This window comes from Pseudomonas sp. GW704-F2, from assembly GCF_059423025.1.
Genome location: NZ_JBWKXO010000024.1, coordinates 53,770 through 98,828 on the forward strand (window position 1 = coordinate 53,770; position 45,059 = coordinate 98,828).

General features: G+C 64.0%; 33 protein-coding genes (1 of these 33 running past the window's edge). 20 read left to right on the top strand and 13 right to left on the bottom strand.

Annotation, left to right across the window (positions count from 1 at the left end):
* Both AC07W0_RS20125 and uraH read right to left on the bottom strand, forming a co-directional pair.
* Positions 1-1,040, bottom strand: partial view of a dermonecrotic toxin domain-containing protein gene (locus AC07W0_RS20125; RefSeq protein ID WP_102618020.1) — the beginning only. It extends 4,225 nt beyond the left edge of the window; 1,040 of the gene's 5,265 nt are visible here — the first part of the coding sequence; the start codon lies at positions 1,038-1,040; the stop codon falls past the left edge of the window.
* Between the two features lie 147 nt (positions 1,041-1,187).
* A complete protein-coding gene (gene uraH / locus AC07W0_RS20130) occupies positions 1,188-1,541 on the bottom strand; it encodes a hydroxyisourate hydrolase (RefSeq protein WP_017845823.1) in 354 nt (117 codons plus the stop codon).
* A 389-nt stretch (positions 1,542-1,930) separates the two neighbouring features.
* On the opposite strand from uraH, the gene puuE reads away from it, so the two are divergent.
* The 7 genes from puuE (at position 1,931) to AC07W0_RS20165 (ending at position 7,678) form a co-directional block, all read left to right on the top strand.
* The gene (gene puuE, locus AC07W0_RS20135; protein ID WP_102618021.1) at positions 1,931-2,857 is read left to right on the top strand and encodes an allantoinase PuuE; all 927 of its coding nucleotides are present in this window, start codon (positions 1,931-1,933) and stop codon (positions 2,855-2,857) included.
* Positions 2,854-3,369 carry a 2-oxo-4-hydroxy-4-carboxy-5-ureidoimidazoline decarboxylase gene (uraD, locus tag AC07W0_RS20140; RefSeq protein ID WP_017845821.1) on the top strand — a complete coding sequence of 172 codons (516 nt, stop codon included), beginning with the start codon at positions 2,854-2,856 and terminating at the stop codon, positions 3,367-3,369. Before puuE ends, uraD begins: the two co-directional genes overlap by 4 nt.
* 41 nt (positions 3,370-3,410) lie before the next feature.
* The gene (alc, locus tag AC07W0_RS20145) at positions 3,411-4,412 is read left to right on the top strand and encodes an allantoicase (protein WP_017845820.1); all 1,002 of its coding nucleotides are present in this window, start codon (positions 3,411-3,413) and stop codon (positions 4,410-4,412) included.
* Between the two features lie 141 nt (positions 4,413-4,553).
* On the top strand, positions 4,554-5,057 hold the full coding sequence (locus tag AC07W0_RS20150) for an ureidoglycolate lyase (RefSeq protein ID WP_017845819.1): 504 nt from the start codon (positions 4,554-4,556) through the stop codon (positions 5,055-5,057).
* 51 nt (positions 5,058-5,108) lie between these two features.
* Complete coding sequence (locus tag AC07W0_RS20155) at positions 5,109-6,392, top strand: urate hydroxylase PuuD (protein ID WP_017845818.1); 1,284 nt, start codon at positions 5,109-5,111, stop codon at positions 6,390-6,392.
* 107 nt (positions 6,393-6,499) lie between these two features.
* Positions 6,500-6,877, top strand: coding sequence for a hypothetical protein (locus AC07W0_RS20160; protein ID WP_126589161.1), 378 nt, complete (start codon positions 6,500-6,502; stop codon positions 6,875-6,877).
* Between the two features lie 15 nt (positions 6,878-6,892).
* Positions 6,893-7,678 (top strand): outer membrane protein OmpK, encoded by a 786-nt coding sequence (locus AC07W0_RS20165; RefSeq protein WP_026139882.1) that lies wholly within the window; start codon positions 6,893-6,895, stop codon positions 7,676-7,678.
* A 46-nt stretch (positions 7,679-7,724) separates the two neighbouring features.
* Here the strand turns inward: AC07W0_RS20165 and AC07W0_RS20170 are convergent, their stop codons facing one another.
* Together AC07W0_RS20170 and AC07W0_RS20175 are read right to left on the bottom strand one after the other, a co-directional pair.
* Positions 7,725-8,879, bottom strand: coding sequence for a patatin-like phospholipase family protein (locus AC07W0_RS20170; protein WP_017845816.1), 1,155 nt, complete (start codon positions 8,877-8,879; stop codon positions 7,725-7,727).
* Between the two features lie 30 nt (positions 8,880-8,909).
* The gene (locus tag AC07W0_RS20175; protein ID WP_102618022.1) at positions 8,910-9,845 is read right to left on the bottom strand and encodes a lipid A biosynthesis lauroyl acyltransferase; all 936 of its coding nucleotides are present in this window, start codon (positions 9,843-9,845) and stop codon (positions 8,910-8,912) included.
* Between the two features lie 119 nt (positions 9,846-9,964).
* Here AC07W0_RS20175 and minC point away from each other — a divergent pair, with 119 nt between their 5' ends.
* The 7 genes from minC (at position 9,965) to AC07W0_RS20210 (ending at position 16,716) form a co-directional block, all read left to right on the top strand.
* Complete coding sequence (gene minC, locus AC07W0_RS20180; protein WP_017845814.1) at positions 9,965-10,702, top strand: septum site-determining protein MinC; 738 nt, start codon at positions 9,965-9,967, stop codon at positions 10,700-10,702.
* Positions 10,703-10,902: 200 nt separating this feature from the next.
* Positions 10,903-11,715: a septum site-determining protein MinD gene (gene minD, locus AC07W0_RS20185; protein ID WP_003209098.1), complete on the top strand. Its 813-nt coding sequence runs from the start codon at positions 10,903-10,905 to the stop codon at positions 11,713-11,715.
* A gap of 3 nt (positions 11,716-11,718) precedes the next feature.
* Positions 11,719-11,973 carry a cell division topological specificity factor MinE gene (gene minE / locus AC07W0_RS20190; RefSeq protein ID WP_003175252.1) on the top strand — a complete coding sequence of 85 codons (255 nt, stop codon included), beginning with the start codon at positions 11,719-11,721 and terminating at the stop codon, positions 11,971-11,973.
* A 96-nt stretch (positions 11,974-12,069) separates the two neighbouring features.
* Complete coding sequence (locus tag AC07W0_RS20195; protein ID WP_015885133.1) at positions 12,070-12,705, top strand: RluA family pseudouridine synthase; 636 nt, start codon at positions 12,070-12,072, stop codon at positions 12,703-12,705.
* 160 nt (positions 12,706-12,865) lie between these two features.
* Positions 12,866-14,155 carry a M18 family aminopeptidase gene (locus AC07W0_RS20200; protein ID WP_017845813.1) on the top strand — a complete coding sequence of 430 codons (1,290 nt, stop codon included), beginning with the start codon at positions 12,866-12,868 and terminating at the stop codon, positions 14,153-14,155.
* Between the two features lie 143 nt (positions 14,156-14,298).
* On the top strand, positions 14,299-14,475 hold the full coding sequence (locus AC07W0_RS20205) for a hypothetical protein (protein ID WP_017845812.1): 177 nt from the start codon (positions 14,299-14,301) through the stop codon (positions 14,473-14,475).
* Between the two features lie 72 nt (positions 14,476-14,547).
* On the top strand, positions 14,548-16,716 hold the full coding sequence (locus AC07W0_RS20210; protein WP_102618023.1) for a mechanosensitive ion channel family protein: 2,169 nt from the start codon (positions 14,548-14,550) through the stop codon (positions 16,714-16,716).
* 72 nt (positions 16,717-16,788) lie between these two features.
* Here the strand turns inward: AC07W0_RS20210 and AC07W0_RS20215 are convergent, their stop codons facing one another.
* The 5 genes from AC07W0_RS20215 to AC07W0_RS20235 form a co-directional block, all read right to left on the bottom strand.
* On the bottom strand, positions 16,789-17,010 hold the full coding sequence (locus AC07W0_RS20215; RefSeq protein WP_017845810.1) for an MbtH family protein: 222 nt from the start codon (positions 17,008-17,010) through the stop codon (positions 16,789-16,791).
* Positions 17,011-17,092: 82 nt separating this feature from the next.
* The gene (locus AC07W0_RS20220) at positions 17,093-18,505 is read right to left on the bottom strand and encodes an aspartate aminotransferase family protein (protein ID WP_046382551.1); all 1,413 of its coding nucleotides are present in this window, start codon (positions 18,503-18,505) and stop codon (positions 17,093-17,095) included.
* A 173-nt stretch (positions 18,506-18,678) separates the two neighbouring features.
* Positions 18,679-19,446, bottom strand: a complete 768-nt coding sequence (locus tag AC07W0_RS20225) for an N-acetylmuramoyl-L-alanine amidase (RefSeq protein WP_102618024.1) — start codon at positions 19,444-19,446, stop codon at positions 18,679-18,681.
* A gap of 124 nt (positions 19,447-19,570) precedes the next feature.
* Positions 19,571-20,890, bottom strand: coding sequence for an ATP-binding protein (locus tag AC07W0_RS20230; RefSeq protein ID WP_046382549.1), 1,320 nt, complete (start codon positions 20,888-20,890; stop codon positions 19,571-19,573).
* On the bottom strand, positions 20,890-21,570 hold the full coding sequence (locus AC07W0_RS20235) for a response regulator (protein WP_046382548.1): 681 nt from the start codon (positions 21,568-21,570) through the stop codon (positions 20,890-20,892). The genes AC07W0_RS20230 and AC07W0_RS20235 overlap by 1 nt, the downstream gene beginning before the upstream one ends.
* 176 nt (positions 21,571-21,746) lie before the next feature.
* On the opposite strand from AC07W0_RS20235, the gene dsbD reads away from it, so the two are divergent.
* Genes dsbD through dsbG form a run of 3 tightly spaced genes read left to right on the top strand, consistent with a single transcriptional unit; the run spans position 21,747 to position 25,071 of the window.
* On the top strand, positions 21,747-23,474 hold the full coding sequence (dsbD, locus tag AC07W0_RS20240; protein WP_057003883.1) for a protein-disulfide reductase DsbD: 1,728 nt from the start codon (positions 21,747-21,749) through the stop codon (positions 23,472-23,474).
* Positions 23,474-24,334, top strand: coding sequence for a TlpA disulfide reductase family protein (locus AC07W0_RS20245; protein ID WP_046382546.1), 861 nt, complete (start codon positions 23,474-23,476; stop codon positions 24,332-24,334). Before dsbD ends, AC07W0_RS20245 begins: the two co-directional genes overlap by 1 nt.
* Positions 24,310-25,071 (top strand): thiol:disulfide interchange protein DsbG, encoded by a 762-nt coding sequence (gene dsbG / locus AC07W0_RS20250; protein ID WP_017845803.1) that lies wholly within the window; start codon positions 24,310-24,312, stop codon positions 25,069-25,071. The genes AC07W0_RS20245 and dsbG overlap by 25 nt, the downstream gene beginning before the upstream one ends.
* Positions 25,072-25,185: 114 nt before the next feature.
* Here dsbG and AC07W0_RS20255 read toward each other — a convergent pair whose 3' ends face one another.
* Both AC07W0_RS20255 and AC07W0_RS20260 read right to left on the bottom strand, forming a co-directional pair.
* Positions 25,186-38,082, bottom strand: coding sequence for a non-ribosomal peptide synthetase (locus AC07W0_RS20255; protein WP_102618025.1), 12,897 nt, complete (start codon positions 38,080-38,082; stop codon positions 25,186-25,188).
* Positions 38,083-38,127: 45 nt separating this feature from the next.
* Positions 38,128-38,880, bottom strand: a complete 753-nt coding sequence (locus AC07W0_RS20260; RefSeq protein ID WP_017845801.1) for a thioesterase II family protein — start codon at positions 38,878-38,880, stop codon at positions 38,128-38,130.
* A gap of 303 nt (positions 38,881-39,183) precedes the next feature.
* Between AC07W0_RS20260 and AC07W0_RS20265 the strand changes: the two genes are divergently transcribed.
* Positions 39,184-39,735, top strand: a complete 552-nt coding sequence (locus AC07W0_RS20265; RefSeq protein WP_017845800.1) for an RNA polymerase factor sigma-70 — start codon at positions 39,184-39,186, stop codon at positions 39,733-39,735.
* A gap of 36 nt (positions 39,736-39,771) precedes the next feature.
* On the opposite strand, the gene AC07W0_RS20270 is transcribed toward AC07W0_RS20265, so the two are convergent.
* Positions 39,772-40,560, bottom strand: a complete 789-nt coding sequence (locus AC07W0_RS20270; protein WP_102618026.1) for a substrate-binding periplasmic protein — start codon at positions 40,558-40,560, stop codon at positions 39,772-39,774.
* A 92-nt stretch (positions 40,561-40,652) separates the two neighbouring features.
* The gene (locus tag AC07W0_RS20275; RefSeq protein ID WP_046484016.1) at positions 40,653-41,276 is read right to left on the bottom strand and encodes a TetR/AcrR family transcriptional regulator; all 624 of its coding nucleotides are present in this window, start codon (positions 41,274-41,276) and stop codon (positions 40,653-40,655) included.
* 154 nt (positions 41,277-41,430) lie between these two features.
* On the opposite strand from AC07W0_RS20275, the gene AC07W0_RS20280 reads away from it, so the two are divergent.
* Complete coding sequence (locus AC07W0_RS20280; RefSeq protein ID WP_102618027.1) at positions 41,431-43,209, top strand: acyclic terpene utilization AtuA family protein; 1,779 nt, start codon at positions 41,431-41,433, stop codon at positions 43,207-43,209.
* A 75-nt stretch (positions 43,210-43,284) separates the two neighbouring features.
* Positions 43,285-44,901 (top strand): geranyl-CoA carboxylase subunit beta, encoded by a 1,617-nt coding sequence (gene atuC / locus AC07W0_RS20285; protein WP_102618028.1) that lies wholly within the window; start codon positions 43,285-43,287, stop codon positions 44,899-44,901.
* Positions 44,902-45,059: the final 158 nt, after the last annotated feature.

Consider the following 45,059-nt stretch of genomic DNA (forward strand, 5'->3'; position numbering starts at 1 on the left):
GCCTCGGCACCCAGCGCCAGCGCATCGGCCATCAGCGGCAGGCCGCGCATAAAGGCGCTCGTCGCAGACAAGGCAGCGGGGCGGTACACGTTATCGCGCCGACTTAACGGCAGGCACTGCCAGAGTGCGTGGAACCGCGACCGGTCCAGCGCCAGCAGGCCGTCCTGCAGGGCGGCGAAGGACGGGTACTCGTAGAAGTTGCGGCCCCCACCCGGCAGGTAAACCACATGCGGCGCATCGCTGGGGTCGCCCTCGCGATACAGATGCAGTGCCCCTGGGATCGCGACCGCCGATACCCCCGGCCACAGCAACTGGCCGACGCGCAGCGTAGCCCAAGCCCCGCCCGCACGTCGGCGCGCCTCGGCGCTGGGCGCATCGATCAGGGCCTGAACCATGGCGAATCCCGCACGCGATAGCTCGTCCAGTTGCCACGCCAAAAAGGCCCGGTCCGCAAACAGCTCCGTGTGCAACTCGACCCAGCGTTCCCGGCGTGTGAGCCAGGTGCCCTGCGCCAGGCAGTCCCAGTAGGCGCTCACCGCATGGGCGAGCCGCTCGAACAGCTGCAGCGCGACGACGCGGCGCAGGGCTTCCAGCGGCGTATACGGCAAGTGCCGTTCCGGCGCGTCTTTGACACTCAGGGCGGTGAATTGATTGACGTTGATCACCACCGTCGGCAGAACCAGCAACGCCAACGCCCGCTCGGTCAGGCTCTCGACTTTGCGCGGCGCGGCGGGCGGCTTGGGCTCGCTGAACAATAGGTGGTCCGGGTCCATTTCGAACGCTTTGCGCAGCTCGGCGCGGATGACCGTCAAGACTTTCGGCGAACGGCCTATCAGCCGCGCCAGTGCGCGTGTCGCGGCGACGCAACGCGCGTCGGCAAGCGCAATTCGATTGATCAGGCGACTGGGGTGCGTGTAGGCGTTGATCCGCCGTATCAGTTGCTCGCGAATCGCCTGCGTTTGTACTTGGGCGGCAAGGTCCGGGTCGTCGGCATTAACGGTGTCGGGTGAAGCACTCGCGTGGTCGGGGGACGAGGTCATGGGGTTTTCTTCTGCATGAGGAAAACACCCAGCCTAGGCAGCGCCGCAGGGCAAAAGGCGCTAGATAGTTGCATGCGCAAGCGACATAAAAAAGCCCGCAGTGTGGGCGGGCAAAAAAACCAACGAAGAGCGTCGAGGGGGTAAGGCTCAGCTACCGCGATAGGTGGAATAGCTGTAGGGCGAAATCAACAGCGGCACATGGTAGTGCTCCTGTTCGGCGCTGATGCCGAAGCGCAGCACCACCACGTCGAGGAACGCCGGCTCCGGCAATTGCACGCCGCGCGCCCGGTAATAGTCGCCGGCGCTGAATTGCAGTTGGTACACACCGCTGCGGTAGGCGTCGCCTTGCAGCAACGGTGCGTCGCAGCGGCCGTCGCTGTTGGTGACGGCAGTGGCGACCAGTTCCAGTTGCGCGCCGTCGACGCGGTACAGCTCAACCGTGATGCTGCTGCCGGGACAGCCGTGAGCGGCGTCCAAAACGTGTGTGGTCAAACGTCCCATGGCGTGTACGCGCCTCCCGAGGTCAATAGAAATGAGTGCCGCACTTTTTCAGGGCAGCGAAAAAGCTGGTGTGGGCCGATTAAGACACTTTTCAAAAAAATTGTACACAATAAAAATCACAAACCTTGCGATCCTTCCACTGGCCTGGCGCGACCGGCCGATTCATGAGTCATCCTTGCTTTTAAACGACCTTTTGTCCATTAGCTGACCAGTCAGGCAAGTTTCTTGCTACACCCTTGAAGGTGAGCGTTGCGGAAAAAATGCAGAAATCCGGGCTTACAAAGTGGCGAATAAGTTGTATACAATCACTCATCGCTGTGACGCCACTCAGTCTTTTCACTGCCCGGCCGCCACACCCACCGCTACCACGCACAAGAAGGAAGACTGCAGTGAGCGCTGACTACCCACGCGACCTGATCGGTTACGGCAGTAACCCTCCTCACCCCCACTGGCCGGGCAAGGCACGCATTGCGTTGTCTTTTGTACTCAACTACGAAGAAGGCGGCGAGCGCAATATCTTGCACGGTGACAAAGAGTCCGAAGCCTTCCTTTCGGAAATGGTCTCGGCCCAGCCGCTGCAAGGCGAGCGCAACATGAGCATGGAGTCGCTGTACGAATACGGCAGCCGTGCCGGCGTGTGGCGCATCCTCAAATTGTTTAAAGCATTCGATATCCCGCTGACCGTCTTCGCCGTGGCCATGGCCGCCCAGCGCCACCCGGACGTGATCCGCGCGATGGTCGCCGCCGGCCATGAAATCTGCAGCCACGGCTACCGCTGGATCGACTACCAGTACATGGACGAGGCCCAGGAGCGCGAGCATATGCTCGAAGCCATCCGCATCCTCACCGAACTGACCGGCGAACGCCCGCTGGGCTGGTACACCGGCCGCACCGGTCCGAATACGCGGCGCCTGGTGATGGAGGAAGGCGGCTTCCTCTACGACTGCGACACCTACGACGACGACCTGCCCTACTGGGAACCCAACAACCCCACCGGCAAGCAGCACCTGGTGATCCCTTACACCCTGGACACCAACGACATGCGCTTCACCCAGGTGCAAGGCTTCAACAAGGGCGATGACTTTTTCGAGTACCTCAAAGACGCTTTCGACGTGCTCTACGCCGAAGGCGCCGACGCGCCGAAGATGCTTTCCATTGGCCTGCACTGCCGCCTGATCGGCCGCCCGGCGCGCCTCGCGGCGTTGAAGCGCTTTATCGAATACGCCAAGGGCCATGAACAGGTGTGGTTCACCCGCCGGGTCGACATCGCCCGCCACTGGCACGCCACTCACCCTTATAAGGGTGCGGCGCAATGACCAGGTTCCAGACCGTCAAACCGTCGACCTTGAGCCGTGATGCATTCATCAGCGCCTTTGCCGACATCTACGAACATTCGCCATGGGTGGCCGAAAAAGCCTTCGACCTGGGGCAGGACGCTTCGCTCGACGAGATCGAAACCCTGCACCAGCGCATGCGCGATATCCTGCTCAGCGCCGATCACGCCACGCAACTGGCGCTGATCAACGCTCACCCGGACCTGGCAGGCCGTGCAGCCGTCCAGGGCCAACTGACCGAAGCCAGCACTCATGAACAAGCCGGCGCCGGTATTCACCAATGCACGGCCGAAGAGTTCTCACGCTTCACCGAGCTGAATGAGGCCTACAAGGCCAAGTTCAAGTTTCCCTTCATCATGGCGGTAAAAGGCAGCAACCGGCATCAGATCATCAAAGCGTTCGAAACGCGCATCCACCACCCGGTCGACACCGAGTTCAAGTGCGCGCTGGACGAGATCAACAAGATCGCGTTGTTCCGCTTACTGACCCTCTAAACGACCATCCCCAGCCACTCTATCCAAGGCAGACAAGAAGAATGAAAGCGCAACCCGTACCTTTCGAGAAGTTCGTCAACCTGGCCGACGCCCGCCTCGGCACCAAAATCATCTCGGTGACCGATGACTGGTTCGCCGACGCCAACCGCCTGTTCCAGCCAACCCCGGCTGTGTGGAAGGAGGGCGTTTTCGATGACAACGGCAAGTGGATGGACGGCTGGGAGTCGCGCCGCAAGCGCTTCGAAGGCTACGACAGCGCGGTGATCCGCCTGGGCGCACCCGGCTCGATCAAAGGCGTGGACATCGACACTTCATTCTTCACCGGCAACTTCCCGCCGTCGGCCTCCCTGGAAGCCTGCTTCCTCGCCTCGGGCGAGCCGGATGACAGCACCCAGTGGGTGGAAGTGCTGTCGGCCGTCGAGCTGCAAGGCAACAGCCACCACTACCACGCAATCAACCATGACCAGGCGTTCAGCCACCTGCGCTTCAACATCTACCCGGATGGCGGCGTGGCCCGTCTGCGCGTGTACGGCGTACCGTTCCGCGACTGGTCCGCGGTGGGCGACAACGAACAGGTCGACCTGGCGGCAGCGCTGAACGGCGGTCGCGCCCTGGCCTGTTCCGACGAACACTTCGGCCGCATGGGCAACCTCCTCAACCCCGGCCGTGGCGTCAACATGGGCGACGGCTGGGAAACCGCGCGGCGTCGCACGCCAGGCAATGACTGGGTGATCGTCGCGCTGGGGCATGCGGGCGAGATCGAGAAAGTCATCGTCGACACCCTGCACTTCAAGGGCAACTACCCGGACACCTGCTCGATCCAGGCCGCGTTCGTGAAAGGCGGCACCGACAGCCAGATCGAAACTCAATCGCTGTTCTGGCGCGAACTGCTGCCGGCGCAGAAGCTGGAAATGCACGCCGAACACACCTTCGCCGAGCAGATCAAGGCGCTGGGGCCGATCACCCACATCCGCCTGAACGTGTTCCCGGATGGCGGTGTGAGTCGCCTGCGCGTCCTGGGCAAGGTCGCCAAGTCATGCTGAACCTGTAGGAGCGAGCTTGCTCGCGAAAAACTCAAGGACACCGCGTTCATTCAGGATGCACGCGTTATCGTTGACGACCTTCGCGAGCAAGCTTGCTTCTACAACGGTCCATCAATAACCCAACAGATTAAGAAGCCAGCCATGCGCACACTGATGATCGAACCCCTGACCAAAGAAGCCTTCGCCCCCTTCGGAGACGTGATCGAAACCGACGGCAGCGAGCACTTCATGATCAACAACGGGTCGACCATGCGTTTTCACAAGCTGGCAACGGTGGAAACCGCCCAGCCGCAAGACCACGCCATCATCAGCATCTTCCGCGCCGACGCGCTGGAAATGCCGCTGACCGTGTGCATGCTGGAGCGACACCCGCTGGGCAGCCAAGCCTTCATTCCGCTGCTCGGCAACCCCTTTCTGATCGTGGTCGCGCCACTTGGCGACGCACCTGTATCAGGCTTGGTCCGCGCCTTCGTCACCAACGGCAGGCAGGGCATTAATTACCATCGCGGCGTCTGGCACCACCCGGTGCTGACGATCGAAAAGCGGGATGACTTCCTGGTGGTTGATCGCAGTGGCACAGGCAATAACTGCGATGAGCATTTTTTCAAAGAGGATGAGCGGTTGATCCTCGCCCCCCACCAATAAGAGAAGGCCGGATCACCCGACAACAAGGGTGACAGGCGAGAGGTAAAGACTGTGGAAGCACATCTGTTGGAATGGCTGAACCTCAGCGTGCGCTGGGTTCATATGATCACTGGCGTGGCCTGGATCGGCGCGTCGTTTTACTTCGTCTGGCTGGAAAACAACCTCAACCGCGTCAACCCCAAGGACGGCCTGTCCGGTGACTTGTGGGCGATCCACGGTGGCGGTATCTACCACCTGGAAAAATACAAACTGGCCCCGCCGACCATGCCGGACAACCTGCACTGGTTCAAATGGGAAGCCTATTTCACCTGGATGTCGGGCGTCGCGCTGCTGTGCGTGGTGTTCTACCTCAACCCGACACTGTACCTGCTCGCCCCCGGCAGCAGCCTGAGCGGCACCGAAGGCGTGTTGCTGGGCATCGGCTCACTGTTCGCCGGCTGGTTCATCTACTCCTTTCTCTGCGACTCGGCCCTGGGCAAACGCCCGGCCCTGCTCGGCTTGATCCTGTTCGTGCTGTTGATCGCGGCGGCATACGGCTTCAGCACAGTGTTCAGTGGCCGGGGCGCGTACCTGCATGTGGGGGCGATCATTGGCACCATCATGGTGGGCAACGTGTTCCGCATCATCATGCCGGCGCAACGCGCGCTGGTGGCGGCGATCGCGGAGCAGCGCACGCCGGACCCGGCCCTGCCGGCCAAGGGCTTGCTGCGTTCACGGCACAACAACTACTTCACCTTGCCAGTGCTGTTCATCATGATCAGCAACCACTTCCCGAGCACCTACGGCAGCCACTACAACTGGCTGATCCTGGCGGGGATCGCCGTGGCGGCGGTGTTGGTGCGGCATTATTTCAACACCCGGCACAACAGCCAGAAATATGCCTGGACCTTGCCGGTGGGCGCGTTGGCGATGATTTGCCTGGCGTATGTCACCGGGCCCAGGCCGATCGCCGAAGTGGCCAAGGCACCGGCGGCCATCGAGTACCAGCCGTTGCCGGAGACCGCATTGGGCGGCGGCGAGAAACCCGTCGCACCGGCCGCCCCCGCTGCGGCACCCGCGCCGGCCCAGGCGACGGTCGACTTCGACAAGGTGCATGGGGTGATCCAGGCACGCTGCGCCGTGTGCCATTCGGCCAAGCCCACCAGCCCGCTGTTCAGCACCGCACCGGCGGGGGTGATGTTCGACACGCCGACGCAGATCCAGCAACAGGCCGCGCGCATTCAGGCGCAGGCCGTGGCGAGCCAGATCATGCCGCTGGGCAACATCACCCAGATGACCCAGCAGGAACGCGACCTGATCGGCACCTGGATCAACCAGGGCGCCCGCACGAACTGACTGACTCACACAGATCCCAATGTGGGCGGTTCTGAACGACCCGCCGTCGCCCACACTCATTGATTCCTTCGTCACAACAAAAACAATAACGAACAGGGAACGCCCACATGTACACCTTTGACCTGGGGACGGCCACGAGCCGTGCCCCATTCTCGCCCCACGCGCGCTCTAACAGCGCACTTGAGCCAAGGCTTTGGAGCCAGTATTCTCCGCGCCCGCTCGAATCGACTGAAAAAAAAACAGCGAATGTAAAAGCTGACTGCAAGGCCAACTTATCCCGGCCTGCGGGCGGCGGCCCAAGTGCGCAAAAGCCCTCTGAATTCGACTGCAGCCGCTGCAGCCGACGGGGATTTTTTTGGCTTTTTTTACACCTTGGCGCAGCTCTTGCTAAAAGCATTAAAGCTGACCGAACAGACGATTTTTTCAGCGAACCAAAAGGCGCCACACCAGAGCGCCTGCTTAGAAGAAAAACCATAAAACTTTAACTCGGGAGCAACCGAATGAAACCTATGTTCAAGGGCCTGATGCTGGCGGCAACCCTGCTGGCGGGCGGCCAAGCCGTTGCCGGCGACTTGTTGCAGTGGCAGAACAACAGCCTGACGTACCTGTGGGGCAAAAACTTCACCGTCAACCCGCAGATCCAACAGACCGTCACGTTTGAACACGCCGATGCGTGGAAGTACGGCGACAACTTCTTTTTCCTCGACCGCATCTTTTACAACGGCAAGGAAGACGGCAACGTCGGCCCCAGTACTTACTACGGCGAGTTCAGCCCGCGTCTATCGTTCGGCAAGATTTTCGACAAGGACTTGTCCTTCGGACCGATCAAAGATGTATTGCTGGCATTCACTTATGAGTTCGGCGAAGGCGATAACGAATCGTACCTGCTGGGCCCGGGCTTCGACCTGAACATCCCTGGTTTCGACTACTTCCAGTTGAACTTCTACCAGCGCCAGACCGAAGGCAATCGCCCAGGCGACGGTGTGTGGCAGATCACCCCGGTGTGGTCGTACACCCTTCCCGTGGGCAACTCCAACATCCTGATCGACGGCTATATGGATTGGGTGGTCGACAACGACAAGAACGCCCGTGGCACTTATCACGCCAACCTGCACTTCAACCCACAAGTCAAATATGACCTGGGCAAGGCGTTGAACTGGGGCGAGAAACAGCTGTACGTCGGCTTTGAGTACGACTACTGGAAGAACAAGTATGGGATCGAAGATTCCGGCGCGTTCAAGACCAACCAGGATACGGCGAGCTTTTTGGTCAAGTACCACTTCTGACCACACCGCCGGCCTGATGGGGGAGCTGGCGTGCCTGCTCCCAAATTCAGCTAGGGGACAGCCCCAAAAACCGGGTTATCTCCTCGCGCTTGGCCAGCGCATCACTGCGCCCCAACTCGATCAACTCACTGCAATACCCCGCCTCGAACAGCAAGTAACTGAGCACCCCCGCCCCGCTGGTCTTGGTCGCACCTGGCCCGCGCAGGAACAGGCGCAACGCCGCGGGCAATTCCTGCCGATGCCGCGCCGCGATTTCATCGATCGGCTGACTCGGCGCAATCACCAGCACATCCACCGGCGCCAGGCCCCGGGCCGCGCTGTCGGCGGGCTGGAAATGGCTGAACTGGTTCAAGCGCTCCAGCAACTCGATATCGCTTTCCAGGCTGTCAATGAACGTGCTGTTGAGCATGTGCCCACCGATCTGCGCCAGGGTCGGCTGCTGGCCAGTGTAGGCGCGCTGCGAGGCGTGTTCATGCTCGACGCCGCGCGGGTTGCCGCTGACACCCACCACCAGCACGCGGCTGGCGCCCAGGTGCAAGGCCGGGCTGATGGGGGCCGATTGCCGCACCGCGCCATCGCCGAAATACTCCTGGTCGAGCTTCACCGGAGCAAACAGCAAGGGGATCGCCGAACTGGCCAACAGGTGTTCGACCGTGAGCCGGCTGGGCACACCGATACGTCGATGGCGCAGCCAGGCATCGATGGTGCCGCCGCCCTGATAAAAGGTCACTGCTTGCCCGGACTCGTAACCGAAGGCCGTGACCGCCACCGCCTTCAGGTGTTTTTCGCGGATGGCCTGGTCGATGCCATCCAGGTGCAGCATCTCGTGCAGCAGATCCCGTAGCGGCGCGCTGTTGAGCAGCGCCACCGGGACCTGGGCGCCCAGGCCGAGCAGGCTGTGGAAACAGAAACGAGCGGCCTGGTGAATCACCCCCGGCCAATCGCTGCGCAGCACCAGGTGGCTGCGAAAGCCCTGCCAGAACGCCGTCAGACGCTCGATCGCCGCGCTGAAGTCCATGGCGCCGCTGGCCAGGCTCACCGCGTTGATCGCGCCGGCCGATGTGCCAACGATCACCGGAAACGGATTGGCCGCGCCCGGCGGCAGCAACTCGGCAATCGCCGCCAGTACCCCCACCTGATACGCCGCACGCGCCCCGCCGCCGGAAAGAATCAAGCCTGTAACCGGTTCAGCTGGGCGCATTGCGTCACTCCATGTAGAGAAAGGCGGGTCTTACCGACGGCGTTTTTCGTACAACCTGGGCTCACCCGGCGGCCGGCTCTTGAAGCGGCGATGGGTCCACAGGTATTGCTCGGGGCATTCGCGCACCGAGGTCTCGACCCACTGGTTGATCCGCAGGCAATCGATCTCATCGCTCTCGCCGGGGAAATCGCTCAACGGCGGGTGGATCACCAGGCGATAACCGCTGCCGTCGGCCAGGCGCTCCTGGGTAAACGGCACCACCAGCGCCTTGCCCAGGCGGGCGAACTTGCTGGTAGCGGTCACGGTGGCGGCCTGGATGCCGAACAGCGGCACGAAGATACTTTGCTTGGCGCCGTAGTCCTGGTCCGGCGCGTACCAGATGGCGCGGCCGGCGCGCAGCAGCTTGAGCATGCCGCGCACGTCTTCACGCTCCACGGCCAGGGAGTCGAGGTTGTGGCGCTCGCGGCCACGGCGCTGGATAAAGTCGAACAGCGGGTTGCCGTGCTCGCGGTACATGCCATCGATCGTGTGTTTTTGCCCGAGCAGGGCCGCGCCGATTTCCAGGGTGGTGAAATGCAGGGCCATAAGGATCACGCCCTTGCCGTCCAACTGAGCCTGCTTGAGGTGCTCCAGGCCTTCGACGTGGGCCAGCCGCGCCAGGCGCTGGCGCGACCACCACCAACTCATGGCCATTTCAAAGAAGGCGATGCCGGTGGAGGCGAAGTTTTCCTTGAGCAAATGTTTACGCTCTTGCGCGGACTTTTCCGGGAAGCACAGTTCCAGGTTGCGCGCGGCGATGCGGCGACGTTCGCCGGCCACGCGGTACATGCCCGCGCCCAGCAGGCGACCAATGGTCAGCAGCACGCGGTATGGCAATTGAGTGACCAGCCACAGCAGGCCGAGTCCCAGCCATAGCAGCCAAAATCGCGGGTGAAAAAATACAGCTCGAAAACGCGGGCGATCCATTACAGATTCCGGTAAAGACAAGGGCCGCGCATTCTACAACGGTTCGACTCGGCTTGCGGCCAGTGGTTGTTCTCGTTATAAGTCTCGACACTTTTCGTGACAAGCCGCTTTTGCCGACCATGAGCCAAACCGAACCGCTAGACCAAGATCCCGTGTTCCAGCTGAAAGGCAGCATGCTCGCCATTACCGTGCTGGAATTGGCCCGCAATGACCTCGACGCCCTGGACCGCCAGCTCGCCGCCAAGGTCGCCCTGGCACCGAACTTTTTCAACAACGCGCCGCTGGTGCTGGCCCTGGACAAGCTGCCAGCCGGCCAAGGCGCAATCGACCTGCCGGGCCTGATGCGCGTGTGCCGCTCCCATGGCCTGCGCACCCTGGCGATTCGTGCCAGCCGTATCGAAGACATTGCCGCCGCCATCGCTATTGAACTGCCAGTACTGCCACCGTCCGGTGCCCGCGAGCGCCCACTCGATCCGCTGGCCGGTGAAGTGAAGAAAAAACCGGAAAAACCGCCGGAGCCGACGGTCAAGCCGACCAAGATCATCACCTCCCCCGTGCGCGGCGGGCAGCAGATTTACGCCCAGGGCGGCGACCTGGTGGTGATCTCGTCGGTCAGTCCGGGCGCGGAACTTCTGGCCGATGGCAACATCCATGTATACGGCCCCATGCGCGGACGTGCCCTCGCCGGCATCAAGGGTGATACCAAGGCACGTATTTTTTGCCAGCAGTTGACCGCTGAACTCGTGTCGATCGCAGGTCAGTACAAGGTTTCAGAAGATTTGCGCCGCGATCCACTGTGGGGCGCCGCGGTACAAGTCAGCCTGTCGGGCGATGTGTTGAACATCATCCGTCTTTAACGGATACTGCCGCATTTTCCAAGCATCTCTAGACTCTGATAGCACAGCGAAACCGGCAAGACTTGCGTAGGACTCATTTGAAGTTGGCGTTTCCCCGCGGAAACCACCTCTTTTCCCTACAAAGGCTGTCCGCCTGCAGCGAGTTCCAAGAGATGTTTTTCGGGGGCTGAAAAGTCCTTTTTCCTTAGGGGTGAAACACCTTGGCCAAGATTCTCGTGGTTACATCCGGCAAGGGTGGTGTGGGTAAGACCACCACCAGCGCCGCTATCGGTACCGGCCTCGCTCTGCGCGGCCACAAGACAGTCATCGTCGACTTCGACGTCGGTTTGCGTAACCTCGACCTGATCATGGGCTGCGAACGCCGCGTGGTGTACGACTTCGTCAACGTGGTCAACGGTGAAGCCAACCTGCAACAGGCCCTGATCAAGGACAAGCGCCTTGAGAACCTGTACGTACTGGCCGCCAGCCAGACCCGCGACAAAGATGCGCTCACCAAGGAAGGCGTAGGCAAAGTCCTCGCTGAACTGAAGGAAACCTTCGAATACGTGGTGTGCGACTCCCCGGCCGGTATCGAAACTGGTGCTCACCTGGCGATGTACTTCGCCGACGAAGCCATCGTGGTGACCAACCCGGAAGTCTCCTCGGTACGTGACTCGGACCGCATGCTCGGCCTGCTGGCCAGCAAGTCCCAGCGCGCCGAAAAAGGCGAAGACCCGATCAAGGAGCACCTGCTGCTCACCCGCTACAACCCTGAGCGCGTCAGCAATGGCGAGATGCTCGGCGTTGAAGACGTCAAAGAGATCCTCGCAGTGACCCTGCTGGGTGTCATTCCCGAGTCCCAGGCGGTGCTGAAGGCCTCCAACCAGGGCGTCCCGGTGATTCTGGACGACCAGAGCGACGCCGGCCAGGCGTACAGCGACGCGGTTGATCGCTTACTGGGCAAGACCGTGGAACACCGCTTCCTCGATGTCAAGAAGAAGGGATTCTTCGAGCGTATCTTTGGAGGCAACTAAACAATGAAATTTCTCGACTTCTTTCGCGCCAACAAAAAGCCAAGTACCGCGTCGGTAGCGAAAGAGCGTCTACAGATCATCGTGGCGCACGAACGCGGCCAACGCAGCACCCCGGACTACCTGCCAGCCTTGCAGAAGGAACTGGTCGAAGTGATCCGCAAGTACGTCAATATCGGTAACGACGACGTACATGTCGCCCTGGAAAACGACGGCAGCTGCTCGATTCTGGAACTCAATATCACCCTGCCCGATCGTTGATCGAAAGGGCGGTCGCCACGGCGGCTCCGTCACCTTGATCCCTTTGCGGGAGCCGGGTGATCGAGCCGCCGTTGGCGTTTGTTACGAGGCTGTTTAATGCCGTTGTCCAACATCCATATCCTCTACCAGGACGCCGCCGTCCTGGTGGTGAACAAGCCGACTCTGCTGCTCTCGGTGCCCGGCCGCGCCGACGACAACAAGGACTGCCTGATCACCCGTCTGCAGGAAAACGGCTACCCAGAGGCCCGAATCGTCCATCGCCTGGATTGGGAAACTTCCGGGATCATCCTGCTCGCGCGGGACGCCGACACCCACCGCGAACTGTCCCGCCAGTTTCATGACCGCGAAACCGAAAAGGCCTACACCGCCCTGGCCTGGGGTCAACCGGAACTGGACAGCGGCAGCATCGACCTGCCCCTGCGCTACGATCCGCCGACCAAGCCACGCCATGTGGTCGACCACGAGTTCGGCAAGCATGCGCTGACCTTCTGGAAGGTGCTGGAACGTTGCGGTGACTGGTGCCGCGTCGAGCTGACGCCGATCACCGGGCGCTCGCACCAGTTGCGGGTACACATGCTTTCCATCGGCCACCCGCTGCTCGGCGACGGCTTGTACGCCCATGAACAAGCCCTGGCCGCCTGGCCGCGCCTGTGCCTGCACGCGAGCATGCTGAGCTTCACCCACCCGCAAAGCGGCGAGCGGCTGCGCTTCGAGTGCCCGGCCCCCTTCTAAAGCTGTAAACACCGTCAAATGTGGGAGGGGATTGCAGTGGGTCAGTGAACAAATGCAGTGACTGACACTCCGCCATCGGGGCAAGCCCCCTCCCACATTTGTTTTGTGCACTTCTTGCCATCGAACGGTAAACTTGCGGCATTGCTGTCTGGAGCTATTTATGCGCGAAGCGTTGAATCAAGGCCTGATCGACTTCCTCAAGGCCTCCCCTACTCCTTTTCATGCCACTGCGGCCCTGGCCCAACGCCTCGAAGCGGCCGGTTACCAGCGTCTCGACGAGCGCGACACCTGGACCACCGAAGCCAACGGGCGCTATTACGTGACCCGCAACGACTCCGCGATCATCGCCTTCAAGCTCGGCCGCCACTCGCCGCTGCAGGGCGGTATCCGCCTGGTCGGCGCCCACACCGACAGCCCGTGCCTGCGGGTCAAGCCACAACCCGAGCTGCAACGCCAGGGTTTCTGGCAACTGGGCGTCGAAGTCTACGGCGGCGCATTACTGGCGCCGTGGTTCGACCGCGACCTGTCCCTGGCCGGCCGCGTGACCTTCCGCCGCGACGGCAAGGTCGAAAGCCAGCTGATCGACTTCAAGCTGCCGATTGCCATCATCCCCAACCTGGCGATCCACCTGAACCGTGAAGCCAACCAGGGCTGGGCGATCAATGCCCAGACCGAACTGCCGCCGATCCTCGCGCAATTCGCCGGCGACGAGCGCGTGGACTTCCGCGCCGTGCTCACCGAGCAGTTGGCCCGCGAGCACGGGCTGAACGCCGATGTGGTGCTCGATTACGAGCTGAGCTTCTACGACACCCAAAGCGCCGCCGTGATCGGCCTCAATGGCGACTTCATCGCCGGCGCCCGCCTGGACAACCTGCTGTCGTGCTACGCCGGCCTGCAAGCCTTGCTCACCAGCGAGACCGATGAAACCTGCGTGCTGGTGTGCAACGACCACGAAGAAGTCGGCTCCTGCTCGGCCTGCGGTGCCGATGGCCCGATGCTCGAGCAGACCCTGCGCCGCCTGCTGCCCGAAGGTGATGAATTTGTCCGCACCATTCAGAAATCGCTGCTGGTATCGGCCGACAATGCCCACGGCGTCCACCCGAACTATGCCGACAAGCATGACGCCAACCACGGCCCGAAACTCAATGCCGGCCCGGTGATCAAGGTCAACAGCAACCAGCGCTACGCCACCAACAGCGAAACCGCCGGTTTCTTCCGCCACCTGTGCATGGCCGAGGAAGTCCCGGTGCAGAGCTTTGTGGTGCGCAGCGACATGGGTTGCGGCTCGACCATCGGCCCGATCACCGCCAGCCACCTGGGCGTGCGGACCGTCGACATCGGTTTGCCGACGTTCGCCATGCACTCCATTCGCGAACTGTGCGGCAGCCATGATCTGGCACATCTGGTGAAAGTGCTCGGCGCGTTCTACGCAAGCCGCGATCTGCCCTGATCCAAAGGCCGGATGCAGTTAAACATGTGGGAGCAAGCCCCCTCCCACATTTGGCTTCGCGTGGACCTGATCTATATCACCTGCATTTCCCGCAATCCCACCTAGACTTGTCAGTATTCCCACTCTGAGAAGGCCATCGCCTCATGATCACCATGTCCTCCTTCCACGCCATGCTCATCCCTATCCTGATCGGCATGATCATGCTCGCGGTCGGCTTCAATTTTCGCGACAAGCCCCTCGGCGTGTTCGGCATGTGGATCGGCATGCTGTTGATTCTGGGCACCGTGGTTTACAAGATCCTCGCTAAACTCGCTGAATAACAAATGCACTCGCATTGGGCATAGGGGCCTCGTACACTCGGTCAATTCGTCGTTTTCAAGGTTGACCGCCTCGTGCTTTCCCGTCTGCTTGCCCTGCCCTGCTGTTTGCTGATCGCCCTGCTCACCCTGCTCCCGCTCGCCCCGGCCCAGGCCATGGGTTTGCCCGGGCTGCTGGGTGGCACCAGCAAGCCGCAACCCCAGGCCGAGCTGCCGCTGGGGCAGTCGCTGGACGAGGTGATCAAGACCCTGGAAAACGACCAGCAGCGCACCCAGTTGCTGAACGACCTGAAAAAGCTGCGCCAGACCGCGCAAAAGGCCCAGCCGGCCGCCGAACAAGGCGTGCTCGGGCTGATCGGCAGCACGTTGTCCGGCCTTGAGCAGCAGTTTTCCGGCGCCGACAGCCCGCTGGGACGCTGGTCCGACGAAGTGGACATGGCCACGGATGAACTCAAGGCCTTGATGCTGCCGGCCAGCGAATGGCTGCCGATCATCTTCGGTTTTGCCCTGATCCTCGCCGTGTGGAGCCTGCTGGCTGCCGCGCTGATCTGGCTCAGCCACCGGGTGCGCGAGCGCTTCGGCCTGACCGAAGAACTGCCGCAACACCCGCGCACCTGGGACTTGCTGCGCTTCGCCCTGCGCAAACTGGGGCCGTGGCTGATCGCGCTGGTAATCACCGTGTACCTGAGTTACGCGCTGCCCTCGTCCCTGGGCAAATCCCTGGCGATGGTGCTGGCGTATGCCCTGGTGGTTGGCACCTGTTTCTCGGCGATCTGCGTGATCGCATTCTCCGTGCTGGACGGCCCCCATCGCCGTCACGCGTTGTATATCCTGCGGCGCCAGGCGTTCCGGCCGTTGTGGTGGATCGGCAGTTTCGCCGCCTTTGGCGAAGCCCTGGGCGACCCCAGGCTGGTCGCTGCGCTGGGCCAGCACCTGGCGCACACGGCGGCAACCGTCGCCAATGTGATGGCCGCGTTGTCCACCGGCGTGTTCATCCTGCGCTTCCGCCGGCCGATTGCGCACCTGATCCGCAACCAGCCGCTGTCCCGTCGCCTGACCCGCCGCGCCCTCAGCGACACAATCGAAATCATCGGCACCTTCTGGTACATCCCGGCCCTGCTGTTGGTCGGCATTTCACTGTTCGCCACCTTCGTCTCCGCCGGCGACACCAGCACCGCCTTGCGCCAGTCGCTGCTCTGCACGGTGTTGCTGGTGCTGTGCATGGTGATCAACGGCCTGGTACGCCGCCATGCCCTCAAGCCGCAACGCGGGCACAAGCGCCATGCGCTGTACTCCGAGCGCCTGAAGAGTTTCGTCTACACCCTCGCCCACCTGCTGGTGTGGCTGACGTTTATCGAGCTGGGGCTACGGGTCTGGGGCCTGTCGCTGATCCGCTTCACCGAAGGCGACGGCCATGAAATCAGCGTCAAGCTGTTCGGCCTCGGCGGCACGCTGCTGTTTGCCTGGCTGATCTGGATTCTCAGCGACACCGCGATCCATCACGCCCTCACCCGTTCGCGCAAAGGCCTGGCCAACGCCCGTGCGCAAACCATGATGCCGCTGATCCGTAACGTGCTGTTCGTGACCATCTTCATCATTGCCGCCATCGTCGCCCTGGCCAACATGGGCATGAACGTCACGCCGCTGCTGGCCGGTGCCGGTGTGATCGGCCTGGCCATCGGTTTTGGCGCGCAGTCGCTGGTGGCGGACTTGATCACCGGCCTGTTCATCATCATCGAAGACTCCCTGGCCATCGACGACTACGTCGACGTCGGCGGCCACCTCGGCACGGTCGAGGGCCTGACCATCCGTACCGTGCGCCTGCGCGACATCGACGGCATCGTGCATACCATCCCGTTCAGCGAGATCAAGAGCATCAAGAACTACTCCCGTGAGTTCGGCTACGCGATCTTCCGGGTAGCGATCCCCTACAACATGGAAATCGACGATGCGATCAAGTTGATGCGCGACGTCGGCCAGAAAATGCGCAACGACCCGCTGCAACGCCGCAATATCTGGTCACCGCTGGAGATTCAGGGCGTGGAAAGTTTCGAGTCGGGCAGCGCGATTCTGCGGGCGCGCTTCAAGACCGCGCCGATCAAGCAGTGGGAGGTGTCGCGGGCGTTCAACCTGTCGCTGAAACGTCATCTGGACGAGGCCGGGCTGGACCTGGCCACGCCGCGCCTGAGTGTGCAAGTGGTGACCGGCGCGTCGGGCGGGCTGGAGAAAGACAAGAACGCCTGAGTCCTGAGGGTCAATGTGGGAGCAAGCGGTCGAGCCCCACATTGGATCTTCGCTGATGTCAGTGTCGCGGGTTCAAGCCAGCGCGGTGCCGTCCATTTTCTGGCGCAGGCTCAACGGACGCATGTCGGTCCAGACCTCTTCGATGTAGGCCAGGCACTCCTTCTTCATGCCGCTCTTGCCCACGGTGCGCCAGCCTTCCGGCACGGCCTTGTAGTCGGGCCAGATCGAATACTGTTCTTCATGGTTGACCACTACCTGAAACAGGATGTCGTCGCGGTCGAATACTGAGGTCATTGCTGTTCTCCATCGCTCAAAGGCCGGCTGCGCACCACGCGCAGCGCTGATATCTGTAGGAACGTACCAGGCGGGTAAAAAATTAGAGGCTGGCGACCGCCGCAGCCAGGGCACGCCCGAAAATCTCGGCGACCTGGTCGATCTGGGCGGCACTGATCACCAACGGCGGCAGGAAGCGCACCACGCTGCCATGGCGGCCGCCCAGTTCCAGAATCAGGCCGCGCTTGAGGCATTCGCGCTGCACCAGCGGCGCCAGTTGGCGGTGGACCGGCGGGTGGCCCTGGATATCCGGCGCGCCGTTCGGGTCCACCAGTTCCACGCCGAGCATCAGCCCGCGCCCGCGAATATCGCCCAATTGCGCAAAGTCGCGCTGCAGGATGCGCAACTGCTCCGCCAGGCGCTCGCCCATCGCCGCCGCATGGCCGGCCAGGTCGTGCTCCTTGAGGTAGCGCATCACCGCCGACCCTGCCGCCATCGCCATCTGATTGCCACGGAAAGTGCCGGCATGGGCGCCCGGCAACCAGGTGTCGAGCCAGTCGCGGTACACCACCACCGCCAACGGCAGGCTGCCGCCGATGGCCTTGGACATCACCACCACATCCGGAATGATGCCCGCGTGTTCGAAGGCGAACATCTTGCCGGTGCGCGCGAAACCGCTCTGGATTTCATCGACGATCAACGCCACACCCGCCTGCTCGGTAATCCGCCGCAGGCCGCGCAGCCAGTCGAGGTCCGCCGGGATCACGCCACCCTCGCCCTGCACCACTTCGACAATCACCGCCGCCGGCAACAGCACCCCGGCTTCCGGGTCGTTGAGCAGGTTTTCCAGATAATGCAGGTTGACCCGCACGCCTTGCGCGCCGCCCAGGCCGAACGGGCAGCGGTAATCGTAGGGGAACGGCAGGAATTGCACGCCATTGCCGAGCAAGGCGCCCAAGGGTTTCTTCGGCCCCAGGCTGCCCATCAAGCTCAGCGCGCCCTGGCTCATGCCGTGATAACCGCCCTGGAACGACAACACCGTGCTACGCCCCGTGGCGGTGCGTACCAGCTTCAACGCGGCTTCCACCGCGTCAGTGCCGGTGGGGCCGCAGAACTGGATTTTCGCTTCCTGCGCCAACGCGGCCGGCAACAGGCCGAACAGGTCTTGCACGAATTGATCCTTGACCGGGGTGGTCAGGTCGAGGGTGTGCAACGGCAGTTCGTCGCTCAACACCTGCTGGATGGCGGCGATCACCACCGGGTGGTTATGCCCCAACGCCAAGGTACCCGCACCGGCCAGGCAGTCGATGAAACGGCGGCCTTCCACGTCTTCCACGTAAATGCCCTTGGCTCGCTTGAGTGCCAAAGGGATGCGCCGCGGGTAGCTGCGGGCGTTGGACTCCTGCTGGCGCTGGCGTGCCAGCAGCGGGCTTTCGTCGAACTGGTAGAGCGTTTCCACGGGCGCCGGGCTGACCTGCACCCGAGCGTCTGCGATTTGGCTGGTAGCGACTGACATCTCTGGATCCCTCGATACGCGGGTGATGGTGACCAAACTGCCGATCCGTTGGCGTCTGGCCCAAGGGCCTGCGCGCGGATTGCCTGTTGTGGAAACGCACCAGCGTCGAATGGATTTAGGTGTTGTGGCGGTTAACAGACGGATCAAGCGCCCCAATTAAGCCGCGCTCGCTGTCAAAGGCCCCGGTACTTGTCATTCAGTGCATACAAAATCGCACACGTCTCAGCATCCAGGGCTCCGCCGTAATCCCTGGGCCGAAAGTGCATTTGAAACGCACGGGTCCGCAGCTCGAACGCCTGGCGATTCTGCGCCGGTTTATACCCGTAGCGCTGAAACGCCCGCTCCACTTCCACCTCGGGCGGTAACCCGACACAAAAGCGGCGCTGATACATCGCCCGCGTCGCCTCATCAAACCAGGCCCCCACGCCCGCCTCGAACAGGCCGCGCCAAGGCAAGCGCGGCCCCGGATCGCTCTTGCGCCAGTACGCCACATCCGAATGCCCGAGGATGTCGCTCGGGCCGATGTGCGGGTAACGCGCGAGAATGTCGCGCAGCAGTTCGATCAATACCTCCACCTGCTCCCGAGGGTACGCAGGAAAGGTAAACACCCCGCCCTCATCCCGCGCCAGGTTGACGACCTCGATGCCGATCGCGCGGCTGTTGAGGTTGTCCCGTCCGCCCCAGTGGCTCGCCCCCGCATGCCAGGCGCGCTGGCCCTCATCCACCAGGCGGAACACGCGCAACTCGTCGTAACCGGCGGCGCGGTAGCCGGGCTCGGCCGGATCGGGCAGCAGATAGTGCGCGCTGACGCCGTGTCGCGTCAGGGTGTGCAGGGATGACATAAAGGGCGCGGCGGTGTAATGCAGGACCACTTGCGCCACGGGCTCGCCGTTGCGTGCGTTGAAGTCCTTGGCGGGAAAACTGGTATCGATGACCAACATAAGAAGCGTCCTTTTCGGTACAGGCCGAGTCATTCGGCCCGTTCAAGCGCAAAACAATGACCGCCATCCTGAAGGGTTGAACGTCAGGCGGGCGGTAACTATTTGGCACACGAAAGAACGCGGGTCAGCGCCGCAGCGGCATACCCAGATCGACCCGCAGGCCATCCGGCTGGCTGTCGAACGTCAACGAGCAGGAGCAGCGCTGGACGATCGCCTGCACAATCGCCAGGCCCAGGCCGCAGCCCTCGCTGTTGCCGTTGCGCCAGAAGCGCTGGGTCAGGTATTGCAGGTCTTCGCTGGCGATCTGTTTGCCGTGGTCGCGCACGCGGAACACCACCTGATCGCCGGCCATCAACACACTCAGCTCCACCCGGGTATCGGCCGGGGTGTGGCGCAGGGCGTTGTCCAGCAGGTTGCGCAGGGCCGCGACGGCCAGGCCCACCGGCATTTCCAGCGGGGTATCGCTGAGGTCGTCCGGCAGGATCAGGTCGATGCGCTGGTTGTCGCCGGCGTTGGCATCCTGGATCGCCAGCCGTGCGACTTGCTCGGCACTCGACTGCACGCCGTCGTCGAACGACAGGCTGCCCTCCACCCGTGCCAACAACAGCAATTGCTCGAGGGTGCGGTGCAGGCGGTCGGCGCCCTCCTCGGCATGGGCCAGGGACTGGTCGCGGGCCGCGCCGTCGGTCATGCGCGCCACTTGCAGGTGGGTCTTGATCGCAGTCAGCGGGCTGCGCAGTTCGTGGGCGGCGTCGCCGGTGAGGCGACGTTCGCGCTCGATGGTCTTGGCGATGCGCTGCAACAGTTGGTTCTGGGTGTCGAGCAGCGGTTTCAGCTCGCTGGGCAGCGGGTGGATCTGCAACGGTTCGAGGGAATCGGCGCTGCGCCGCATCAATGCATCGCGCATGCGATTGAGCGGCTGCAGGCTTTGACCGATCCCCAGCCACAGCAGGCACAGGCAGCCCAACAACGCCACGCCGACCGGCACCGAGGCCGCCAGCAGGATCGACAGGTTCAACGCCTCGCGCTCCACCTGGCGGTCGGCGGTGGTAATGAACAGATCGCCACGGGCCAGGGTGAAGCTGCGCCACGCCGCGCCGTCGATGATCTGGTCGCGAAAACCGCTGCGATGGGATTCCAGCCCCTGGTCCGGTGTGGTGTGGCTGCGCGCCAACACTTCACCGCGCAAGGAACTGACCTGACAGGCCATGCCGCCCGGCACGTTCAGTTGCTCGGCGCTGAAGTGCTTGCCCTCGGCGCTGCTCGCCAGGCCCGGCATCTGCTCCATCAAACCGGCGACCATACGCGCCGACGCGACCAGGCGCTGGTCGAGGGAGAACATCATCTGATTGCGCAGATCGTTGAGCATCCAGGCCGCCGCCAGCGCCCAGATCAACACAAAAGCGGCACCGAGCTTGAAGGTCAGGCGCAGGCGCAGGCTCATCACGAAGCGCTCTCTCCACCATCCGCCGGCCCCAGGCGGTAGCCCAGGCCACGCACCGTTTCGACGATGCCGTTGCCCAATTTGCGCCGCAGATGGTGGATATGCACGTTGAGGGCGTTGCTTTCCAGTTCGTCGTTGAAACCGTAGACGCTGTCTTTGAGCTGTTCGCTGGAGAGCACGCGGCCCTTGTTGTGCAGCAGCGCCTGCAACAGCGCTTGTTCACGGCGGGAAAGGTCCACGGGCTGCCCGGCCAGCAGGGTTTCGCGGCTGCTCGGGTCGTAACTGAGGCGGCCGTGTTCGATCAGGTTGACACTGCGCCCGGCCACCCGCCGCAGCAAGGTTTGCAGGCGCGCGGCGAGTTCGCGCAGGTCGAAGGGCTTGAGCAGGTAATCATCGGCGCCGGCTTGCAGGCCGTCGACGCGGTTGGTCACCGAATCCCGCGCGGTGAGGATCAGCACCGGAATTTCCAGGCCCTGGCTGCGCTGTTGTTGCAGCAACTTGAGGCCGTCTTCGTCGGGCAGCCCGAGGTCGAGCACCATGATGTCGAATTCGGCAGCCTTGAGCATCGCCCGCGCGGCGGCGGCGGTGGCCACGCGCTCGACGGTAAAGCCCTGGGCACCGAGGCCGGCCACGATGCCGCTGGCGATCAATTCGTCGTCTTCACAGACCAGTACGTGCATGCTGAACCCTTCATGAAAGATGGGGGGATTAGAAGACAGATCGATTAAGCGCGCATTATGCCGCCAAAGTTCGCAACATCAGATAATCCCTACGCTCTAGAATAGCGTCCGGTTAATCATCGGTTAATCAACACCACACATTGTGTGCCTCACTTGCATCGAACTAAGGCTTGACCATGCGGCATCTATTTACCTTACTGCTGATGTTGTTCGCGGGATTCGCCCAGGCTGCGCCGGGTAACCCGTTCGAGACCAAACCCGACTTCCTCCCGGTGGGCAAGGCCTTCACCTTGACGTCCGAACGCCTGGAGTCCGGCGAAACCCAGCTGTTCTGGCAGATAGCCGATGGTTATTACCTGTACCAACAACGCATGAAGTTCGACGGCCTCGCCGAAAAACCCGCGCTGCCCGAGGGTGAAGCCCATAGCGATGAGTTCTTCGGCGAACAGCAAGTATACCGCCAAGGCCTCGAAGTGAAGATTCCGGCGGGGACGACCGGCCAGGTCAAGCTGGGCTGGCAGGGCTGTGCCGATGCCGGCCTGTGTTACCCGCCACAGTCGATGACCGTGGACCTGGGCGGCAACCCGGCCGTCGCCGCCACCGCACAAGCCCAGGACCAGAGCCTGGCCAGCGGCCTGCAGCAGCGCAGCCTGGGGTGGAGTCTGCTGGTGTTCTTCGGCCTGGGCCTGTTGCTGGCGTTTGCCCCGTGTTCGTTGCCGATGTTGCCGATCCTCGCCGGCCTGGTGGTCGGCAGCGGGGCCAACCCGCGTCGCGGTTTTGCGTTGGCCGGCAGCTACGTGGTGTGCATGGCGCTGGTGTATGCCGCGCTGGGCGTACTGGCCGCGCTGCTCGGCAGCAACCTGGCGGCGCTGCTGCAAACCCCGTGGATACTCGGCAGCTTCGCGGCCTTGTTCGTGATCCTGGCCCTGCCGATGTTCGGCTTTTTCGAACTGCAACTGCCGGTGGCCCTGCGCGATCGCCTCGACAACGTCAGCCGCAACCAGAGCGGCGGCAGCCTGATCGGCGCCGGAGTGCTCGGCGCGCTGTCCGGCCTGCTGGTCGGCCCCTGCATGACCGCGCCCCTGGCCGGCGCCCTGCTCTACATCGCCCAGAGCGGCAATGCCCTGCACGGCGGGCTGATCCTGTTCGCCATGGGCATCGGCATTGGCGTGCCTCTGTTGCTGCTGGTGACCGTGGGCAACCGCTTCCTGCCCAAGCCGGGCACCTGGATGAACGTGCTCAAGGGCGTGTTCGGCTTCCTGTTCCTGGCCACCGCCGTGTTGATGATCCGCCCGGTGGTCGGGGAAAACCTGTGGCTCGGCCTGTGGGGTGCGCTGGCCATGGCCATGGCCTATTGCGGCTGGCGCCTGGCCCAGGATTTCGGGCGGGTCGCCATGCTGTCCGGCGCCGTTTCCGTGGTGCTCGGGTTGTGGGGCGGCCTGCTGCTGGTCGGTGCGGCCGGCGGCAGCGACGATGTGTGGCAACCGCTGAAGGTCTACAGCGGCTCGCGGATCAGCGGCGCGCCGAGTGCCCACGATGCGTTCATGACGATCAACGACCCGGCCGTGCTGCAAAGCCAGCTCGACAGCGCCAAGGCCCAGGGCCAATGGGTGCTGGTGGATTACTACGCCGACTGGTGCGTGTCATGCAAGATCATGGAAAAACAGGTGTTCGGCAAACCCCACGTAATGGACGCCTTGAAAGACGTGCGCCTGCTGCGCCTGGACGTCACCGCCGACAATGCCGCCAGCCGCGCACTGCTCGATCGCTACAAAGTGCCGGGGCCACCGAGCTTCGTATGGATCGGCCCGGACGGTGAAGAACGCCGCGCCCGGCGCATTACCGGCGAAGTCGATGCCGATACGTTCCTGCAACGCTGGACCCAGACGCGGGACGCCCGCTGATGCTGACCCTGACCATCGGCACCTTCGCCATCGCCCTGAATCACATCCTGCTGATCGGCGCGCTGATTCTTGCCACCCTGGTGGGCTGGCGCGTGGCCAAGCGTGGTGGGGAAAACCCGGAGTCGGTGCTGTTCAGCCTGTTCCTGCTGGGCATGTTGACGGCCCGCGTCAGCTTTGTGCTGATGTACTGGAGTTACTACCGCAACGACCCGCTGCAGATCGTCGACCTGCGCGACGGCGGCTTTCTCGCCTGGCCCGGCGTCATTGCACTGATCCTCGGCGCGCTGCTGTATGGCTGGCGCCGCCCGGCCCTGCGCAAACCGTTGAGTGCCGGGGTCATCACCGGCCTGCTGTTCTGGGGCATGACCAGCCTGTCGCTGAGCCTGTATGACAAGGGCTCGCGCCTGCCGGACATCACCCTGCGCAACGCCAATGGCGAAGTGGTGCAACTGGGCGATTACCAGGGTGGTCCGCTGGTGATCAACCTGTGGGCCACGTGGTGCCCGCCGTGCCGTCGGGAAATGCCGGTACTCGAACGCGCCCAACGCCAACGCCCCGACGTGACGTTCCTGTTCGTCAACCAGGCCGAAAGCATGCAAAGCGTCAGCACTTACCTGGCAACCCAGGGCCTGACCCTGGACAACGTCTTGTTCGACGCCAGCGGCCGCCTCGGCCAGGCCGTGGGTTCCATGGCCTTGCCGACCACGCTGTTCTACCAAGCCGATGGACGCCTGATCAACAGCCACCTCGGTGAACTGTCCCAGGCCAGCCTGGCCCGTGCCATGGAACCCTTCGACACCGCCCCTGCCGTCACGCCCCCTACAAGGAAACCGACATGCCCCGCCTCCGCCACCTGCTGACCCTGTTATCACTGAGCATGGCCGCCACCCTGGCCCAGGCCGAAGACTGGCCGGCCCCGATCAAACAGATCGAAGCCAAGGGCGCCAAGATCCTCGGCAAGTTCGACGCCCCCAGCGGCCTCACCGGCTACGCCGCGCAGTACCAGAACCGCGGCATGGCGCTGTACCTGAGCGCCGACGGCAAAAGCGTGCTCGCCGGCACCCTGTACGACGCCCAGGGCAATGACCTGAGCAGCGCACCCCTGGAACAACTGGTGTACGCGCCGATGGCCAAGGAAGTCTGGGCGAAGATGGAAAAAAGCAGCTGGATCCAGGACGGCGACACCAACGCGCCGCGCACGGTCTACCTGTTCAGCGACCCCAACTGCCCGTACTGCAACATGTTCTGGGAACAGGCGCGGCCCTGGGTCAAGGCCGGCAAGGTGCAGTTGCGTCACATCATGGTCGGCATCATCCGCCAAGACAGCCCAGGCAAATCCGCCGCCCTGCTGGCCAGCCCAGACCCGCAAAAAGCCCTGCAAGAACACGAAGCCGCCGGCAAGGGCAGCAAGTTGCAGGCGCTGGACAAAATCCCGGCGGCGATTGAAGCCAAGCTCGAGGCCAATATGAAGTTGATGGATGAGCTGGAGTTGTCGGCGACGCCAGCGATTTTCTATCTGGATGACAAGGGCGGCTTGCAGCAACAGCAAGGGGCGCCGTCGCCGGATAAGTTGGTGAAGATCCTTGGGCCGAAATAGGCGGCGTCTGGACTGACGCTATCGGGGGCAAGCCCCCTCCCACATTTGAAGGCATGAACCCGGTCGAGTGTGGGAGGGGCCTTGCCCCGATGAGGCCCATGCAGGCAGCGAAAATTACAGGCCCTCCAACTCCGCCATCAAATCACTCAACCGATCCACCTTCTCGGCACTGATCGCTGTCGCCGCCAGCCCATCGATGTACTCGGCCAACTGCGCCACCGTGCTGCACTCGAACATCGCCCGCAACGGCACATCCCGTTGCAACGTCTTCTGCACGCGCGAGGCGATCTGCGTGGCCAGCAACGAGTGCCCGCCCAGCTCGAAGAAGTTGTCCTGCACGCCCACCCGGTCGACCTTGAGCACCTCGGCCCAAATCGCGGCCAATGTCCCCTCCAGTGCCGTGCGCGGCGCCAGGTAGGCCTGGTCGTGCAACTGGCCGATCTCCAGGGCTGGCAGGGCGTTGCGGTCGAGTTTGCCGTTGGCGTTGAGCGGCAGGCGCTCGAGCCACAGCCAATGCAGTGGCACCATGTATTCCGGCAGTTCAGAACGCAGGTGTTGCTTGATGTGGTCCAGGCACTCGCCAGGGTCGAGGGTGGTATCGGCGGCCACCAGGTAACCGACCAAGTGTTTGCCGTTGACGCCCTCCTGCACGCCGACCGCCGCGTCGCGCACTGCCGCTTGTTCATGCAGACGCGCTTCGATTTCCCCCAGCTCGATGCGGTAGCCGCGGATTTTCACCTGATGGTCGATACGCCCGACGTACTCCAGCACCCCATCGCTGCGTCGCCGTGCCAGGTCGCCGCTGCGGTACAGACGCTCGCCCGCGGCGCCGAACGGGTTGGGCACGAACACCTGGGCGGTGCGCAGCGGGTCGCTGACGTAACCGCGCCCTACGCCGGTACCGGCGACGCACAGCTCGCCCACCGCGCCCTGCGGCACCAACGCCAGCGCAGCGTCCAGCACGTACAAGCGGTTGTTGTCGGTCGGCGTACCAATCGGTAGGTAAGTGCCCCGGGTCGAGGCCAGGTCGACACGGAAGAACGCCACATCATCCGAACATTCCGCCGGACCATAAGCGTTGACCAAGCCAATCTCGGGGTAACGCAGCAACCACTGCTGCGCCAGCTCCGGCGGCATGGCTTCGCCGGTCGGCAGCATCCAGCGCAGGCCGTCCAGGCGGATGCGTGCCTCGGCCAGCATGCCCTGGATCAGCGACGGCACGCTTTCCAACACGCTGATGCCCTGGGCCTGCACATGGGCGAGCAAGCCCTGGGGATCGTGGGCGACGGCATTCGGCACGATATCCACCCGCGCGCCGAACAGCGGCGCGGCAAGGAACTGCCACACCGAAATATCGAAACTCTGCGAGGCGGTTTGCGCGATCACATCCACCGGGCTCAGGTCCAGGTACGGCACCTTGCTCAACTGGTTGTTGAGCATGCCGCGCTGTTCGACCATCACGCCTTTGGGCAGGCCGGTGGAGCCCGAGGTATAGATCACATAGGCAAGGTTGTCCGGGCCACTGTAAATGCCGGGGTTCGCCCCACGAGCAGGCACCTCCTCCCACACCAGCAACTGGCATTCCACGCCTTGCAGCAGCTCAATGGCCTGCTCGCGACACGCCTCGGTACACACCAGCAACGGGGTGCGGCTCAGCTCGATAATCCGGCTCAGACGCTGACCGGGCAGCCCCGGGTCGAGCGGCAGGTAACCGGCACCGGCCTTGAAGCTACCGATGATCATGCCGAGCAAATCGAGACTGCGCTCCGCCAGCAATGCCACCGGCTGGTCCAGGCCGACACCCGCGGCGATCAGTGCGTGGCCCAGGCCGTTACTGCGCCGGTTCAACTCGGCATACGTCCACTGTCGGTCGAGGCACGTGGCGACGATGCGTTGCGGATGCTGCACCACCTGGGCTTCGAACAGCTCGATATAGCTGCGCTCCAGCGGGTAGGCGTGCTCGCTCCGATTGCAGCCGTGTACCAGAAATTCACGCTCCTGCGCGCCCATCAATGGCAGTTCGGCCATGTCGCCATGAAAACCCTGCATCAGCGCCAGCAGCAGGCGCTTGAACTCGCTCAACATGCCCTGCACGGTGCTTTCATCGAAGTAACGCTGGTCGTAGGACAGGTGCAAACCAAGCTCATCGCCCGGATAGCACACGGCCGTCAGCGGGAAGTTGGTGTGGGTGCGGCCGGAGTCCGAGGTGGCGTTCAGGCTTTGCGCACGGTCGAGTACCGAGACTTCCACCGGGGCGTTTTCGAACACGAACAGGCTGTCGAACAGCGGTTGACCCTTGGGCAATTCGCTGTGTTCCTGAAGGGTCACCAGCGGCAGGTATTCGTACTCGCGCAGTTGCATATTGCTGTCGAGCAGGCCATTCAACCAGTGGCGCACGCTGCACTGTTGGCCCTCCTCGGGCAGCTTCACACGCAGCGCGATGCTGTTGATGAACAGGCCGACGGTCCGTTGCATGTCCGGCATGTCCACCGGACGCCCGGCCACGGTGACGCCGAACAGCACGTCACGCTCGCCGCTCAAGCGCCGCAGCACCAGGGCCCATGCGGCCTGGGCAAAGGTGTTGACGGTCAGTTGATGGGCCTGGGCCAGTTCGCGCAGGTGTATACCGTCGCGGGCATCGAGGCGGGTGTAGCAATCGCCCACTACCATGCCGCCGCTGCCACCGGCGTGTTCGCGCAGGAACGGGCGGTCGCTGGGGATCGGCGTGGTGCGCTCGAAGCCCCGCAGGTTGTGCTGCCACCACTGGCGCGCCGCACTCAGGTTCTGGCGTTGCAGCCAGGCGATGTAGTCGCGATAACGCGGCGGCGTGGCCAGTTGCGCGTCGTGGCCTGCGCCGAGGGCCGTGTAGAGGTCGAAGAAGTCATTCATCAACAACGAACGGCACCAGGCATCGATGAGGATGTGGTGGTTGCTCATCATGAACCAGTAGCGCGCTTCAGCGACGCGGATCAGGCGAAGGTGGAACGGCGCCTGGTTGAGCAGATCGAAACCGGCTTCGCGCTCGGCCTTGAGCAGGGCTTGCAGACGCGGTTCCTGTTCGGCCTCGGCAACGGCGCTCCAGTCCAGGTACTCGATCGGCGTGCTGCCGGGTTTGTGGATCACTTGCAGCATGTCCTCGCCGACGTTCCAGCAGAACGAGGCGCGCAAGGCTTCGTGACGGGCGATCACCGCTTGCCAGGCCTGGGCGAAACGCTCGGGGTCGAGGGCGCTGTCGATGCGGTAGCGGTCCTGCATGTAGTAGAGGCCGGTGCCCGGTTCAAGCAGGGTATGCAGCAGCAGGCCTTCCTGCATTGGGGTCAGCGGGTACACGTCTTCGATCGCACTGGCGGGCACCGGCAAGGCGTCCAACTGCGCCTGGGTCAGGCGTGCCAGGGGGAAGTCGGAAGGCGTGAGGCCGCCGGCGCCGTCCTTGAGGCAATGGGCGATCAGGCTGTGCAGTTCGTCCAGGTAGGCCGCGGCCAACTCGCCAATCGTCTGCTGATCGTGGCGTGCGCGGCTGAAGGTCCAGCGCAGCACCAGTTCGCCGCCGTACACCTGGCTGTCGACACTCAGTTCGTTGGGCAGCGGCGCATCCGGGTCATGGGCGAGGCCGGCGGATTCCTCCAGCGGGTGGAACAGTGCATCGGCGCCGAAGCTCTGGTCGAACTGGCCGAGGTAGTTGAAGGTGATGTCGGCACTCGGCAGTGCGGCCATCGTCTGTTTGCACAGGTCGTCCGCCAGGTAGCGCAGCACGCCGTAGCCCAGGCCTTTGTGCGGCACGCCGCGCAATTGCTCCTTGATGGCTTTGATCGATGCGCCCTGCTCCGCCAGCGGCGTCAGGCGCACCGGATAGGCGCTGGTGAACCAGCCGACGCTGCGGGTCAGGTCGATCTCATCGAACAGGGTTTCGCGGCCGTGGCCTTCCAGTTGGATCAGCGCCGAGGCGTGACCGCTCCAGCGGCACAGCACCCGGGCCAGTGCGGTCAGCAGCAGGTCGTTGACCTGGGTGCGATAAGCGCTGGGGGCTTGTTGCAGTAACTGGCGGGTGCGTTCGGCGTCCAGGCGCACGCTGAGCGTCTCGGCATCGCGATGGCGCAATGCGCCGTGCGGACGCGCCACCGGCAAGGGCACCGCCGCACCGGCCAAGCACTCCTGCCAGACGCACAATTCTTCGCGCAGGGATTCGCTGCCGGCATAGGCCTGCAAGCGGGCGGCCCAGTCGCGCAAGGCACTGGTCTTGGCCGGCAGGCTGACGGATTGGCCGTCGCTCAATTGGCGATAGACGTTTTGCAGATCCTCAAGCAACACACGCCACGACACACCATCCACCACCAGGTGATGGATCACGATCAGCAGGCGCTGCTGGCCTTGCGGGCCGTCCACCAGCAACGCGCGCAACAGCGGGCCGTGGGCCAGGTCGAGGCTGCGTTGGGTGTCGCTGAACAACGCGCTGCACTGCTGCAGATCACGCACTTGCGCCTGCATCAGCACACCGCCCTCCGGCACGGCCAGGTGTTCGGCGTGCCATTGCGCGTCGCGCCGGGTGAAGCTCAGGCGCAGCGCGTCATGCTGTTCCAGCACCGCCAGCAGGGCTTGCTCCAGGCGATGGGGATCGAGCAGTTGCAGCGGTTTGAGCACCAGCGCCTGGTTCCAGTGTTGACGCGCGGGAATCTCTGTCTCGAAGAACCACTGCTGGATCGGCGTGAGCCCCGAGCGGCCGCTCAGCATGCCTTGCTCGGCGCTGACCTGCTCGGCGCGTGTGGCGACGGCGGCCAGGGTCTGTACGGTCTGGTGCTGGAACAAATCCCGCGGGCTGAAGTGAATCCCGGCCTGGCGCGCACGGCTGACCACCTGGATCGACAGGATCGAATCGCCGCCCAGTTCAAAGAAGTTATCGTCGAGACCGACCTGCTGCACGTTCAACACCGCGCACCAGATCGCCGCCAACGCCTGCTCCAGCGCGTTGCGCGGCGCCACGTAGTGTTGGCGATTCGCCTCGGCATCCGGCGGCGGCAAGGCGCGGCGGTCGAGCTTGCCGTTGGCGGTCAGCGGCATGCTGTCCAGCACGAGCCAATGGGCGGGCACCATGTAGTCCGGCAGTTGCGCTTTGAGGTGCGCCTTCAAGGCGTCGCGCAAGGGGCCGTGCTCGGCGTCGCTGGCCAGATAGGCCACCAGCTGTTTGCCGCTCGGCGAATCCAGCGCCAGCACCACCGCTTCAAGCACGGCGGGATGTTCGAGCAGGCGCGTTTCGATCTCGCCCAGTTCGATGCGGAAACCACGGATCTTCACCTGATGGTCGATCCGCCCGAGGTATTCCACCTGGCCATCGCTCAGTTGGCGCACCAGATCGCCGGTGCGGTACAGGCGACCGCCATGGGCCGCGAAGGGGTCCGCGACAAAACGCTCCGCGGTCATCCCCGGACGCTGGTGATAACCCTGCGCCAGCCCTGCCCCGCCGACGTACAACTCGCCGCTCGCGCCTTGCGGTACCAGGGCCAGGTCGGCGTCGAGAATATAGGCCACGCGGGCGCCGACGATGCTGCCGATCGGCACGCTGCCGACGCCCTCCGCCAAGTGCTGCGGTGCGAGGCCGGCCAGCGGCATCACCACGGTTTCAGTCGGGCCGTAGGCGTTGAAAAACACCTGCGGCTGGAACGCGGCGCGGATGCGCTGCAGGTGTTCGCCGGTCAGCGCCTCGCCGCCGGTGATGCACAACCGCACCGGCAAGGTCTGCCGCTGGGTCGCCAGCCATTGCGCCAACTGGCTGCCATAGCTCGGGGTGAAGCCCAGCACATTGATGCGGTGGGTGCGGATCAGCCCGCAGATCTGCTCGGCATCCCACTGGCCCTGGGCGCGCAATACCAGTTGTGCGCCGCTGAGCAACGGCACCAGCAAACGCTCGGTGGCGGCGTCGAAGTTGATCGAATAGAAGTGCAGCTCACAGTCATCCGGGCGCATGCCGAAACGCTCGATCACGGCCTGGCAGTGCATGGCGATTTCGCCGTGGCACACCACCACGCCTTTCGGCTTGCCGGTGGAGCCGGAGGTGTAGATCAGGTACGCCGGGTGTTGCGGCAGGCTGAGAAACGGCGGCTCACTGGCCGGGTAGTTCACCAGCACCGGCAGGTCGTCTTCGAGGCACCAGCACGCCAGCGTCGCCGGCAGTTCACCGAGGGCGGCGAACATCGCCGCATCACTGAGCAGCAAGCCGATGCCGCTGTCTTCGATCATGTAATGCAGGCGGTCCAGCGGGTACTCCGGGTCCAGCGGCACATAGGCGCCGCCGGCCTTGAGAATCGCCAGCAGGCCGATGACCATTTCCAGGGAGCGCGGCAACGCCAGGCCGACCCGCACCTGCGGGCCGACGCCACGCTCGCGCAGCATCCAGGCCAGGCGGTTGGCGCGGGCATTCAGTTCGCGGTAGCTGAGGGTCTCACCGGCAAACGTCAGTGCCGGCGAGTCGGCACGGGCCAGTGCCTGCTGGTTGAACAGTGAGTGAAGGCACTGGTCGAGGCGCTGTTCAGCCGCGTCGTTCCCCAGGCTGCGCTGCAATGCGTGCTGCTCGTCGGCACCCAGCATCGGCAGTTCGCTGAGGCGTTGCTGCGGGTCGGCGATCAGCGCTTCGAGCAGGTTGCACCAATGTTCGGCCATGCGCGCAACGCGCGGCTCATCGAACAAATCGGTGCTGTAGGTCAGGCAGCATCCCAGGCGATGGTCGAGGTCGGTGACTTCCAGGTTGAGGTCGAACTTGGTCGCACGCGCATCGTTGGCCAGGTACTCGACGCTCATCCCGCCCAGTTGGCGGCGCTGCTGGAATTCCCAGCGCTGCACGTTGCACATCACTTGGAACAGCGGGTTGTACGCCGCGCTGCGCGGTGGTTGCAGCGCTTCCACCAGATGGTCGAACGGCAGGTCCTGGTGAGACTGGCCCTCGATCACGGTGTGACGGACTTGCTCGAACAACTCACCGACGCTCATCTGCCCGTCGAGCCGGCAACGCAGTACCTGAGTGTTGAGGAAGGCGCCGATCAGCCCTTCGCTTTCCGGGCGAATCCGATTGGCCACCGGAGCGCCGATGCGCAGGTCGGTCTGGCCGCTGTAGCGGTAGAGCAACACCGCCAGGGTGGCGGTCATGCTCATGAACAGGGTCAGGCCGTGCGCAGCATTGAAGGCCCGAACGCGCGCGGCCAGTTCGTCGCTCAAATCAAAACGGTACAGCCCGCCGCGGTGGCTTTGCACCGGCGGCCGCGGGCGGTCGCCGGGCAGTTCCAGCAGCGGATGCTCATAACCCAATTGCGCGATCCAGTAATCGAGCTGGCGCTGGCGCTCGCCGGACTCCAGCCACTGGCGCTGCCACACGCTGTAGTCGAGGTACTGCACCGGCAGCGGCGCCAGCGGCGAGTCGCGCTCGTCGATGAAGGCTTCGTACAGCGCGCTGAGCTCACGGGCAAAGATGTCCATGGCCCAGCCTTCGGTGACGATATGGTGCAAGGTCAGCACCAGGTAATGCTCCTGCGCGCCGGCCTTGACCAGGCACACGCGCAACAGCGGCCCGGTTTCCAGGTTGAACGGCGTGTGCGCCTCGACATCGGCCAGCTGCTGCAAGCGTTGCTCGCATTCGAGGTGGCTCAGCGCCGAGAAGTCCTGCCAGCCCATGCGCAGGCCGGTCTGCGCCGACACCTGCTGATGGGCCACGCCATCGACGCTCGGGAAGGTGGTCCGCAGGGTTTCGTGGCGCATGACCAAGGCCTGCAACGCGGCCTCGAAACGCCCCACGTCGAGCACCCCGCGCAAACGCGCCATGCCGCCGACGTTGTACGCCGGGCTGTCCGGCTCCAACTGCCAGAGGAACCACATCCGCTGCTGGGAATAGGACAGCGGCACCGGCCGGCTGCGGTCGACCTGGGCGATGGCGGTCTGTTGGTTGCGTTGGCCGGCGGCCTGGATCTGCCCGACCTGCTCGGCAAATGCGCCGAGTTCGCTGGCTTCGAACAGGGTGCGCAACGGCAGCTCGACGTCACACGCCTGGCGGGTGCGCGAGATGATTTGCGTGGCCAGCAACGAATGGCCGCCGAGGGCGAAAAAATCATCGCGCAGGCCGATCCGTGGCAGGCCCAGCACTTCGCGCCAGATCGCCGCAATCTGCTGCTGCAATGGGCTCTCGGGTTCAACGTGTTCGCGGGTTTGCCACACCGGCTCGGGCAGCGCACGGCGGTCCAGCTTGCCGCTCGGGCTCAGGGGCATGGCGTCCAGGCGCATCAGGTGCGCGGGCACCATGTATTCCGGCAGCGCGGCGGCCAGGGCGGCTTTGACGGTTTGGGCGTCGAGCGCGGCAGTGGCGGTGTAATAGCCGATCAATTGGTCATCGCGCACCAGCACCACGGCCTGGGCGATACCGTCGAGGGCCAGCAGGCGCGCTTCGATTTCTTGCGGCTCGACGCGAAAGCCGCGCAACTTGACCTGCTGATCGAGACGACCGAGGTAGTCGAGCACGCCGTCAGCGCTCCAGCGTGCGCGGTCACCGCTGCGATACAGACGGCTGCCCGGCGCGCCCAAGGGGTCAGCGACAAAACGCTCGGCGGTGAGCCCGGCGCGGCCGAGGTAACCGCGTGCCAGGCCGATGCCGCCGATGCACAGCTCGCCCGGCACTCCCGCTGGCAACGGGTTGAGCTGCTCGTCGAGCACGCGGCAGATCACATTGCCCAGCGGTCGGCCAATCGGCGAGCGCTCGCCATCCTCGGCGCGGCAGTGCCAATGAGTGACGTTGATCGCGGTTTCGGTCGGGCCATAACGGTTGTGCAACTGCACCGCCGGCAACCGCGCAAGCACACGGTCACGCAACTCGGCGGGCAAGGCTTCGCCGCCGCAGAACAGACGGCGCAGGCTGGTGCATTCGGCCGCCAACGGCTCGTCGATAAACAGCTGCAACAGCGGCGGCACAAAGTGCAGAGTGGTCACGCCATGGGCCTGCACCAGTTGCGCGATGCGCTGCGGGTCGCGCTGCTCGCCCGGCCCCGCCAACACCAGGCGGCAGCCGGTGATCAGCGGCCAGAAGCACTCCCACACCGACACGTCGAAACTGATCGGGGCTTTTTGCAGCAGCACGTCGCTGTCATTCAGCGCATAGGTGGCCTGCATCCACTGCAAGCGCTCGGCCAGGGCCGCATGGGTGTTGCCCACGCCCTTGGGTTGGCCGGTGGAGCCGGAGGTGTAGATCACGTAGGCGAGGTGCTCGCCGTCCAGATGCAGGCCCGGCGGCTGGGTCGGCCAGCGGTCGAGGTGCAGGCTGTCCATGGCAATCACGCACACGTCTTCGGCCGTGGGTAATTGCGCCAGCAACGCGGTCTGGGTCAGCAGCAGGTGGACGCCGCTGTCCTTGAGCATGTAGGCCAGGCGCTCGGCGGGGTAATCCGGGTCCAGCGGCACGTAGGCGCCGCCGGCCTTGATGATCGCCAGCAGGCCGATCAACAGTTGCGGCGAACGCTCGGCGGCGATGGCCACGCACACGTCGGGGCCGACGCCCTTGTCGCGCAGGTAATGGGCCAGGCGGTTGGCCTGGGTGTGCAGTTGGGCAAAGCTCAGGCTGCCGCCCTGCCAGACCAGCGCGGTGCGGTCCGAGGTGTGTTGGTTGAGCTGTTCGGGCAAGCATTGCCGGGCCGGCGCGCAAGGCGCTTCGCTCCAGGGCCGCTGTTCGTCGTGTTGTATCAATTTGAGGTCGCCGAGAGCCCGCTGCGGTTGCTCGCACACGGCGTGCAGCAGGTTGATGAAGTGCTCGGCCAGGCGTTGGATGGTGGTGCTTTCGAACAATTCGTCGGCGTAGTCGAACGCCAGGCTCAGGCGCCCGTTGCGGTCTTCTTCGCTGTGCAATTGCAGGTCGAACTTGGCTTCGCGGCTGTGCCACGCCAGTTCTTCGGCGAGCAGGCCCGGCAGGCGACGCAAAGCGCCGAGGTCGCGCTGCTGATGGTTGAACATCACCTGGAACAGGCCCTGTTCACGGGCGTGGGGGAACGCTTCGAGCAGTTGTTCGAAGGGCAGATCCTGATGGGCCTGGGCGCCCACTGCCGCCTGGCGCGTGGCCGCCAACAGCTGGTTGAACGGCAGGCGCCCGTCCAGCTCGGCGCGCAGTACCAGGGTGTTGATAAAGAAGCCGACCAGGCCTTGGGTTTCCTGGCGCGGGCGGTTGGCGCTGGGCACGCCGATGCGGATGTCGCGCTGGCCGCTGTAGCGGTAGAGCAAGGTCTGGAACGCCGCGAGCAACAGCATGAACGGCGTCGATTGGTTGGCCTGGGCAGTCTGGCGAATCGCCGCGCTGAGGCTTGCGCCCAGACGCACGTTGTGGCGCGAAGCACTGTTGCGTTGCCGCGCCGCACGCGGGTGATCGGTGGCCAGGCTCAAGGCCGGGTGTTCGTCTCCCAACTGCGCCTTCCAGTACGCCAGTTGCCGCTGGCCTTCGCCCTCGGCCAACCATTGGCGCTGCCAGTTGCCGTAGTCGGCGTATTGCACGGCCAGTGGCGGCAGTTGCAGGGGCTGGCCCTGAGACGCCGCGGCGTACAGGCGGGAGAACTCATCGATGAGGATATTCAGCGACCAGCCGTCGGCGATGATGTGATGCAGCGTCACCAGCAACTGATGATCTTCGTCGTCCAGGCGCACCAGGCTCACCCGCAGCAGCGGGCCGTTTTCCAGGTCGAACGCGGTGTGCGCCTGCTCCTCGCGGATCTGCTGCGCCCGGGCTTCGCGCGCGGCGGCGGGCAGGTCGCCAAGGTCGATGACGTGCAAGTCGAATGCGCTGCTGGCCAACACCCGTTGGAAGGCTTGCCCATCCCGTTCGTAGAAGCGCGTGCGCAGGGCTGGGTGGCGCTGGATCAGCTGCGCGAAGCTGGCGCGCACTGCGTCTGCATCCAGCTCGCCGCGCAGGCGCAGGGCACCGGGGATGGTGTATGCGTAGCTCTGCGGGTCGAGTTGCCAGGTGATCCACAGGCGATTCTGTGCGAGGGATTGCGGCAGTTCATCCTCATGCGACAAGCACTGGATCGCGCCTTGGGCGACGCCGCCATCCTGCTGCAGCTGTGCCACATCGGCGGCGAAGGCCGACAAGGTCGGCGCTTCGAACAGCAGGCGCAGGTTCAGTTCCAGGCCCAGGGTTTCGCGCAGGCGCGCAACCACTTGGGTCGCGCTGATGGAGTTGCCGCCGAGCAGGAAGAAGTGGTCATCCGCCGCTACCGTCGCAACCTGCAACTGCTCGCACCAGATCGCCGCGATCTGGGTCTGCAAGGTGGACGCCAGCGCGACATCACTGGCCGCCCCTTGCAGACCGGGGAACTGCGCGTAGCTGTCGAGGCTGCCATCGGCGTAACGCAACGCACACGCCGAGCGCTGCAGCTTGCCGCTGGAGGTCTTCGGCAACGCGCCGGGGTTGAGCAGCACCACCACGCACGGCGCCTCTTGATAGGCTTCGGCCACGGCTTGGCGGATCGCCGTGATCAGCGCTTGCGGCGCGAGGATTTTCTGCACGCTGCGGCTGATCTCAGCGGCGATACCGATGCCTTCCTGGCCCTGCTCATTCACCGCGAACGCCGCGACCCGGCCTTTGCGCACCACCTCCACTTCGCGCTCGATGGTCTGCTCGATGTCCTGCGGGTAGAGGTTGTGGCCGCGCACGATCAGCAGGTCTTTCAAGCGCCCGGTGATGTACACCTCGCCCTCGCGGATAAAGCCCAGGTCGCCGCTGCGCAGCCAGGTGCGGCCGGCGTGCTGGACGAAGGTCTTGGCGCTGGCTTCGGGGTTGCGCCAGTAGCCGTGGGCAATGCTCGGGCCGCTGGCCCAGAGTTCGCCGACGCAGTTGTCAGGCAGTTCGCTCAAGGTGTGGGGATCGGCGATCAGCACCGCGTGGTCCGGCTGATGTGTGCCGCAACTCATGATCGCCGCGCCCGGCCCCGGCTCGGCGCGGTTGGCGGCCAGCGCCTGCGCATCCAGGCGCAGCGCCGGGATACCGTGGCCACGGCGGCCGCCGGCGACAAACAGGGTTGCTTCGGCCAGGCCGTAGGAGGCGAAGAAGTTGTTCGCGGTGAAACCGCACGGGGCGAACTTCTCGGCGAAGCGTTCCAGGGTGTCGAGGCGGATCGGTTCGGAGCCGGAATACGCTACGCGCCAGCGCTTCAAATCCAGGCGTTCCAGGGCCGATTCGCTGACCCGTTCGCTGCACAAGCGGTAGGCGAAATCCGGGCCGCCGCTGATGGTGCCGCCGTATTCGCTGATCGCTTCCAGCCAGCGCAAGGGCCGGCCGAGGAAGTACGCCGGCGACATCAACACGCAGGGCACGCCGCTGAAGATCGGTTGCAGCAGGCCGCCGATCAGGCCCATGTCGTGGTACAGCGGCAGCCAACTGACGATCACGTCATCCGGGTTCAGGTCGATGCCGAAACCGCGCCGGATCAGCAGTTCATTGGCAACCAGATTGCCGTGGCTGACCTGCACGCCCTTGGGCAAGGCGGTGGAGCCCGAGGTGTATTGCAGGAAGGCGATGTCGTCGGCTTGCACATCGGTGGCGACCCAGCGCTCGGCAAGCGCGCTGTCGAGGGTGTCGACCGCCAGCAGCGGCGGCGCGTTTTCGATCTGCGCCAAGTCGTCGCCGAGGCTGGCGATGGTCAGCAACAGGCGCGGTTCGGCGTCGGCGATGATCGACAGCAAGCGCGCCTGGTGATGGTGACGAGCGGACTCCGGCGGATAGGCCGGCACCGCGATCACCCCGGCGTACAGGCAACCGAAGAACGCCGCCACGTAGTCCGGCCCGCTGGGGAACAACAACACGGCACGGTCGCCCAGGTCGGCGTTGGCCTGCAGGGCGGCGGCGATGGTACGGGCGCGCTGGTCGAGGTCGCGGTAGCTGAGGACCACGTTGTGTTCGGCGGACTCAGCGAGGAAACGCAGAGCGATCCGCTCCGGAGTCTGCGCGGCGCGGCGTTGAAGGGACTGGGCCAGGGTGCGGGGAAGTTCGAAGGCGTCCATCATGGGGGTTCCTGCCTGAAATCGGCTTACGGGAAAATCGGGAAGGGTTCAGCCGGCGGTCAGTCGCCGCGCCGCGCCATTGCGCCAGCGCGCCAGGTGTTCCTCGGCGTAGCGCCGCACACAGCGCAGCACCGCGCTTTCGTGCTGCACCAGAAAGAAGTGGTGGCCGTCGAACAGGTCCAGGGAAAACCCGCTGGCGGCGTCTGCCTGCCAGTCGAGTAACTGGTCGGCGCGCACGCTGTCCTGCTTGCCGCCGAACACATGGATCGGCATGCCCAGCGGCTCGCGTCGGCCGTAGGCGAAGCTGCCGCAGAGCAGGAAGTCGGCGCGCAGGATCGGCAGCATCAACTGCATCAATTCGCGGTTGGCCAGGGCTGCTTCGGCGGTGCCTTGCAGGTCGCGCAAGCGGGCGATCAGTTGCTCATCGGTCTTTTCGCGGGCGTACTCGCTGACGTCGCGTCGCGCCGGGCCGGCGGTGCCGGACGCAAACAGCGCCAGCGGCGCAGGCACGTTGCGCGCTTTGAGCGCGTGCGCCAGCTCGAACGCCAGCAGGCCGCCAAGGCTGTGGCCGAACAACGCGTAGGGGCCGTTCAGGTCACGACTGATTTCATCCGCCAACTGCGCGGCCAAGGCGCCGATGTCGCGTTGCAACGGCTCGTCCATCCGCATGCCACGCCCCGGCAACTCCAGCGGGCACACCTGCAACCAGTCCGGCAGAACACGCCGCCAACGCACGTACACCATGGCGCTGGCCCCCGAATAAGGCAGGCAGAACAGGCGCAGTCGAGTCGGCGCGCTCATCGCTCGGCGCCCCCCACCTGAAACGCGCCATATGCACGATAAAAACCCATCTCGCCCTCCTGCGGGTGCTGATCCTTGGCCGTTTTACCAACGAACCTGTCACCCAGAAGAACGGACGGCGTCGCCAAATAATTAGTCGTCGAGGACGAGCGAGACGGGGTTCACACCTTCAGCCCACGGACAAAATCAGTCAGACCTCTCATTTGACAATAATTATCATTCAGCATAATTTGTTGCCCGATGTGTAGGAGGCCTCAGCACGGACGCCCTCCCCTAACCTCTTTTGCGATCAAGGTGATTTCCATGACGGAACAAGTATCCACAGGCAGGTGCGACTCACCGCTGCTCCAGGCATTCGTCGATAATCGGCTGATTCTGGTAAAGATCGCAGCACGTATTACCGGCTGCCGCTCCCGGGCCGAAGACGTCGTGCAGGATGCCTACTTCCGGCTGCAATCGGCGCCGACGATCACCTCATCGTTCAAGGCGCAATTGAGTTATCTGTTCCAGATCGTGCGCAACCTGGCGATCGATCACTATCGCAAGCAGGCCCTGGAGCTCAAATATTCGGGGACCGAAGAGGAAGGCTTGAATGTGGTGATTCAGGGCGCGTCACCGGAAACTTCGCACATCAATTTCAACACCCTGGAGAACATCGCCGACGCCCTGACGGAACTGCCCCAGCGCACCCGCTACGCGTTCGAGATGTACCGCCTGCACGGCGTGCCGCAAAAGGACATCGCCAAGGAACTCGGCGTCTCGCCGACCCTGGTCAACTTCATGATTCGCGATGCGCTGGTGCATTGCCGCAAGGTGTCGGGCAGTCACAGCGATACATTTGCACGGCGGCTCTGAAACTCGCCCCGTCGCGGAGCCTGGTCTCCCGAAACCTCAGGGCACCGCCGTCACATCGATGCGATAGGGCTCGAATATCTTCAACAGCTCGCCGTCATCGCGCAAACGTTTGAGCAGGCCGGCAAACGCTACGCTGCTGATCGGCGCCTTGGGCCGCAGCAACGCGTAGTGGTGGTACACCTGGTCGACGCGCTCCGAGATCAGGAACTGGGCGGCCATGTCGACGTTGCGCGCCAGAAAATCACTCAGGTACGAGCGGGTCACCAGGGCGATATCGGCGCGACCGCGCGCAACCATCAGCAGGTTGCTGTCATGGGAGTAGGTCAACGTCGCGTTGAAGTGCTCGGTCATGAACTTGGGGTCGGCATTGAAGTTGGCGAAGGCGTAGTGATAACCGCTGAATACCGCCAGGCGCTTGCCGCCAAGGCTGGTGAAATAATTCTGGTCGCGATCGGGCTCACGCTGGGCGACGAAGATTTCGGCATCTTCCAGGCCCATATCGACCGTGGTGTGAGGAATCTTCTGCCAGCCCCAGTCGGGGTTTTCGAAAATCGCCACGTCGACCCGGCCCTGCTCGAAATCGCGAAAGCGTCGCGGGATCGAGGTCGGCACCAGCACGAACTGATAGTCGGTTTGCGAGGCGTTCAGGGCTTCGACCAACTGCGGCAGCAATCCGGTGTCGGCGCCCTGCTCGGGGCGCACGGTGTACGGCGGAAAATGCGCAGCGCCGATCCTCACCAATTGCGCAGCCGAAGCCGGCATCCACGCAACGGTGCCCAGTGCCCATAAAGTAAGTCCTGCAGCCAGTCGCCATGGCGAAAACATTAAGGCACACACCGTTTAACCTGCTGATGGCAATAAGCTAGGCGTTTTTGTCTGGCGAGACAACTTCCACCGGAAAATTAATAGCTTGCGCCTCAATCAGCCTTCAAAACCATCAACAACGCCTCTTCGGCCAACTGCTCGAGGGTCAAGCTGCCCTCGGCGCGGAACCAAGTGGTGGTCCAGGACAAGGCACCGGTGAGGAAGCGCCGGGCGATAAACACATCCCCCTTGATATAGCCGGCGGCCTTGGCCTCGCCCAGCACCTGCAGCCAGATCGCTTCATAGACATCACGCAAGGCCAGCACCCGGGCCTGGCCCTCGGCCGACAGCGAACGCCACTCGTACACCAACACCGCCATGGCTTCGCCACTGCCGCCCATGATCGACTGCAATTCGCAGCGAATCAGCGCCAGCACGCGCTCGCGCACCGTGCTCGCCTCTTCCAGCGACGCACGCATCAGCGCAGTGTTGTAGCGGATGGTTTCTTCCATCACCGCGCGCAGGATCTCGTCCTTGCTCTTGAAGTGATGAAAGATGCTGCCGGACTGGATGCCCACGGCACCGGCCAGGTCGCGCACGGTGGTGCGCTCGAAGCCCTTGTTGCGAAACAGGTGAGCCGCGGTTTGCAGCAACTTGCCCCGGGCACTGTCGGGGTCGGTCAATTGGCCGCCGTCGACCATGGCGCGCATCACCCGCAGGGCTTTGTGCTCATCCATGCTGCTCTCCTTTACGTCTGCTGACATCTTGGGCGGCAATTTAGGCCGTGCCTGCCAGCCAAGCAAGCGCTTGGCTGAAAACTTGTGTCCGGAGTTTACAAACCAAGCGCTTGCTTGGTAGTCTCGTCTCCAGCCATTCGAGGAAGGATTTCTCATGAGCAAGACGGTTCGCATCGGCTGCGCCAGCGCCTTCTGGGGCGACACCTGCACCGCCGCCGCCCAGTTGGTACACGGCGGCAAGCTGGACTATCTGGTGTTCGACTACCTGGCGGAAGTCACAATGTCGATCCTCGCCGCTGCGCGGATCAAAGATCCCCAGGCCGGCTACGCCACGGACTTTGTCGAGGTGCTGTCGCCGCTGCTGGCCGAAATCCAGCGCCAGGGCATCCGCGTGATCAGCAACGCGGGGGGCATCCACCCCCAGGCCTGCGCCGCCGCCCTGCAAGCGGCCTGCGACGCGGCGCAACTGCCGCTGAAAATCGCCGTGCTGCTGGGCGATGACCTGCAGCCCCAACTCAAACACCTGCGCGACAGCGTCGACATGTTCAACGGCGCGCCGCTGCCGCCGCTGTGCGTGTCCGCCAATGCCTACCTCGGCGCGCCGGGCATTGTCCGCGCGCTTGAGCTGGGGGCGGATATCGTCATCACCGGGCGGGTGGTCGACAGCGCGGTGGTCAGCGCCGCGTTGGTGCATGAATTCAACTGGTCATGGCAGGACTACGACCGCCTCGCCCAGGCCGCCCTGGCCGGGCATATCATCGAATGCGGCGCGCAGTGTACCGGCGGCAACTTCACCGATTGGCGCGACGTGCCGGATTACGAGCACATCGGTTTTCCCATCGTCGACGTCAGCGCCGACGGCCAGTTCACCGTGAATAAAGTCGCGGGCAGCGGCGGGTTGATCAGCGAGCTGAGCGTGGCCGAACAACTGCTCTACGAAATCGGCGACCCGCGCGCCTACTTGCTGCCCGATGTGATCTGCGATTTCAGCCAGGTCAAATTGCAGCAGCAAGGCAAACACAGTGTGCGTCTGCACGGTGCCAAGGGTTTACCGCCGACCGCTCAATACAAGGTCAGCGCCACTTACCCGGATGGCTTTCGCTGCACCGCCAGTTGCCTGATCGCCGGGATCGACGCGGTGGCCAAGGCCGAGCGGGTCGCCCAGGCGATTATCGACAAGACGTCGGAGCTGTTCAGCCAGCGCGGTTGGGCGCCCTACACCGAGGTGAACATCGAACTGCTCGGCAGCGAAGCCACCTACGGCGCGCATGCGCGACGCCGGGACTGCCGCGAGGTGGTGGTGAAGTTGGCGGTGCGCCACCCGAGCAAGCCGGCGCTGGTGCTGTTCGCCCGCGAAATCGCCCAGGCCGCCACCGGCATGGCGCCGGGGCTGACCGGCATCGTCGGCGGGCGGCCGACGGTGTATCCGTTGATTCGACTGTTTTCGTTCCTGATCGATAAATCGTCCTGTGAGCTGGCGATTGATTTGCAGGGTGAACGCCACGCTTGCGCGCTTCCGGCCAGCCACGCACTGGGCACGCCGGCGGCCGCCCTCGAACCGCCCAAACCCCAAGGCCGCGCCGATGCCAGCGTGCCCCTGGTGAAACTCGCGGTGGCCCGTTCCGGCGACAAGGGCAACCACAGCAACATCGGGGTGATTGCCCGCGACCCGGCGTACCTGCCGTGGATCGCCGAAGCCCTGACCCCGGCCGTGGTCGTCGACTGGATGGGCCACGTGCTCGACCCCGTCCACGGTCGCGTCGAACGCTGGTACCTGCCCGGCAGCCACAGCCTCAACTTCCTGCTGGAAAACGCCTTGGGCGGCGGCGGCATCGCCAGCCTGCGCATCGACCCGCAGGGCAAGGCCTTTGCCCAGCAGTTGCTGGAAATCCCCATCGCCGTGCCGCAGCACATCGCCGATCAACTCACGTAAAGGAGCGTTGCCGTGGCCTTCGACTCGATCTTCAAAGCCGACCTGCCGGATGTCCTCAAAGGGGAGTCATAAACCATGCCGGTGATCGAAACCCTGATCGACGCCCACAGCCCAGACTTCGTGCGCAACCGCGAAGCGCTGCTGGCGAGCCTGCAGCAACTGCGCCTGTTGGAGCAGAACCTGTTGAGCAAGGCGCTGGAAGCCAAGCCCAAGTTCGACAAACGCGGGCAATTGCTGCCGCGTGAACGCCTCAACCTGCTGCTGGACCCTGGCGCGCCGTTCCTGGAACTGGCCAGCCTGGCCGGCTACAAACTCCATGACGACAAGGACGGCAGCGCCGCCGGCGGCGGGTTGATCGCCGGCATCGGTTACGTCAGCGGCGTGCGCGTGCTGGTGGTGGCGAATAACAGCGCGATCAAGGGCGGCACCATTTCCCCCACGGGCCTGAAGAAATCCCTGCGCCTGCAACAGATCGCGATGGAAAACCAACTGCCGGTGGTGACCCTCGCCGAAAGCGGCGGCGCCAACCTCAACTACGCGGCGGAGATTTTCGTCGAAGGCGCGCGCAGCTTCGCCAACCAGGCGCGCATGTCGGCCATGGGCTTGCCGCAGATCACCGTGGTCCACGGCTCGGCCACGGCGGGCGGCGCGTATCAGCCGGGGCTGTCGGATTACGTGGTGGTGGTGCGCGGCAAGGCCAAGCTGTTCCTGGCCGGCCCGCCGCTGCTCAAGGCCGCGACCGGCGAAGTCGCCACCGATGAAGCACTGGGCGGCGCCGAGATGCACGCGCAAATCGCCGGCACCGCGGAATACCTGGCGGAAAACGATGCCGACGGGGTGCGGATCGTGCGCGAGATCGTCAGCCTGCTGCCGTGGAACGAGCGCCTGCCGTCGATGCCCAAACGCACGTATGCCGAGCCGCTGTACCCCATCGACGAACTGCTCGGGCTGATCCCCGACGACCCGAAAAAACCCTACGACGTCCGCGAAATCCTCGCACGCCTGGCCGACGGTTCGAACTTCCTCGAGTTCAAGGGCGAGTTCGACGCACATACCGTGTGCGGCCACCTGCACATCCAGGGCCGCGCCGTCGGCGTGATCGGCAATAACGGCCCGATCACGCCCAAGGGCGCCAGCAAGGCCGCGCAATTCATCCAACTGTGCGACCAGAGCCGCACGCCGCTGCTGTTCCTGCACAACACCACCGGCTTTATGGTCGGCACCGAGGCGGAACAGCAAGGCGTGATCAAGCACGGCGCGAAGATGATCCAGGCGGTGGCCAATGCCCGTGTGCCCAAACTCACCGTGGTGATCGGCGGCTCCTACGGCGCCGGCAACTACGCCATGTGCGGCCGCGGCCTCGACCCGCGCTTCATCTTCGCCTGGCCCAACAGCCGCACCGCCGTGATGGGCGGCGCCCAGGCCGGCAAAGTGCTGCGCATCGTCACCGAAGCCAAACAACAGAAAGACGGCCTGACCCCCGACCCCAAGATGCTCGACATGCTGGAACAAGTCACCGCACAAAAACTCGACAGCCAATCCACCGCGCTGTACGGCAGTGCAAACCTATGGGATGACGGCCTGATCGACCCACGGGATACCCGCACGTTGCTGGGGTTCCTACTGGATATCTGCCAGGAAGCCGACATACGGACGTTGCAACCGAACAGCTTTGGCGTAGCACGGCTCTAAAGTCATCAAGACAACAAAACCCTGCTGTTGCTCTGCTTTTGCTCTGCTTTTGATTTTGATTTTGATCTTAGGCGCCCCGTCAAACCACGCTGGCCGAACGCAGGCTTGAATCCGTGGGCAACCCGGCAGGACGCCGGGTTAGCCGTCCTGGGCCAGGG

Coding starts and splice junctions, on each gene's coding strand:
- AC07W0_RS20160 (WP_126589161.1), top strand. CDS start 6,500: ATGTACACCTTTGACCTGGGGACGGCCACGAGCCGTGCCCCATTCTCG.
- atuC (WP_102618028.1), top strand. CDS start 43,285: ATGCCGGTGATCGAAACCCTGATCGACGCCCACAGCCCAGACTTCGTG.
- dsbD (WP_057003883.1), top strand. CDS start 21,747: ATGCGGCATCTATTTACCTTACTGCTGATGTTGTTCGCGGGATTCGCC.
- AC07W0_RS20170 (WP_017845816.1), bottom strand. CDS start 8,879: ATGCGCCCAGCTGAACCGGTTACAGGCTTGATTCTTTCCGGCGGCGGG.
- AC07W0_RS20265 (WP_017845800.1), top strand. CDS start 39,184: ATGACGGAACAAGTATCCACAGGCAGGTGCGACTCACCGCTGCTCCAG.
- AC07W0_RS20255 (WP_102618025.1), bottom strand. CDS start 38,082: ATGATGGACGCCTTCGAACTTCCCCGCACCCTGGCCCAGTCCCTTCAA.
- AC07W0_RS20175 (WP_102618022.1), bottom strand. CDS start 9,845: ATGGATCGCCCGCGTTTTCGAGCTGTATTTTTTCACCCGCGATTTTGG.
- AC07W0_RS20220 (WP_046382551.1), bottom strand. CDS start 18,505: ATGTCAGTCGCTACCAGCCAAATCGCAGACGCTCGGGTGCAGGTCAGC.
- AC07W0_RS20245 (WP_046382546.1), top strand. CDS start 23,474: ATGCTGACCCTGACCATCGGCACCTTCGCCATCGCCCTGAATCACATC.
- dsbG (WP_017845803.1), top strand. CDS start 24,310: ATGCCCCGCCTCCGCCACCTGCTGACCCTGTTATCACTGAGCATGGCC.
- AC07W0_RS20195 (WP_015885133.1), top strand. CDS start 12,070: ATGCCGTTGTCCAACATCCATATCCTCTACCAGGACGCCGCCGTCCTG.
- AC07W0_RS20205 (WP_017845812.1), top strand. CDS start 14,299: ATGATCACCATGTCCTCCTTCCACGCCATGCTCATCCCTATCCTGATC.
- alc (WP_017845820.1), top strand. CDS start 3,411: ATGAAAGCGCAACCCGTACCTTTCGAGAAGTTCGTCAACCTGGCCGAC.
- AC07W0_RS20270 (WP_102618026.1), bottom strand. CDS start 40,560: ATGTTTTCGCCATGGCGACTGGCTGCAGGACTTACTTTATGGGCACTG.
- AC07W0_RS20235 (WP_046382548.1), bottom strand. CDS start 21,570: ATGCACGTACTGGTCTGTGAAGACGACGAATTGATCGCCAGCGGCATC.
- uraH (WP_017845823.1), bottom strand. CDS start 1,541: ATGGGACGTTTGACCACACACGTTTTGGACGCCGCTCACGGCTGTCCC.
- AC07W0_RS20150 (WP_017845819.1), top strand. CDS start 4,554: ATGCGCACACTGATGATCGAACCCCTGACCAAAGAAGCCTTCGCCCCC.
- AC07W0_RS20275 (WP_046484016.1), bottom strand. CDS start 41,276: ATGGATGAGCACAAAGCCCTGCGGGTGATGCGCGCCATGGTCGACGGC.
- AC07W0_RS20280 (WP_102618027.1), top strand. CDS start 41,431: ATGAGCAAGACGGTTCGCATCGGCTGCGCCAGCGCCTTCTGGGGCGAC.
- AC07W0_RS20165 (WP_026139882.1), top strand. CDS start 6,893: ATGAAACCTATGTTCAAGGGCCTGATGCTGGCGGCAACCCTGCTGGCG.
- AC07W0_RS20200 (WP_017845813.1), top strand. CDS start 12,866: ATGCGCGAAGCGTTGAATCAAGGCCTGATCGACTTCCTCAAGGCCTCC.
- AC07W0_RS20230 (WP_046382549.1), bottom strand. CDS start 20,890: ATGAGCCTGCGCCTGCGCCTGACCTTCAAGCTCGGTGCCGCTTTTGTG.
- AC07W0_RS20225 (WP_102618024.1), bottom strand. CDS start 19,446: ATGTTGGTCATCGATACCAGTTTTCCCGCCAAGGACTTCAACGCACGC.
- AC07W0_RS20260 (WP_017845801.1), bottom strand. CDS start 38,880: ATGAGCGCGCCGACTCGACTGCGCCTGTTCTGCCTGCCTTATTCGGGG.
- minE (WP_003175252.1), top strand. CDS start 11,719: ATGAAATTTCTCGACTTCTTTCGCGCCAACAAAAAGCCAAGTACCGCG.
- uraD (WP_017845821.1), top strand. CDS start 2,854: ATGACCAGGTTCCAGACCGTCAAACCGTCGACCTTGAGCCGTGATGCA.
- minC (WP_017845814.1), top strand. CDS start 9,965: ATGAGCCAAACCGAACCGCTAGACCAAGATCCCGTGTTCCAGCTGAAA.
- AC07W0_RS20215 (WP_017845810.1), bottom strand. CDS start 17,010: ATGACCTCAGTATTCGACCGCGACGACATCCTGTTTCAGGTAGTGGTC.